This window comes from Pantoea sp. ICBG 985 (assembly GCF_002928365.1).
Lineage (GTDB): Bacteria > Pseudomonadota > Gammaproteobacteria > Enterobacterales > Enterobacteriaceae > Pantoea > Pantoea dispersa.
Genome location: NZ_POWM01000002.1, coordinates 461,373 through 516,985, shown reverse-complemented (window position 1 = coordinate 516,985; position 55,613 = coordinate 461,373). Strand labels below are relative to the sequence as shown.

Annotated in this window: 59 protein-coding genes and 1 tRNA gene (2 of these 60 cut by a window edge); 25 read left to right on the top strand and 35 right to left on the bottom strand. The window is 56.7% G+C overall.

Annotated features, from left to right (window positions below; genetic code table 11):
- The 15 genes from fliF to C1Y42_RS08345 all read left to right on the top strand — a co-directional run.
- Positions 1–1,515: the 3' portion of a flagellar basal-body MS-ring/collar protein FliF gene (gene fliF / locus C1Y42_RS08415; RefSeq protein WP_104093183.1), read on the top strand. It extends 204 nt beyond the left edge of the window; 1,515 of the gene's 1,719 nt are visible here — the last part of the coding sequence; the start codon falls outside the window, past its left edge; the stop codon is at positions 1,513–1,515.
- The gene (gene fliG / locus C1Y42_RS08410) at positions 1,512–2,504 is read left to right on the top strand and encodes a flagellar motor switch protein FliG (RefSeq protein WP_021509869.1); all 993 of its coding nucleotides are present in this window, start codon (positions 1,512–1,514) and stop codon (positions 2,502–2,504) included. The genes fliF and fliG overlap by 4 nt, the downstream gene beginning before the upstream one ends.
- Positions 2,497–3,201 (top strand): flagellar assembly protein FliH, encoded by a 705-nt coding sequence (gene fliH, locus C1Y42_RS08405; RefSeq protein ID WP_104093182.1) that lies wholly within the window; start codon positions 2,497–2,499, stop codon positions 3,199–3,201. Before fliG ends, fliH begins: the two co-directional genes overlap by 8 nt.
- On the top strand, positions 3,201–4,556 hold the full coding sequence (gene fliI, locus C1Y42_RS08400) for a flagellar protein export ATPase FliI (protein ID WP_021509867.1): 1,356 nt from the start codon (positions 3,201–3,203) through the stop codon (positions 4,554–4,556). The genes fliH and fliI overlap by 1 nt, the downstream gene beginning before the upstream one ends.
- Positions 4,557–4,580: 24 nt before the next feature.
- Positions 4,581–5,024 (top strand): flagellar export protein FliJ, encoded by a 444-nt coding sequence (gene fliJ, locus C1Y42_RS08395; RefSeq protein WP_021509866.1) that lies wholly within the window; start codon positions 4,581–4,583, stop codon positions 5,022–5,024.
- The gene (locus tag C1Y42_RS08390; protein WP_104093181.1) at positions 5,021–6,286 is read left to right on the top strand and encodes a flagellar hook-length control protein FliK; all 1,266 of its coding nucleotides are present in this window, start codon (positions 5,021–5,023) and stop codon (positions 6,284–6,286) included. Before fliJ ends, C1Y42_RS08390 begins: the two co-directional genes overlap by 4 nt.
- 130 nt (positions 6,287–6,416) lie before the next feature.
- Positions 6,417–6,902, top strand: a complete 486-nt coding sequence (gene fliL, locus C1Y42_RS08385; RefSeq protein WP_021509864.1) for a flagellar basal body-associated protein FliL — start codon at positions 6,417–6,419, stop codon at positions 6,900–6,902.
- A gap of 4 nt (positions 6,903–6,906) precedes the next feature.
- Positions 6,907–7,914, top strand: coding sequence for a flagellar motor switch protein FliM (gene fliM, locus C1Y42_RS08380; RefSeq protein ID WP_021509863.1), 1,008 nt, complete (start codon positions 6,907–6,909; stop codon positions 7,912–7,914).
- Positions 7,907–8,317 carry a flagellar motor switch protein FliN gene (fliN, locus tag C1Y42_RS08375; protein WP_021509862.1) on the top strand — a complete coding sequence of 137 codons (411 nt, stop codon included), beginning with the start codon at positions 7,907–7,909 and terminating at the stop codon, positions 8,315–8,317. The genes fliM and fliN overlap by 8 nt, the downstream gene beginning before the upstream one ends.
- Positions 8,318–8,319: 2 nt before the next feature.
- Positions 8,320–8,715 (top strand): flagellar biosynthetic protein FliO, encoded by a 396-nt coding sequence (fliO, locus tag C1Y42_RS08370; protein WP_058757392.1) that lies wholly within the window; start codon positions 8,320–8,322, stop codon positions 8,713–8,715.
- On the top strand, positions 8,715–9,449 hold the full coding sequence (fliP, locus tag C1Y42_RS08365; RefSeq protein ID WP_031280176.1) for a flagellar type III secretion system pore protein FliP: 735 nt from the start codon (positions 8,715–8,717) through the stop codon (positions 9,447–9,449). The genes fliO and fliP overlap by 1 nt, the downstream gene beginning before the upstream one ends.
- 41 nt (positions 9,450–9,490) lie before the next feature.
- Positions 9,491–9,760 carry a flagellar biosynthesis protein FliQ gene (gene fliQ / locus C1Y42_RS08360; protein ID WP_010618647.1) on the top strand — a complete coding sequence of 90 codons (270 nt, stop codon included), beginning with the start codon at positions 9,491–9,493 and terminating at the stop codon, positions 9,758–9,760.
- The gene (gene fliR, locus C1Y42_RS08355; protein ID WP_021509859.1) at positions 9,760–10,548 is read left to right on the top strand and encodes a flagellar biosynthetic protein FliR; all 789 of its coding nucleotides are present in this window, start codon (positions 9,760–9,762) and stop codon (positions 10,546–10,548) included. The genes fliQ and fliR overlap by 1 nt, the downstream gene beginning before the upstream one ends.
- A gap of 627 nt (positions 10,549–11,175) precedes the next feature.
- Positions 11,176–11,811, top strand: a complete 636-nt coding sequence (gene rcsA, locus C1Y42_RS08350) for a transcriptional regulator RcsA (RefSeq protein ID WP_021509858.1) — start codon at positions 11,176–11,178, stop codon at positions 11,809–11,811.
- Positions 11,812–11,974: 163 nt separating this feature from the next.
- A complete protein-coding gene (locus tag C1Y42_RS08345; RefSeq protein ID WP_021509857.1) occupies positions 11,975–13,678 on the top strand; it encodes a methyl-accepting chemotaxis protein in 1,704 nt (567 codons plus the stop codon).
- Between the two features lie 234 nt (positions 13,679–13,912).
- Here C1Y42_RS08345 and dsrB read toward each other — a convergent pair whose 3' ends face one another.
- Together dsrB and C1Y42_RS08335 are read right to left on the bottom strand one after the other, a co-directional pair.
- The gene (gene dsrB, locus C1Y42_RS08340; RefSeq protein WP_199188971.1) at positions 13,913–14,110 is read right to left on the bottom strand and encodes a protein DsrB; all 198 of its coding nucleotides are present in this window, start codon (positions 14,108–14,110) and stop codon (positions 13,913–13,915) included.
- A 67-nt stretch (positions 14,111–14,177) separates the two neighbouring features.
- Complete coding sequence (locus tag C1Y42_RS08335) at positions 14,178–14,336, bottom strand: YqaE/Pmp3 family membrane protein (protein ID WP_021509855.1); 159 nt, start codon at positions 14,334–14,336, stop codon at positions 14,178–14,180.
- Between the two features lie 316 nt (positions 14,337–14,652).
- On the opposite strand from C1Y42_RS08335, the gene C1Y42_RS08330 reads away from it, so the two are divergent.
- The 3 genes from C1Y42_RS08330 to C1Y42_RS08320 all read left to right on the top strand — a co-directional run bounded on the left by C1Y42_RS08330 (position 14,653) and on the right by C1Y42_RS08320 (position 17,291).
- The gene (locus C1Y42_RS08330) at positions 14,653–14,886 is read left to right on the top strand and encodes a YodD family protein (RefSeq protein WP_058757390.1); all 234 of its coding nucleotides are present in this window, start codon (positions 14,653–14,655) and stop codon (positions 14,884–14,886) included.
- A 360-nt stretch (positions 14,887–15,246) separates the two neighbouring features.
- Positions 15,247–16,044, top strand: coding sequence for a mannosyl-3-phosphoglycerate phosphatase-related protein (locus tag C1Y42_RS08325; protein ID WP_104093179.1), 798 nt, complete (start codon positions 15,247–15,249; stop codon positions 16,042–16,044).
- A 26-nt stretch (positions 16,045–16,070) separates the two neighbouring features.
- Positions 16,071–17,291 carry a glycosyl transferase gene (locus C1Y42_RS08320; protein ID WP_021509852.1) on the top strand — a complete coding sequence of 407 codons (1,221 nt, stop codon included), beginning with the start codon at positions 16,071–16,073 and terminating at the stop codon, positions 17,289–17,291.
- Here the strand turns inward: C1Y42_RS08320 and dgcQ are convergent.
- From dgcQ to C1Y42_RS08295, 6 genes are all read right to left on the bottom strand, one after another.
- Positions 17,288–18,940, bottom strand: a complete 1,653-nt coding sequence (dgcQ, locus tag C1Y42_RS08315) for a cellulose biosynthesis regulator diguanylate cyclase DgcQ (protein ID WP_104093178.1) — start codon at positions 18,938–18,940, stop codon at positions 17,288–17,290. The genes C1Y42_RS08320 and dgcQ overlap by 4 nt on opposite strands.
- A gap of 133 nt (positions 18,941–19,073) precedes the next feature.
- Positions 19,074–19,253, bottom strand: a complete 180-nt coding sequence (locus C1Y42_RS08310) for a YodC family protein (RefSeq protein ID WP_010618657.1) — start codon at positions 19,251–19,253, stop codon at positions 19,074–19,076.
- 181 nt (positions 19,254–19,434) lie between these two features.
- Positions 19,435–19,569 carry a hypothetical protein gene (locus tag C1Y42_RS23970; protein WP_254919505.1) on the bottom strand — a complete coding sequence of 45 codons (135 nt, stop codon included), beginning with the start codon at positions 19,567–19,569 and terminating at the stop codon, positions 19,435–19,437.
- A gap of 36 nt (positions 19,570–19,605) precedes the next feature.
- Positions 19,606–20,517, bottom strand: coding sequence for a DUF808 domain-containing protein (locus tag C1Y42_RS08305; RefSeq protein ID WP_104093177.1), 912 nt, complete (start codon positions 20,515–20,517; stop codon positions 19,606–19,608).
- An 11-nt stretch (positions 20,518–20,528) separates the two neighbouring features.
- The gene (locus C1Y42_RS08300) at positions 20,529–20,804 is read right to left on the bottom strand and encodes a hypothetical protein (protein ID WP_021509848.1); all 276 of its coding nucleotides are present in this window, start codon (positions 20,802–20,804) and stop codon (positions 20,529–20,531) included.
- A gap of 70 nt (positions 20,805–20,874) precedes the next feature.
- Positions 20,875–21,351: a very short patch repair endonuclease gene (locus C1Y42_RS08295; RefSeq protein WP_058757385.1), complete on the bottom strand. Its 477-nt coding sequence runs from the start codon at positions 21,349–21,351 to the stop codon at positions 20,875–20,877.
- Positions 21,352–21,507: 156 nt separating this feature from the next.
- On the opposite strand from C1Y42_RS08295, the gene dcm reads away from it, so the two are divergent.
- Positions 21,508–22,905: a DNA (cytosine-5-)-methyltransferase gene (dcm, locus tag C1Y42_RS08290; protein ID WP_058757384.1), complete on the top strand. Its 1,398-nt coding sequence runs from the start codon at positions 21,508–21,510 to the stop codon at positions 22,903–22,905.
- 150 nt (positions 22,906–23,055) lie between these two features.
- A complete protein-coding gene (locus C1Y42_RS08285; protein WP_104093176.1) occupies positions 23,056–24,651 on the top strand; it encodes a methyl-accepting chemotaxis protein in 1,596 nt (531 codons plus the stop codon).
- Between the two features lie 40 nt (positions 24,652–24,691).
- Here C1Y42_RS08285 and C1Y42_RS08280 read toward each other — a convergent pair whose 3' ends face one another.
- Together C1Y42_RS08280 and C1Y42_RS08275 are read right to left on the bottom strand one after the other, a co-directional pair.
- Complete coding sequence (locus C1Y42_RS08280) at positions 24,692–24,937, bottom strand: hypothetical protein (protein WP_104093175.1); 246 nt, start codon at positions 24,935–24,937, stop codon at positions 24,692–24,694.
- Between the two features lie 70 nt (positions 24,938–25,007).
- Positions 25,008–25,712, bottom strand: a complete 705-nt coding sequence (locus C1Y42_RS08275; RefSeq protein WP_058757381.1) for a phosphohydrolase — start codon at positions 25,710–25,712, stop codon at positions 25,008–25,010.
- A 580-nt stretch (positions 25,713–26,292) separates the two neighbouring features.
- Between C1Y42_RS08275 and C1Y42_RS08270 the strand changes: the two genes are divergently transcribed.
- The 3 genes from C1Y42_RS08270 to C1Y42_RS08260 all read left to right on the top strand — a co-directional run bounded on the left by C1Y42_RS08270 (position 26,293) and on the right by C1Y42_RS08260 (position 28,166).
- The gene (locus C1Y42_RS08270; RefSeq protein WP_058771148.1) at positions 26,293–26,973 is read left to right on the top strand and encodes a hypothetical protein; all 681 of its coding nucleotides are present in this window, start codon (positions 26,293–26,295) and stop codon (positions 26,971–26,973) included.
- A gap of 237 nt (positions 26,974–27,210) precedes the next feature.
- The gene (mtfA, locus tag C1Y42_RS08265) at positions 27,211–27,987 is read left to right on the top strand and encodes a DgsA anti-repressor MtfA (RefSeq protein ID WP_088516937.1); all 777 of its coding nucleotides are present in this window, start codon (positions 27,211–27,213) and stop codon (positions 27,985–27,987) included.
- A gap of 103 nt (positions 27,988–28,090) precedes the next feature.
- Positions 28,091–28,166, top strand: a tRNA-Asn gene (locus C1Y42_RS08260).
- Positions 28,167–28,223: 57 nt separating this feature from the next.
- On the opposite strand, the gene ybiX is transcribed toward C1Y42_RS08260, so the two are convergent.
- From ybiX to C1Y42_RS23560, 22 genes are all read right to left on the bottom strand, one after another.
- On the bottom strand, positions 28,224–28,901 hold the full coding sequence (gene ybiX, locus C1Y42_RS08255; protein ID WP_058771146.1) for a PKHD-type hydroxylase YbiX: 678 nt from the start codon (positions 28,899–28,901) through the stop codon (positions 28,224–28,226).
- Between the two features lie 51 nt (positions 28,902–28,952).
- Positions 28,953–31,238 (bottom strand): catecholate siderophore receptor Fiu, encoded by a 2,286-nt coding sequence (locus C1Y42_RS08250; protein WP_104093174.1) that lies wholly within the window; start codon positions 31,236–31,238, stop codon positions 28,953–28,955.
- 348 nt (positions 31,239–31,586) lie between these two features.
- Positions 31,587–31,754: a hypothetical protein gene (locus tag C1Y42_RS23700; RefSeq protein ID WP_193752272.1), complete on the bottom strand. Its 168-nt coding sequence runs from the start codon at positions 31,752–31,754 to the stop codon at positions 31,587–31,589.
- A gap of 288 nt (positions 31,755–32,042) precedes the next feature.
- Positions 32,043–33,233, bottom strand: coding sequence for a cytochrome c biogenesis protein/redoxin (locus C1Y42_RS08245; RefSeq protein ID WP_104093173.1), 1,191 nt, complete (start codon positions 33,231–33,233; stop codon positions 32,043–32,045).
- A 136-nt stretch (positions 33,234–33,369) separates the two neighbouring features.
- Positions 33,370–34,680 carry a HAMP domain-containing sensor histidine kinase gene (locus C1Y42_RS08240; protein ID WP_104093172.1) on the bottom strand — a complete coding sequence of 437 codons (1,311 nt, stop codon included), beginning with the start codon at positions 34,678–34,680 and terminating at the stop codon, positions 33,370–33,372.
- Positions 34,677–35,417, bottom strand: a complete 741-nt coding sequence (locus C1Y42_RS08235; RefSeq protein ID WP_058781320.1) for a response regulator — start codon at positions 35,415–35,417, stop codon at positions 34,677–34,679. Before C1Y42_RS08235 ends, C1Y42_RS08240 begins: the two co-directional genes overlap by 4 nt.
- Positions 35,418–35,490: 73 nt before the next feature.
- Complete coding sequence (locus tag C1Y42_RS08230) at positions 35,491–36,486, bottom strand: alpha/beta fold hydrolase (protein ID WP_104093171.1); 996 nt, start codon at positions 36,484–36,486, stop codon at positions 35,491–35,493.
- Between the two features lie 17 nt (positions 36,487–36,503).
- Entirely contained in the window at positions 36,504–36,956 is a 453-nt protein-coding gene (locus tag C1Y42_RS08225; RefSeq protein WP_021509834.1) for a DUF6130 family protein, read from the bottom strand.
- 236 nt (positions 36,957–37,192) lie between these two features.
- A complete protein-coding gene (locus C1Y42_RS08220) occupies positions 37,193–37,939 on the bottom strand; it encodes an aspartate/glutamate racemase family protein (RefSeq protein WP_104093170.1) in 747 nt (248 codons plus the stop codon).
- Positions 37,932–38,636: a class I SAM-dependent methyltransferase gene (locus tag C1Y42_RS08215; RefSeq protein ID WP_158251396.1), complete on the bottom strand. Its 705-nt coding sequence runs from the start codon at positions 38,634–38,636 to the stop codon at positions 37,932–37,934. Before C1Y42_RS08215 ends, C1Y42_RS08220 begins: the two co-directional genes overlap by 8 nt.
- 16 nt (positions 38,637–38,652) lie before the next feature.
- A complete protein-coding gene (locus C1Y42_RS08210; RefSeq protein ID WP_072208521.1) occupies positions 38,653–39,882 on the bottom strand; it encodes a DUF711 family protein in 1,230 nt (409 codons plus the stop codon).
- A complete protein-coding gene (locus tag C1Y42_RS08205; RefSeq protein ID WP_058757368.1) occupies positions 39,882–40,553 on the bottom strand; it encodes an NTP transferase domain-containing protein in 672 nt (223 codons plus the stop codon). The genes C1Y42_RS08210 and C1Y42_RS08205 overlap by 1 nt, the downstream gene beginning before the upstream one ends.
- A complete protein-coding gene (locus C1Y42_RS08200; protein ID WP_058757367.1) occupies positions 40,546–40,935 on the bottom strand; it encodes a hypothetical protein in 390 nt (129 codons plus the stop codon). Before C1Y42_RS08200 ends, C1Y42_RS08205 begins: the two co-directional genes overlap by 8 nt.
- On the bottom strand, positions 40,932–41,711 hold the full coding sequence (locus tag C1Y42_RS08195) for an NTP transferase domain-containing protein (RefSeq protein ID WP_071813657.1): 780 nt from the start codon (positions 41,709–41,711) through the stop codon (positions 40,932–40,934). The genes C1Y42_RS08200 and C1Y42_RS08195 overlap by 4 nt, the downstream gene beginning before the upstream one ends.
- Positions 41,701–43,551: a glycosyltransferase family 25 protein gene (locus tag C1Y42_RS08190; protein WP_104093259.1), complete on the bottom strand. Its 1,851-nt coding sequence runs from the start codon at positions 43,549–43,551 to the stop codon at positions 41,701–41,703. Before C1Y42_RS08190 ends, C1Y42_RS08195 begins: the two co-directional genes overlap by 11 nt.
- 294 nt (positions 43,552–43,845) lie before the next feature.
- Positions 43,846–45,267, bottom strand: a complete 1,422-nt coding sequence (locus tag C1Y42_RS08180; RefSeq protein ID WP_021509826.1) for an EmmdR/YeeO family multidrug/toxin efflux MATE transporter — start codon at positions 45,265–45,267, stop codon at positions 43,846–43,848.
- Positions 45,268–45,387: 120 nt separating this feature from the next.
- Positions 45,388–46,143, bottom strand: a complete 756-nt coding sequence (locus C1Y42_RS08175) for an ABC transporter ATP-binding protein (RefSeq protein ID WP_104093168.1) — start codon at positions 46,141–46,143, stop codon at positions 45,388–45,390.
- Positions 46,136–47,011 (bottom strand): ABC transporter ATP-binding protein, encoded by an 876-nt coding sequence (locus C1Y42_RS08170; RefSeq protein ID WP_021509824.1) that lies wholly within the window; start codon positions 47,009–47,011, stop codon positions 46,136–46,138. Before C1Y42_RS08170 ends, C1Y42_RS08175 begins: the two co-directional genes overlap by 8 nt.
- A complete protein-coding gene (gene livM / locus C1Y42_RS08165; RefSeq protein ID WP_021509823.1) occupies positions 47,004–48,287 on the bottom strand; it encodes a high-affinity branched-chain amino acid ABC transporter permease LivM in 1,284 nt (427 codons plus the stop codon). The genes C1Y42_RS08170 and livM overlap by 8 nt, the downstream gene beginning before the upstream one ends.
- A 10-nt stretch (positions 48,288–48,297) precedes the next feature.
- The gene (locus tag C1Y42_RS08160; protein WP_021509822.1) at positions 48,298–49,212 is read right to left on the bottom strand and encodes a branched-chain amino acid ABC transporter permease; all 915 of its coding nucleotides are present in this window, start codon (positions 49,210–49,212) and stop codon (positions 48,298–48,300) included.
- Positions 49,213–49,293: 81 nt separating this feature from the next.
- On the bottom strand, positions 49,294–50,352 hold the full coding sequence (locus C1Y42_RS08155) for a branched-chain amino acid ABC transporter substrate-binding protein (RefSeq protein WP_021509821.1): 1,059 nt from the start codon (positions 50,350–50,352) through the stop codon (positions 49,294–49,296).
- Between the two features lie 162 nt (positions 50,353–50,514).
- Positions 50,515–50,676, bottom strand: a complete 162-nt coding sequence (locus C1Y42_RS23560) for a hypothetical protein (protein ID WP_155519940.1) — start codon at positions 50,674–50,676, stop codon at positions 50,515–50,517.
- Positions 50,677–50,750: 74 nt separating this feature from the next.
- On the opposite strand from C1Y42_RS23560, the gene C1Y42_RS08150 reads away from it, so the two are divergent.
- The gene (locus C1Y42_RS08150) at positions 50,751–52,205 is read left to right on the top strand and encodes an AMP nucleosidase (RefSeq protein WP_021509819.1); all 1,455 of its coding nucleotides are present in this window, start codon (positions 50,751–50,753) and stop codon (positions 52,203–52,205) included.
- A gap of 46 nt (positions 52,206–52,251) precedes the next feature.
- Here the strand turns inward: C1Y42_RS08150 and C1Y42_RS08145 are convergent, their stop codons facing one another.
- Together C1Y42_RS08145 and C1Y42_RS08140 are read right to left on the bottom strand one after the other, a co-directional pair.
- Positions 52,252–52,548 carry a hypothetical protein gene (locus C1Y42_RS08145; protein WP_104093167.1) on the bottom strand — a complete coding sequence of 99 codons (297 nt, stop codon included), beginning with the start codon at positions 52,546–52,548 and terminating at the stop codon, positions 52,252–52,254.
- Between the two features lie 338 nt (positions 52,549–52,886).
- Positions 52,887–54,185 carry an NCS2 family permease gene (locus C1Y42_RS08140; protein ID WP_021509817.1) on the bottom strand — a complete coding sequence of 433 codons (1,299 nt, stop codon included), beginning with the start codon at positions 54,183–54,185 and terminating at the stop codon, positions 52,887–52,889.
- A 454-nt stretch (positions 54,186–54,639) separates the two neighbouring features.
- Here C1Y42_RS08140 and C1Y42_RS08135 point away from each other — a divergent pair, with 454 nt between their 5' ends.
- Complete coding sequence (locus tag C1Y42_RS08135) at positions 54,640–55,386, top strand: response regulator (RefSeq protein WP_021509816.1); 747 nt, start codon at positions 54,640–54,642, stop codon at positions 55,384–55,386.
- Here C1Y42_RS08135 and C1Y42_RS08130 read toward each other — a convergent pair.
- Positions 55,323–55,613: the 3' portion of a carbohydrate kinase family protein gene (locus tag C1Y42_RS08130; RefSeq protein WP_104093166.1), read on the bottom strand. It continues 762 nt past the right edge of the window; the window shows 291 of its 1,053 coding nt (coding positions 763–1,053); its start codon lies off the right edge, out of view; its stop codon occupies positions 55,323–55,325. The two genes, C1Y42_RS08135 and C1Y42_RS08130, sit on opposite strands and share 64 nt — an antisense overlap.

Below are 55,613 nucleotides of genomic sequence, written 5' to 3'. Positions count from 1 at the left end.
ATTGTTACCCAGCTCACCCAGATGAACATCCCTTACCAGTTCGCTGAAAACGGCGGCGCCCTGATGGTGCCCGCCGATAAAGTGCATGAGCTGCGTCTGCGCCTTGCCCAGCAGGGACTGCCGAAAGGGGGTTCAGTAGGCTTTGAGCTGATGGATAAAGAGAAGTTTGGTATCAGCCAGTTCAGTGAGCAGATTAACTACCAGCGTGCGCTGGAAGGTGAGCTGGCGCGCACCATCGAAACGCTCGGACCGGTGAAGAGCGCGCGCGTGCATCTGGCGATGCCAAAACCGACGCTGTTCGTGCGCGAGCAAAAATCCCCGTCTGCCTCAGTAACGCTGAACCTGCAACCGGGCCGTGCGCTGGATGAAGGCCAGATTCAGGCGATTCAGCACATGGTCTCCAGCAGCGTTGCCGGTCTGCCACCAGGCAATGTGACCGTGGTCGATCAGGCGGGTCGCCTGCTGACGCGCTCTGACAGCGAAGGCCGCGATCTGAACGATGCCCAGCTGAAATACGCCTCCGAAGTGGAAGCACGCTATCAGCAGCGCATTGAAGCCATTCTGAATCCGATTCTCGGTCAGGGTAATGTGCATGCGCAGGTGACCGCGCAGATTAACTTTGACCGCAGCGAGCAGACGGACGAGAAGTATCAGCCAAACGCGAACCCGAATAACACGGCGATTCGCTCACGCCAGACCAGCACCAACGATCAGAACGGCAGCCCGTATCCGGGCGGCGTACCGGGTGCGCTGTCGAATCAGCCTGCGCCGGCCAATACCGCGCCGGTCACCAACCCGCAGCAGCAGAACAATAACAACGCTAACGGCCAGCAGAACAACAACGCGCAGAATGCCGGCACCTCGACCAGCACCGCGCAGAGCAGCGGCCCGAGCAGCTCCAGCCGCAACGACACGGTGAACTACGAGCTGGATCGCACCATTCGTCACACCAAACTCAACGTCGGTGACGTGCAGCGCCTGTCGGTCGCCGTGGTGGTCAACTACCGCGATGACGGCAAAGGCAAAGCGGTGGCGCTGAACGATCAGCAGATCAAGCAGATTGAAGATCTGACCCGCGAAGCGATGGGCTATTCGCAAACGCGTGGCGACAGCGTCAACGTGGTGAACTCGCAGTTCAACACTACCGAGCCAACCGGCGGCGACCTGCCCTTCTGGCAGCAGCAGTCGTTCTTTGATCAGCTGATGACCGCCGGTCGCTGGCTGCTGGTGGCACTGGTTGCCTTCATCCTCTATCGCAAAATGGTGCGTCCGCAACTGCTGCGTAAACGTGAAGCCGAGAAAGCCGCCGCCGAAGCCGCCGCTGCCCGTGCTGCCGCCCGTGAGGAAGAAGCTGCTTACAGCGTCCAGATCAATAAAGACGAGCTGGACCAGGAGCGCAAATCTAACAACCGCATGAGCGCCGAGGTGATGAGCCAGCGCATCCGCGATATGTCTGAAAACGATCCGCGCGTTGTGGCGCTGGTTATCCGCGAATGGATGAGTAACGAACTATGAGTCTGACCGGTACTGAAAAGAGCGCCATTCTGATGATGACCATTGGCGAAGAGCGTGCGGCGGAGGTGTTCAAACACCTCAACCAGCGTGAGGTGCAGCACCTCAGCGCCGCGATGGCCAGCATGAAACAGATTTCGCACAAGCAGCTGACCGAAGTGCTGCGCGAGTTCGAAACCGATGCCGAACAGTTTGCTGCGCTGAGCCTCAACTCCAACGACTACCTGCGTTCGGTGTTGATCAAGGCGCTGGGCGAAGAGCGCGCCTCCAGCCTGCTGGAGGACATCCTCGAAACGCGCGAAACCACCAGCGGCATGGAAACCCTCAACTTTATGGAACCGCAGGCGGCGGCGGATCTGATCCGCGACGAGCACCCGCAGATTATCGCCACCATTCTGGTGCACCTGAAGCGCGGCCAGGCGGCGGATATTCTGGCGCTGTTCGACGAGCGTCTGCGCCACGATGTGATGCTGCGTATCGCCACCTTCGGCGGCGTACAGCCGGCGGCGCTGGCGGAGCTGACTGAAGTGCTCAACGGCCTGCTGGATGGCACCAACCTCAAGCGCGCGAAGATGGGCGGCGTAAGAACCGCAGCGGAAATCATCAACCTGATGAAAACCCAGCAGGAAGAAGCGGTTATCGAAGCAGTACGCGACTTCGATGGCGAGCTGGCACAGAAGATCATCGACGAGATGTTCCTGTTCGAAAACCTGGTGGAAGTGGACGACCGCAGCATCCAGCGCCTGCTGCAGGAAGTGGAGTCCGAGCAGCTGCTGATTGCCCTGAAAGGCGCCGAACAGCCGCTGCGCGAGAAATTCCTCAAAAACATGTCGGCGCGCGCCGCCGATATCCTGCGCGACGACCTCGCCAACCGTGGCCCGGTGCGTATGTCCGCGGTGGAGAACGAACAGAAAGCGATTCTGCTTATCGTGCGCCGTCTGGCGGAAGCAGGCGAGATGGTAATTGGTGGTGGCGAGGAAACCTATGTCTGATGCCTTTTCCGCCCGTGCATGGCAGCGCTGGCAGCCTGATGATTTAGGCGCGCCGCTGCCTCCCGAGCCTGAACTGCTGCTGGCAGAGGAGCCGGACAGCGACCTCGTGCTGAGCGAGGAAGATGAACAGCAGCAGCAGCTGGAACGGCTGCAGCAGCAGATGCGTAAAGATGCGCAGACGCAGGGCTACAGCGAAGGTTATCAGAAAGGCTTCGCCGAAGCGCAGCAAAACGGCTATGACGCCGGGTTCCAGCAGGGGCTGGCCGATGCCCAGCAGCAGCAGGCTCCGTTACAGGCGCGTATGCAGCAGCTGGTCACCGAGTTCCATCATACGCTGGAAGCGCTGGATAGCGTGATTGCGTCGCGCCTGATGCAGCTGGCGCTGGAAGCGGCGCGCACGGTGATTGGCCAGGCGACGCAGGTGGATGGCAGCGCCCTGCTGCGCCAGATCCAGCAGCTGATTCAGCAGGAGCCGATGTTCAGCGGCAAACCGCAGCTGCGCGTGCACCCGGACGATCTGCAGCGCGTTGAGCAGACGCTGGGCCCAACGCTCGATTTACACGGCTGGCGTTTGCTGGCCGACAGTTCGCTGCATCCCGGCGGCTGTAAACTCAGCGCCGAAGACGGCGATCTGGATGCCAGCGTCGCCACGCGCTGGCAGGAGCTGTGCCGTCTGGCGGCACCGGGAGCATTCTGATGACGTCACGCCTTTCGCGCTGGCTGGGCGCGCTCGACAGTTTTGAAGACCGCATCAGTCAGGTGCAGACGGTGCGCCGCTATGGCCGCCTGACGCGCGCCACCGGTCTGGTGCTGGAAGCCACCGGCCTGCAGCTGCCGCTGGGCGCCACCTGCATTATTGAGCGCCACGACAACGGCACGATTACCGAAGTGGAAAGCGAAGTGGTCGGCTTCAACGGCCAGAAACTGTTTCTGATGCCGCTGGAAGAGGTCGATGGCATTCTGCCCGGCGCGCGCGTGTATGCCCGCGTGCACGGCGATCACAGCGGTAAACAGCTGCTGCTGGGGCCGGAGCTACTCGGCCGCGTGCTGGACGGCAGCGGCAAGCCGCTGGATGGCCTGCCCGCGCCGGAAACCGGCTACCGCGCGCCGCTGATCACCGCGCCGTTCAACCCGCTGCAGCGTACGCCGATCCACGATGTGCTGGATACCGGCGTGCGGGCGATCAACGCCCTGCTCACCGTGGGCCGCGGCCAGCGTATGGGGCTGTTTGCCGGCTCCGGCGTGGGGAAATCGGTGCTGCTCGGCATGATGGCGCGTTACACCAAAGCCGACGTCATCGTGGTGGGCCTGATTGGTGAACGTGGCCGCGAAGTTAAAGAGTTTATCGAAAACATTCTTGGCGCCGAAGGGCGCGCGCGCTCGGTGGTGATCGCCGCGCCGGCCGACGTTTCGCCGCTGTTGCGTATGCAGGGAGCCGCTTATGCCACGCGCATCGCCGAAGATTTTCGCGATCGCGGTCAGCACGTGCTGCTGATTATGGACTCCCTCACCCGCTACGCCATGGCGCAGCGTGAGATCGCGCTGGCGATCGGCGAGCCGCCGGCCACCAAAGGCTATCCGCCTTCGGTGTTCGCGAAGCTGCCGGCGCTGGTAGAACGCGCCGGCAACGGCATTCACGGCGGCGGTTCAATCACCGCGTTCTATACCGTACTGACCGAAGGCGACGACCAGCAGGACCCGATTGCCGACTCGGCGCGCGCCATTCTCGACGGCCACATCGTGCTGTCGCGTCGCCTGGCGGAGGCCGGTCACTATCCGGCCATTGATATTGAAGCGTCGATCAGCCGTGCCATGACCTCGCTGATTGATGAAACCCACTATGCGCGTGTGCGCCAGTTCAAGCAGTTGCTCTCCAGCTTTCAGCGTAACCGCGATCTGGTGAGCGTCGGCGCTTATGCCGCAGGCAGCGATCCGATGCTGGACCGGGCCATTAAGCTCTATCCGCAGATGGAAGCTTTCCTGCAGCAGGGCATTTTTGAACGCAGCGATTATGACGATGCCTGTCTGCACCTGCAGGCGATGTTCGGCTAACGCCGCCCGACTTGAGGTAACGCGATGAAGACAGCCAATGCGATTGATACGCTGCGCGACCTGGCGGAGCAGGATCTGGAACAGGCGGTGATCCACCTCGGCGACATGCGTCGCGGTCAGCAGCAGGCCGATCAGCAGCTCAGCATGCTGCTCGATTACCAGGATGAGTACCGTAATAAGCTCAATCAGGATATGTCCGGCGGCATCGCCAGCACGCGCTGGAGCAATTATCACCAGTTTATTCAGACGCTGGAAAAAGCCATCGAACAGCATCGCCAGCAGCTTAATCAGTGGAACCAGCGGCTGGAACAGGCGCTGAGCAACTGGCGTGAAAAGCATAAGAAGCTGAATGCCTATCAGACGCTGATTACCCGCGCGGAAGAGAACGCATTACGACAGGAAAGCCGTCTCGATCAGAAACGGATGGATGAATTTGCCCAACGGGCCGCATTGAGGAAAGGCGAATGAACACGCTGCCAACACTGCTGACACAGCTTGCCAAAACCGGCAAAGCGCAACCTTCAGCGGCAGTGGACAATCTGTCCGCTGCTGACACCCTGCCGCAGGGATTTATTACCGAGCTGGGCAACCGCCTGCTGACGCTGGTTAAGCAGCAGGGAAATGGCGCGCAATCCGCTGATCTGGCGGCAGAAATTGACGCGAAAAACGTCACAAAAGCGTCATTAAGCGCCCTACTGCAGGCACTGGACAAACCAGAGGCGTTAAACGCACTTTTACAGCCGGAAAACACTAAAGCCGGACTGAAATCAGCCGATGATAATGACAAGCGCGCAGCAAGTTCGTTAACTGCCAGCGACTTACAGAATGTGCAGGCGCTGTTTGCCATGCTGCCAGCGGTGGTCGAAAACCGCAGCAGCCCGCCAGCGGATAACAGCACCGCACTGGAGACCCGGGGTGAGGCGCGCACCAGCTTAAACGCTGCGTTACTTAACAGTTCGCTGCAAAGTGCGCTGAAAGAGGAACAGGCGAAGCCGGATGGACAGCAATCTAAAGGCGGCGATGCGCTGACCAGCCTGAGCGGTGTCAGCCATAGCCCGGTGCAGAGCGCGGCCGCCAGCGGCACGCCGGCCAGCAACAGCGGTATGACGCTGGATGAGAGTTTTCAGCAGGTGCTGAGCACGCTGAGCAAACCGGAAGAGCGGCGCGAGATGCTCAGCAGCCATGACAGCAGCGCGCCGGCCATCAGCAGCCCGCTGAGCAGTACCAGTCCGCTGGTCAGCACCACGGCCAGCACCAGCAGCGCGCCTTCCACGCCGATGCTGAATGCGCAGCTGGGCAGCAACGAGTGGCAGCAGGCGCTGAGCCAGCAGATTGTGATGTTCAGCCGTAACGGCCAGCAGAACGCCGAATTACGTCTGCATCCGGAAGACCTCGGCGCGATACAGATCAGCCTGACGCTGGATAAAGATCAGGCACAGTTAACAATGGTTTCCAGCCACAGCCATGTGAGGGCCGCGCTGGAAGCGGCGCTCCCACAGCTGCGTACGGCGCTGGCGGAGAGCGGCATTAACCTGGGACAGAGTAACGTCAACAGCGACGCCTTCGCACAGGGCCAGAGTTATCAGGGCCAGCAGGAAGGACGTCGTGACGGCCAGTACGGCAGCTTTACCCTCTCTCAGGACAGTGACAACGAGATAACGCCTATTGCCGTCCCGGCAGCCCTCCAGGCGCGCGCGACCGGCAACGGCGCTGTCGATATCTTTGCCTGACAGCGACTAAACGCTGAAGGTAAGCGTAAAACCCGCGTCTTTTCTTCCCATTGTTTGACTTAAGACGCGGGATAATCTGTCCAGGTAAGCCGAGAGGCTTGCCCATAATTCACAGGAAGTAACTGCAAACATGTCTGATAACGCGAAAGCTAAAGGCCGCAAACGTTCATTACTAATTCCGGTGTTACTGATTGTAACGCTGGCCGCTTGCAGCGTGGCAGGCTATGCAGTCTGGCGAATGATGAATAAACACGAGGGTGACAAGCCGGAGGCTGCCAAAGTGGAGCCGCCGCCCGCCCCGGTATTTTTTGCAATGGATACGTTTACGGTTAACCTGGTCAATCCCGACAACGATCCCGATCGCGTGCTGTACGTAGGCTTTACCCTGCGTCTGCCGGATGAGGATACCCGTCGTCGGCTGAATGACTACCTGCCTGAGGTGCGCAGCCGTTTGCTGCTGCTGCTTTCACGTCAGAGCGCCAGCGCGCTGGCAACCGAGCAAGGCAAACAGGCCCTGGTTGAACAGATCAAACAGGTGCTGGCGCCACCGCTGGTAAAAGGTCAACCTGCGCAGGTAGTCAGTGACGTGCTGTTTACCGCCTTCATTTTGAGGTGACTTAATGGGCGATAGCATTCTCTCCCAGGCTGAGATTGACGCGCTGCTCAATGGCGACAGTGACAGTGCGGAAGTAGAGAACAGTTCCAAAGGGGCCGATGGCGATATCCGCCCCTATGATCCCAATACCCAGCGTCGCGTGGTGCGCGAGCGTCTGCAGGCGCTGGAGATCATCAATGAGCGTTTTGCCCGTCATTTCCGTATGGCGCTGTTCAACCTGCTGCGCCGCAGCCCGGATATCAGCGTTGGGGCAATCAAGATTCAGCCGTACCATGAGTTTGCCCGCAACCTGCCGGTGCCAACCAACCTGAACCTGATTCACCTGCAGCCGCTGCGGGGGACTGCGCTGGTGGTGTTCTCGCCGAGCCTGGTGTTTATCGCCGTGGATAACCTGTTTGGCGGCGACGGTCGTTTTCCGACCAAAGTGGAAGGACGTGAGTTCACCCACACCGAGCAGCGCGTGATTCGCCGCATGCTCAAGCTGGCGCTGGAAGGCTACAGCGACGCATGGAAAGCCATTTATCCGCTGGAAGTGGAATACGTGCGTTCTGAAATGCAGGTGAAGTTCACCAACATCACCACCTCACCGAACGATATCGTGGTCAACACGCCGTTCCAGGTGGAGATTGGCAACCTGGTGGGTGAGTTCAATATCTGTATTCCGTTTTCGATGATTGAGCCGCTGCGCGAGCTGCTGGTCAATCCACCGCTGGAGAACTCGCGTCAGGAAGATAACCACTGGCGCGACAATCTGGTGAAACAGGTGCAGCACTCGGAGCTGGAGCTGATTGCCCACTTCGCTGAAACGTCGCTGCGTCTGTCACGTATTTTGCAACTGAAACCTGGTGACGTCCTGCCCATTGAGAAGCCGGACCGCATCATTGCCCACGTCGACGGCGTACCGGTGCTGACGAGCCAGTATGGCACGCTCAACGGCCAGTATGCGCTGCGTGTAGAACATCTGATTAACCCGATTTTGAATTCGCTGAATGAGGAACAGCCCAATGAGTGACAGCAAAAAACCGTCCGATGATATCTCTGCGGACGATCTGTGGGCTGAAGCGATGAACGAGCAGGCGGCGACCAGCAGTGCAGCGGAGCCAGGCGATAACGTATTCAAGTCGCTTGAGGCCAGCGCCGCCAGCGGCTCGCTGCAGGACATCGATCTGATCATGGATATCCCGGTCAAACTGACCGTGGAACTGGGCCGTACCAAGATGACCATCAAAGAGCTGCTGCGCCTGACGCAGGGTTCGGTGGTGGCGCTTGACGGCCTGGCCGGCGAGCCGCTGGACATCCTGATCAACGGCTATCTGATCGCGCAGGGTGAAGTGGTGGTGGTGAACGACAAATATGGCGTGCGCATCACCGACATTATTACCCCGTCCGAACGTATGCGTCGTCTGAGCCGCTAATCATGTTAAAAAACGCGCAAACCGTTCAGCCCGCTCACGCCCAGCCGGTGGTATCCACCAGTTCGGTTGTTGGACAAGTCAGCAGCGTGCTGGCGGTGATCGTGCTGCTGATTCTGGCCTGCGGCTGGCTGGCAAAACGCCTCGGCTTTGCGCCGAAAGCGGTGAGCGGCCAGGCGCTGAAAGTCAGCGCCAGCGTGCAGGTTGGCCGTCAGGAGCGGGTGGTAATTGTTGATACCGCCGATGCGCGTTTAGTGCTGGGGGTCACCGCTCAGCAGATCACCCATCTGCACTCGCTGCCGCCGCTGCCACCGGAAGCGTCCCTGCCCGTCAGCGCGGCGCCGCAGGATTTTCGTCAGCTGTTTCAGAACCTGGTTAAACGTCCCGGAAAACCCCAATGATGCGTCGATTACTCCCTCTTCTGCCGCTGCTGATGCTGCTGGCACCGGCTGCCCATGCGCAGCTGCCGGGTTTGATCAGCCAGCCGCTGGCCAATGGCGGCCAGAGCTGGTCGCTGCCGGTGCAAACGCTGGTCTTCATTACCTCGCTGACCTTTATTCCGGCGGTGTTGCTGATGATGACCAGCTTCACCCGCATCATTATTGTGTTTGGTCTGCTGCGTAACGCACTGGGCACGCCATCCGCGCCCCCGAATCAGGTGATGCTGGGTCTCGCGCTGTTCCTGACCTTCTTTATCATGGCGCCGACCTTCGACAAGATTTACACCGATGCCTATCTGCCGTTCAGCCAGGACAAAATCAGCATGGACGTGGCGATCGACAAAGGTGCCCAGCCGCTGCGTGAGTTCATGCTGCGCCAGACGCGCGAAGCCGACCTGGCCCTGTTCGCCCGTCTCGCCAACAGCGCGCCGATTCAGGGTCCGGAAGCGGTGCCGATGCGCATTCTGCTGCCCGCCTATGTCACCAGCGAGTTGAAAACCGCTTTCCAGATTGGTTTCACCGTCTTTATCCCGTTTCTGATCATCGACCTGGTGGTCGCCAGCGTACTGATGGCGCTGGGGATGATGATGGTGCCGCCGGCCACGATTTCGCTGCCGTTTAAGCTGATGCTGTTCGTGCTGGTGGATGGCTGGCAGCTGCTGGTGGGATCGCTGGCGCAAAGTTTTTACTCCTGAGTGGCTTGCCGCCCTCACCTTTCTCTCGACAGGAGCGCAACATGACACCGGAATCGGTAATGGTAATGGGCCAGGAAGCGATGCGTATCGCCCTGATGATGGCCGCTCCGCTGCTGCTGGTGGCGATGGTGAGCGGTTTGCTGATCAGTATTCTGCAAGCGGCAACGCAGATTAACGAACAGACACTGTCGTTTATCCCGAAAATTCTTGCCGTTGCGGCCACCGCCGTGGTGGCCGGACCGTGGATGCTCAACCTGATGCTGGACTACATCCGTACCCTGTTCAGCAACCTGCCTTACATCATCGGCTAATGGTCACCCTCGACAGCAGCCAGCTGGTGCACTGGGTGGCGCAATTCTTCTGGCCGATGGTGCGTTTGCTGGCGCTGTTTGCCAGCGCTCCGCTGCTGAATGAACGTTCGATTCCGAAACGGGTCAAAATTGGACTGGCGGTAGTCACCACCTGGATTCTGATGCCGCTGCTGCCGCCGGTCGAAGTGACGCTGTTTACTCCGGCGGGCTTCTGGATGCTGGTGCAGCAGTTGCTGATTGGCGTGGGGATTGGTCTGACCATGCAGCTGGCTTTTTCTGCCGTGCGGCTGGCCGGTGAGATGATTGGTCTGCAGATGGGTCTCTCTTTTGCCACCCTGCTCGACCCGAACAGCCGGATCAACATGCCGCTGCTGGCCCGTTTTCTCGACATGCTGGCGATGCTGCTGTTCCTGACCTTCAACGGTCACCTGTGGTTGATCTCGTTACTGGTGGACAGTTTTCACACATTGCCGATTAACGATCAGCCACTCAACGCCAACGCCTTCATGGCGCTGACCAAAGCCGCCAGCTTAATTTTCCTTAATGGCATGATGTTAGCGCTACCCTTAATAATTCTGCTCCTCACGCTAAACCTGGCACTAGGTTTGTTAAACCGCGTTTCACCTCAGCTGTCGGTTTTCGCCATCGGCTTCCCAATCACCTTAACGGTAGGGATCCTGAGTCTGGGTATGATGATGCCGTTGCTTGCACCTTTCTGTGAACATCTGTTCGGTGAAGTCTTTGATTTACTCGCGCAGTTTGTATCAGAACTTTCCCCTGCCCGTTGATTAACGATACTGTTAACCTCCTTATACGATAGTTAAGTAATCAAAAACATTCTGTGCATTTTTCGAACCATATTTTTCAGAAATCAACTGAGGATATTCTGATAAATGCGCATTTATGGTGAAAATTATTCTTATTAAACGGCGCTTCGCGTATTTTAGTCAGACGATTCCTAAGCCGGTTAAGCTTGTGAATCGGTTGATAAAATGCTCAAAGGGCTGTTTTTAAACAAAAAAAATATTACAGCGATTTTTCTTGTCTAAATCCCTTTTTTCCGGCATTGTCAACACTCGCTGAAACGTCACACTTTCGCGATTCAAATGTTTTTAAGAATTGTCCTATCAGATTTGTCTGTGACTTGCGCGATAGTGACAGGGCTCTCAAAACAGAGCGAAAGAAACACATAAACCAAATTCCCGGCGATTCCCACTATCGCGGGGACAAGAGTGACGTGGAAGTAACACAATAAACTTCGCAGAACGGGTCAGGGACGAGTCAAGATGGCGCAGGAATGCATTACGCCAGTCTGCCGAGCAGAATAAAAAAGTGTCTTTGGAAATCTCTCTCGTACCGCAAACGCGTATTCATCGTTGATTTAAACGGATAACAAATTGGTGAGGGTCGCTATAATGCCAACGATTATTATGGATTCATGTAACTACACACGCCTGGGTTTGTCAGACTATATGTCGGCAAAAGGAGTCAAAAAGAAAAATATTACTTCCGTGTCTGACATCGAACAATTGCAACAACGGTGTGAGCAATTAAAACCGGGCGTAGTATTTATTAACGAAGAATGCTTTATTCATGAATCCGATTCCAGCGATCGCATTCGTTCTATTATCATGCAGCATCCGGATACGCTATTCTTTATTTTTATGGCGATCTCGAATATCCATTTTGAGGAATACCTCTACGTTCGTAAGAACCTGATTATTACGTCAAAATCGATAAAAACATCGACGCTGGACTCCCTGCTGGGCACCTACCTGCAAAAGAAACTCAATGCGTCACCGCGCATTTCTGCCGGGCTGGACATTCATCCACTGACATTGAGCCAGACTGAATCGAATATGCTGAAGATGTGGATGTCAGGTCATGACACTATTCAGATTTCGGATAAGATGCAAATCAAAGCGAAAACTGTTTCGTCACATAAAGGCAATATTAAACGCAAAATTAAAACGCACAATAAACAGGTTATTTATCATGTGGTGCGCCTGACAGATAATGTTACCTCGGGCATTTATGTCAACGTGCGATAATTTCACCCACCGATAATACGCTTTGTGGTCAAGGCCAGTCCCCGCGACTGGCCTTGATTATTTTTGAGCGTTTTGCGAGCGCGATCCCACTTCCCCGCTAAGCCTTTATCCCCTGCTGCCGATGCTTGTTTTCAGAACCCCTTACCACTATGAGAGCAAGGAAATGAAAACAGCATCGATAGATGAGCAACATAAGCTCAGCATCTGGCAAAACCTACGCCTGATGCCTCTGTTCAGCATGATCTTTGGTGGCATTCTGCTGCTTTTTGCCCTGTGCATTGGACTCGCCAGCTACTTTCTGATTCAGAGCAATAATTCCCTCAATGACGCCACCGATGAGATTCAGGTGCGCATGGGCATTTCTAACAGCTCAAACCATCTGCGAACCGCACGCCTTAATGTACTGCAGTCGGGCGCGGCGGCGCGCATCGGTGAAATGGATGGCTATCGTGCCGATCTGGCGCGCACCGAAACGCGCATTAAGCAGGCGCGCGAGGGCTTCAAAATTTATATGGATCGCAAAATGAAGACGCCGGCTGACCTGGCGCTCGACGGTCCGCTCACCACCAGCTTCAACGCCTATATTGATAAAGGCCTGAAGCCGATGATCGAGTCGGCGAAACAGGGCAGCTTTGAAGGGATTGTCGCGCAGGAGACCGATGTCACCCGCAAGCTGGATGATGCCTATAATGCCGTGCTGCTGAAGGCGATTAAGATCCGCACCGAGCGCGCCGAAGCGATTAACGCCGAAGCGGCGCATCAGTCGCGCGTCGGTTTTATCGCGATGGCTGCGGCTTTTGCCGCCGCGCTGCTGCTGGTGCTGCTCACCTTCGTGTTCCTGCGCCGCGTGGTGATCAATCCGCTGCGCCTGTCGGTGGGTCGCATTGAGCGCATCGCGCAGGGCGATCTCACCGCCCCCGAACAGGCCTATGGTCGCAACGAAATTGGCAGCCTGCTGCACAACCTGCAGCTGATGCAGGCGTCGCTGGTGCGCACCGTTGGCACTGTCCGTGAAGGCGCGGTGGCGATTTATCAGGGCTCCAGTGAGATCTCCGCAGGTAACACCGATCTGTCATCACGCACCGAGCAGCAGGCTTCCGCGCTGGAGCAGACTGCCGCCAGCATGGAGCAGCTCACCGCCACGGTGAAGCAGAACGCCGAAAACGCCCATCACGCCAGCCAGCTGGCCGCCGATGCGTCTGGCAAAGCGCGCAGCGGTGGTGAACTGGTGAGCGGCGTGGTGAAAACCATGAATAACATCTCCGGCAGCTCGAAGAAAATTGCCGAGATTACCAATGTTATTAACAGTATCGCCTTCCAGACCAATATCCTGGCGCTGAACGCTGCGGTAGAAGCCGCGCGCGCCGGGGAACAGGGCCGTGGCTTCGCCGTGGTCGCCAGTGAAGTGCGCAATCTGGCGCAGCGCAGTGCGCAGGCAGCGAAAGAGATTGAGTCGCTGATTGCCGAGTCGGTGGATTTGATCAGTAACGGCTCGCATCAGGTCGGCGAAGCCGGCAGCACCATGGGCGAGATTGTCGAAGCGGTGCGCCGCGTTACCGACATTATGGCCGAGATTGCGGCAGCGTCTGATGAGCAGAGCCGTGGCATTCAGCAGGTCAGCCTGGCGGTGACCGAGATGGATAACGTGACGCAGCAGAACGCTTCGCTGGTGGAGGAAGCCTCTTCAGCCGCGGCTTCGCTGGAAGATCAGGCCGGTAAACTGACGCAGGCGGTGGCGGTGTTCCGCCTGAATGATACGCCGGCTTCGCTGGTGGCTGCTGCGCCACAGCCGGCGCTGAAAGCCCCTGCGCTCGCTCCACGTCCGACGCTGGCTGCAGCGGGCAATGATAACTGGGAGACGTTTTAAGAGGAGTGAGCTGGGGTGCGGTATTTTTCCCTCACCCCATCCCTCTCCCGCTTGCGGGAGAGGGGGCTGTCCGTGCGGCGATTAAATATCGTCTTCACTTAGCGCCTTGTAAACAATGTATTTTAATCATCCGCACTGAACGGTTCCCTCTCCCGCGAGCAGGAGCACTGAACGGTTCCCTCTCCCGCAAGCGGGAGAGGGTTAGGGTGAGGGTAATCTAATCGCAAAACCACACTACCCTTCCCCCGCATACGGCTCGACAAACACGCCTTCGGCGTGATCGCTCTCATTAAAGAACCAGATCCCCAGCGGGTAATCCTCCAGCGCCACCAGATACATGGTGCCCTCATTAAAGCCTTCCACAGCCAGCACAGTACCGATGCGACGTGGGCCGCCGTCGGTTTTTACCGTTACCCGGTCATTGATCTTCATTGATTTCTCTCCAGAAACAGTCCTGCGCATAGTGTAACGGAAGATAGTCAGCGCTGCCTGATCGCGATCAGCGTCGGGCGATTACCCACACCGCATGCACGATGCCGGGGATGTAACCACACAGCGTCAGCAGTATGTTGAGCCAGAAGGCACCGCCGAAGCCGACCTGTAAAAATACGCCCAGCGGTGGCAACAGAATGGCAATAATAATCCGAATTAAATCCATACTAACTCCCTGATAACCATAATAATCAACCAGCTGTAAGCATAGCTGCTTTACGCCAGAATGGGGAATGCAGCGGGTAAAGAAGTGTCAAAGCCGGGCTTTTCACTTTCTTAACGTTTCCCGGAGAGACTTTTGACGCGGCACCCTCGTACACTTGTCAGCACTGCACCAACCCCAAAGGGGCAGTCAACCTAATAGTAACAAGGATTTTTGCCCGCGCAGCGCGGGCTTTTTTTTGCCCGTTTCCCGTCCACGTCCCTCGCCCGCTGTCACCGTCTATACTTGTCAGGAATCCGTTTGCCTCCGGGAGGCTGTCATGGCCACAGCAAAAGAGTACAGCGATAACGTGCAGCGCGAAGTGAACATCGACGTGGACGCGCTGCTGGAAGCGATTCAGAAAAAAACGTCAGGTGAAGTGCAGGAGTTTATGCAGGCTGAAGATGCGCATCGTGTGAAGGTGAATGGCGAAGCGTTTGACTCTTACACCGAACTGGCCGAGGCGTTTGAACTTGATATTCGTGATTTCACCATCACCGAAGTGAACCGCTGAAATCGATTTCAAAAAAAAGACCCGGCACGCTGGCCGGGTTGAAAAAAGAATAAATTCGTTACACCAGGAAAATCTTAACACCGCTTCAGAGTACGCCTTAGCTGAAGTAAGACAAGTCTCAATTCTGCACGCAATTCGAACAAATCTGCATAATCATGCACTGCTGTTACCGAAAACATCGCGCTACGGCTGACATTCTGCATGCACAAAACGTGCAGCCGCTTCGGTATCCGGGCGGTGTTTTAAGAATTATCCTGGATAGTGGCCGCGCCGGCGGCAAGGAAAAGTGTGATCGTGATTACGCTATTATACTGATTACACGTCGCTTTACGGATGCCTTTGGGCGTAAGGAGTGTATTGATGATCCCGTTAGATTCCTCCCTGCTGATCGTGACCGATCTCGATGGTTCGCTGCTCGATCATCATGACTATAACTGGCAGGCCGCCAGCGAGTGGCTGGCGCGTCTTAAGCAGCAACAGATTCCGCTGGTGATTTGTTCGAGTAAAACCGCGGCCGAAATTATTCCGCTGCAGAAGCGGCTGGGCATTGCCGGTGCGCCCTTTATCGCGGAAAACGGCGCCCGCGTTGCCTTTGGCGGGGAAGCGCAGATCGCCGAAGAGCCCGGCGCCGATTATCTTGCGCTCTGCGCCACGCTCAGCACCCTGCAGGCGGATTTTCGCTTCACCGGCTTTCATGACTTTAGCGACGCAGAAGTGGCCCGTTTCACCGGCCTGACGCTGACGGAAGCCAGCCAGAGCCGACTGCGCGATGCGTCTGAAGTCATCGTATGGCGCGATGATGAAACGCGGCTCGACGCCTTCCGTGCGGCGCTGGCCGGGCATCAGCTGGCCCTGACGCAGGGCGGGCGTTTCTGGCACGTGATGCCGGCGGGCAGCGGTAAAGGCGTGGCGCTGGAACAGTTATTGCAGCAGTTGCAGCAGCAGGAAGGCATGAAGCGCACCACGATTGGTCTGGGCGATGGCCCTAATGATGCGCCGATGCTGGAGCGCGTCGATTATGCCGTGGTGATTAAAGGTTTCAGTAAAAACCCGGTGGTGCTGCAACGCAGCGATCATCACAACGTTTACCACACCGCTCACGTTGGCCCTGAGGGCTGGCGCGAAGGTCTGGATTACTTTCTTGCCCAACCTGAATAACGGCAGCTGACCAGAAGGATGAGACGATGAGTGATTTTTACCAGAACGGCGTAATTACCAACTTTCATAATCTCACCCACCGCAACGTGGAGTCGCTGGAAAAAGAGATGGTGCGCTTTGCGCGCAAGCGCAAAATGGGGCTGATTCTGCCCTCGCTGTTTTCCGAGCTGGAAGGCCCGGCGCTGGATAATATCGTCAACGAACTGGCGAAAGTGCCCTATCTGGAGGAGATTGTGATTGGCCTCGATCGTGCCGATCGCGATCAGTTTCTTTTCGCGCGCGAGTTTTTTTCTCGCCTGCCGCAGCGCCACCGCATTTTGTGGAACGATGGCCCGCGGCTGAAAGCGCTGGACGCCGAGCTGGATAAAGAGGGCCTGTCGCCCAGCCAGCCAGGCAAGGGGCGCAACGTGTGGTTCTGCACCGGCTACACACTGGCCTCCGACCGCTCGCAGTGCGTGGCGCTGCATGACTGCGACATCGTGACCTATGAGCGCGGCATGCTGGCACGTCTGCTCTACCCGCTGGCCAACCCGGCGTTTCAGTATGAATTCTGCAAAGGTTTCTATGCGCGCGTTGCGGACGGTAAGCTTAATGGCCGCGTCGGGCGTCTGCTGGTGGGCCCGCTGCTGCGCTCGCTGCAGAAAGTCTACGGCCATTCGGAGTATCTCGACTATCTCACCAGTTTCCGCTATCCGCTGTCCGGCGAGTTTGCCATGCGCACCCACGTGCTGAACGGCATCAAAATCCCTGGCGACTGGGGGCTGGAGATTGGCGTGCTGTCAGAGATTTATCGCAATTACACCACGCGGCAGACCTGCCAGGTGGAAATCGCGGACAACTACGATCATAAGCATCAGCCGCTGGCGGAAGAGGACGGCACCGGTGGCCTGAAACGCATGAGTAACGACATCGTGCAGTCGCTACTGCGTAAGCTGGCGACAATGGGCGTGCCGCTCACCAGCGACTCGTTCCGCGTGCTGAAGGCCACCTATTATCGCAACGCGCTCGACATGATGGAGATCTACAACCACGAAGCCACCATGAACGGACTGAAGTTTGATCAGCACATTGAAGAAGCGGCGGTCGAGATGTTCACTCAGGCGATTCTCGACGCCGGCCAGTCGTTCATCGAGCGGCCAAACGAGAAACCGTTTATCCCCAGCTGGAGCCGCGTGCAGTCGGCGTTCCCCGATATCCTGCAGCGCATCTATCAGGCGGTAGAAGAGGATAACGAGGGCAAAGTCTAACCAGCCGCGCACACCCGATTGCGACCGCCGCTTTTCGCCAGATACAGGCGGCGGTCCGCTACCGCCTGCAGGCTCTCTGCATGGTAACTGCCCTGCTCAGTACTGCAACTGACACCTGCTGACAACGTAACGCTAAAGGTGGTGCTGGCGTTGACCAGAATGGTTTTGGCCGCCAGCCGGCTGCGGATACGCTCCGCCACGCCCTGCGCCTCAGCCAGCGTGGTGTGCGGCAGCACGATACAAAACTCCTCGCCGCCGATGCGTCCGGCCACGTCGTAAGGGCGCAGCGTATGTTTGATGACGCCGGCCACGCGCATCAGCGCCTGATCGCCCGCGTGATGGCCCCAGCTATCATTGACCTTTTTGAAATGATCGATATCGAGCTGGATCACCGCCAGCGGCTGTTGCTGCTGTTCGCAGCGCCGCGCCAGCGCGATAAACTGGTCGAAAAAGGCGCTGCGATTAAGCAGGCGCGTCAGGCCGTCATAATTAGCGCGCCAGGCCAGTCGCGCCGAGAGATCCTCCAGCCGCCGTACCAGGCGGAAAATCACCTGATGCGCCAGCGCCATTAACAGCACGAACAGCAGCCACATGCCCAACAGAAACAGCGCTACCCGCCCCAGCTCCTGCGACAATCCCTGGCGCAGGCTTTGCACGTTGATTAGCCAGGCATCGACATTTTTTAACTTAACCCAGCTGGCCAGCTGACTGCCCAGCCACAGTGTTCCGGCCGGCTGCTGGTGAATCGCCTGCATCAGCTGGCCGCGCTGTGCGGGGTTCAATGCCACATCGTGCGGTGCCGGCAGCTGGGTGATCTCGTTGAGTGCGCGATCTTCGAGCACCAGCTTGCCCTGCAGCACGCTGTGACGCGACTGGTGCAGCAATGCATTAATTCGCTGCTGGGTGAAGTCCATCGACAACACGCCGTACCAGTGCTGATGGGCGATCACCGGCGCGCTCACCGTCAGCATCAACCCTTCGTTGAACTCCCCCTGATAGGCTTCGGTCCAGTGCCATCGCGTCTGCGGCGCCCGGCCCGGCTGCTGGTCGCGAAAATAGGGTCGCTGCGTCATGGTGGCGTAACTTTGTGCCAGCTCCTGCGCGTCGCGCGGCGGACGTGAGCTGATGTAATAGCCCGCGCGCGAGGTGTACCAGAAGCGTGAATGAAAGTCCTGCGCCTCATCGCTGAACTGCATAATAAAGCTGAACTCCAGCGCAGCGCGCAGCTCGGGCAGCAGATAAGTATCATCGCGCTGCAGCAGCGCATCACGCTGCAGCCATTCGTCGCTGACGCCGTTAATTGGCATGCTGCGCAGGTTAGCGATCTGCAACTGCCACACCGGCTGATGGCGCAACTGCTGAAAACGCTGCAGGGCGTGCTGACCATAATCGGCATTCAGCGGGTGCGTCAGCGCGTAGCTGAGCATCCGCTGATAGTAATTAAGCTCGTCCAGACTCTCCTGAAAGCGGCTATCGAGGCTGCGCTGGATCTCGGACAGCTGGGCGCGCTGCCGCTGCTGATAGTTATTTTTTAATTCCAGCGCTTCATGGACGGTGAGAAAAAGTGAAAAGAGAAAGACCGCCAGAAAACAGAGATGCACGCGCAGCGCAGGCGTCATGCGGCGTGATGACAGTGGCGAGATTGGCATCAGTAGCCAGGCTCCGGATAACAACGAATTGAAGAAGTGTAGTCAGGCGGGAAAACGGCGTACAGGCAGAGATCAGGAAAAACGTGAAAAGTGACAATGACATCGGGACGGCGCGCTGACCATCCCGAAGGACTCAGCTGGCCAACTGGCGCGCGGCCGACAGATGCGTCAGCTCATCACTGCGGAACGCTTCGCGGCGTACACTGTAGCCATCATACCAACGACACTCTACCATTCCGCTGGCATAGCCGGTCACCACCATGGTGGGTCCGCCCTGTTTGTGCTGAACTTCGTCACTGATTGCAAAGGTCATACCGCGCCCTCCCTTCTCACCGTTGATTGAACGGATTAAGGTATAGCAGCTGTGCGCGTTTTTTGCCTATAGGATATTGCTATTACTGTGACAAATTCGGAATAAGCAGTGAAAAATGCCGTAAATAAACAAAGCCGATAAAAGTTATTATCGGCTTTGAACGATTTTCCCGGGTGGAAAATCAGATTTTGCAGCCTTCGCAGTCGGCTTCGTCGCTGATATCCGCCGGCACTTCGCTGGCTTTTTCTGCCGCTTTGGCTTCCGCCTGCTCCAGCTGTGCATCGATATCAAATTCAAACATATCGTCGTTCATCATCGTTCTCCTGACCCGTGATTAGAAATTTCCTGCGCTTTATACCGATTTACCGCGCAGCTTCGCAATAAGATTTACCACTAACAGCACAATCGACCCAACGATAAAGCCCAGCACCAGATTCGCACCGTTGCTCAGCAGCATGGAAACCACACCCGGGAAGCCGCTGCTGTACTCTTCAATGGCATGATGCAGCGGCGCGATACCGTGCACGATAATGCCGCCACCCACCAGGAACATCGCGACGGTGCCAACCACCGACAGGATTTTCATCAGCCACGGTGCCAGCGCCAGCAGCGCGCCGCCGGTGGCCTGCGCCAGCGTGGAAGACTTCTCACGCAGCCAGTAGCCGAGATCGTCAATCTTAACGATCATCGCCACAATACCGTACACGCCGATGGTCACCAGAATGGCAATACCGGCGAGGATTAACACCTGATTGAGCAGCGGCGCATCCGAAACAATGCCCAGGGTAATCGCAACAATTTCAGCCGACAGAATGAAGTCGGTGCGCACTGCGCCTTTCACCTTATCTTTTTCGAACTGGCGCGGGTCCTGCTGCGCCAGATTATCCAGGCGCTTTTGCCGCGCTTCCGGACTCTTCTCCTCTTTGTCGTGGTGCAGGCTGTGCAGCACTTTTTCCACCCCTTCAAAGCACAGATAGGCGCCGCCAATCATCAGCAGCGGCGTAATCAGCCAGGGCGCAAATGCGGAGATCAGCAGCGCCAGCGGCACCAGGATCAATTTGTTGATAAACGAGCCTTTCGCCACGCCCCACACCACCGGGAGCTCACGATTGGCCTTCACGCCCGTCACCTGCTGTGCATTGAGCGACAGGTCATCGCCCAGCACGCCGGCGGTCTTTTTTGCCGCCACTTTGCCCATGACGGAAATGTCGTCGAGCAGCGTGGCAATATCATCCAGAAGAGTCAGTAAGCTGGTTCCTGCCAAAATGTCATTCCTTATTCCGGTTCGTGATCCTGACAACAGGGGCACCGCTCAATCGCCGTCACCGTCATATCGGCGATGCCCGCACAGTCCCATTCGACGCGTAACGTTTTCCCGTGCAGATCGTCGGCGTGCAGATACTTGCTCACCGGACTTTCTGTCATGCCGCTTATCTCCTCGGTGGCCACCAGCGTATCGTCCAGGTAAATGCGCGCCGTGGCATGGGCATTGACCATGCGCTCATCGCGCAGTTGATACAGGCGTCTGACCGTCAGTTTGATGCTGCTCATGGTGGTGTTCCGCGTCCCAGAGAAAACGCTGATCTAAACTGTTATGGCAGGTAAAAGCAATCACCCTGCCTTAATCCGCCCGATAGTGATGCAATCCCTGATGATCGATCTCGCTGCTGTGCGTGGCAGCCAGCAGCCACTCTTCCAGCCGCTCCACCAGCGCTTCATCTTCCAGCCGCAGTTTGCCGCGCAGCGCGCATTCCCAGACGATCAGCACCTTCCAGCCGCTTTCCTGCAGCTGCTGCACATAGCGCCGGTCACGCTCCACGTTACTGTTGATTTTGCCGCTCCAGAATTCGGTACGCGTGGCGGGCATTTTGAACAAATAACAGTGGTGACGATGCCAGAAACAGCCGTGCACAAAGATAATGGCTTTGTGCTGCGGCAGCACAAAATCCGGCCGGCCCGGCAGCGCTTTATCCTGTACGCGAAAGCTAAAGCCGCGATCTTTCAGCAGCAGCGCAATACGCTGCTCAATCGCCGTATCCTGATTGCGAATGGCGCGCATATTTTTGCTGCGAATATCATGCGAGTGGACGTCTGCCATGGCGTCTCCTTTTTTGCGGGCTTCTTCAACTTTAGCGCGTTGAGGCAAAAGCGAAAGTTTGTGCGGAGCAGATTGCGAGACGCCGCGCAGCCATCGTTAATTTCCACGCCGCGCCAGGAGTGGTAGCATAGCCGCTTCACTGTTAAGGAAAAACGCATGCTTGCACTCGATCCCGCCGCGACGGCTTCGCCCTCCCCGCACTCCGCTGATGATGACGCCACCGCGTTACTGCTGCAGGTACTGGATATCTACGCGGCCCGCGATCTGGTGGTCATCCTGAGCGAGGCCGGCGGCCGCGACTGGAGCATTACGCAGCTTAACCGTATTCGCGCGGGAAAAAGTGCCGCGCCCGCGCTGTCAGCGGCGGAGGTCGCCCGTCTGCAGGCGCTGCTGCCGTCGCGACCGGCGCATTATGACAATCCCCGCTTTCAGTTTATCGATCTGTTTGCCGGCATCGGGGGTATTCGCCGCGGCTTTGAGCAGATTGGTGGCCAGTGCGTATTCACCAGCGAGTGGAATAAAGAAGCGGTGCGCACCTATAAAGCCAATCACTACAGCGATCCCGCCCGGCATCAGTTCAACAGTGATATCCGGCTGATTACCCAGCCGGCCGGTTTGCCGGATGAGCAGGCGATTTATCAGCATATCGATAAGACGATTCCCGACCATCAGGTGCTGCTGGCCGGCTTTCCCTGTCAGCCCTTTTCGCTGGCCGGCGTCAGTAAGAAGAATGCGCTGGGTCGCGCGCACGGTTTTGAATGTGAAGCCCAGGGCACGCTGTTTTTTGATGTGGCGCGCATCCTCGCCGCCAAAAAACCGCCGTTTTTCGTGCTGGAGAATGTGAAGAACCTCAAGAGCCATGATAAAGGCCGCACCTTTGCCATTATTATGGCCACGCTGGATGAGCTGGGTTACGACGTCGCTGACGCGGCTGACGACTCATCGCCGGATGCCAAAGTTGTCGATGCGCGTCACTTCCTGCCACAGCACCGCGAGCGCATCGTGCTGGTGGGGATCCGGCGCGATACCGGCCTGAGCGAGGGTTTTTCGCTGCGCGCGCTGGCGGCGCTCTATCCGCCTGAAGTTCCGCCGCTGCACAGCCTGCTGGAGCCGCAGCCGGCGGCAAAATATACCCTGTCGCCCACGCTGTGGCACTATCTCTACCAGTATGCGAAGAAGCATAAAGCCAAAGGCAACGGTTTTGGCTTTGGCCTCAACGATCCGCGCAATCCGCACTGCTGCGTGCGCACGCTGTCAGCGCGCTACTATAAAGACGGGTCGGAAATCCTGATCGATCGCGGCTGGGATCACGCGCTGGGCGAACAGGATTTTCAGCAGGCCGCGAACATGGCGCGCCGCCCGCGCCGCCTGACGCCGCGTGAATGTGCCCGCCTGATGGGCTTTGAAGCGCCAGGCGAAGCGCGCTTCCGCATTCCGGTCTCCGACACACAAGCCTACAAACAGTTTGGTAACTCGGTGGTGGTGCCGGTGTTCGCCGCCGTAGCGAAACTGCTGCTGCCGCTGATTGAGCAGCACGCGCGTCAGCGCCGCTGAAAACGCAGCCGCGCTTCACGCCCCGGTTTTCCGCCCCGCAATTTGCTTTAGTAACGCGCGATGTGCTGTTTTGCCGCACATCGCGCGCACTGTCACCGGACTGTCACGCATCAAACCAATACTGCGTTTTATTTTTTGCGGAGCTGTTTGATGTCTCTCCTGTCTGTAATTTCCCTGCCGCTGCGGCTGCGACCTCGTTTTACCCTGCGTCTGCCCGTCTGGCTCTCCAGCCTGCGCAGCCAGTTCATGCTGTTTATTGTGCTGTTTTGTCTGCTGCAGTTTGCCGGGGTGTTGTTGCTCAACCAGCACGTAAATCAGACGCAACACTCATTGCAGCAGGCCAGCCAGTTACGCGAACGGCTGGCCCTGCTGGATAAAGCACGCATTGAGCTACTCACCGCCAGCGACAACAGCCATCGTGCCGGTATTTATCTGATGCAGGACCAGCAGAGCGGTTCGGTCGACAGCTGGAAAAGCCTGGCGGCGGCAGCCACTACCTCATTGCAGCAGGCGCAGCAGCTGTTTGCTGCCTATCAGGCGAAAAGCGATAGCCCGCTGGCACAGGGCTTCGTGCTACTGGCCGGCGGGCTGCAGGAGCAGCTGAAAGGGCTGGCAGCCAATGATATCAACGCATTTTTTATGGTGCCGATGCAGGCTTTCCAGCAGCAGTTCAACGATGCCTGGTTTAGCGAAATCGAACAGGCCAATCAGCAGCTCGGCAGCGTCAACCAGCATTCGCTCAGCACGCTCAAGCAGAGCCGCAATCTGGCGCTGGCGATCGCCGCGTTATTAATGGCGCTGCTGCTGCTGGCCGCCGCGCTGCTGATGCGCGGCGTGTTGCTGCCGCTGCGTCACGCCAACGCCCAGCTGGCACAAATCGCGACGGGCGATCTGGTCGCCAGCCCGGCACCGACGCGTCGTCAGTCGCTGGAAACGCGCCAGCTGCTCCTGTCCATCGATACCATGCGTCAGGGTTTGCAGCAGATCGTCAGCGACATCACGACGGTAGCAACCCGGGTGGCGGCCGGCGCTGACGAGATGCAGCAGCATAATCAGCAGGTGATGCAGCAGCATCAGGCGCAAAATGCCAGCTTCCATCATCTGTCGCAGCGGCTGCATCGCGTGTCAGAAGAGGTGGAAAAAGGTGCACACTTCTCGCAACAGGCGACGCACGACGCGCAGTCTGCGGATGCGCTGATGCGTCACTGCGCCCACGAAGTCGACAATATGGAGCACCAGATGCAGCAGATCGTTGCGGCCGCTGGCGATATCGCTGGCATCGTCGGCATGCTGGACAGCCTGTCGATGCAGACGCGTCTGCTGTCGCTTAATGCGGCGATAGAATCTGCGCATGCTGGCGCTTACGGGCGCAGTTTTTCGGTCGTCGCCAAAGAGATGGGATTGCTGTCGCAGCAGAGCGGCGCATCCACGCGGCAGATCGACGGTTTAATCCAGCACACGCAGCAGCACGTGCAGGATGGCTTTGCGAAGGTGCAGGCGCTGGAAGTACTGTTTGCGCGGATTGGCCAGGCGGTATCGGGCGTAGTCAGCCAGCTGAATGAGCTGCAGGATAACAGTACGGCGCAGAGCCATCGCGTGAGCAAAATTGCCCGGGAAGTGGTGGAAATGAGTCTTCAGCTCCAGCAAAACGAAGCCCTGACTGACCAGCAGGTGCAGGCAGCGGCGCAGCTGAGTGAACTTTCAGCGCGACTGACGCAGCGCGCGCAGCAGTTCCGCGTTAGCTAAGGTGCAGAAAGAAAAAACCCGTCAGCGACGGGTTTTGGTGTTATTTCTTTTTCTTACTTTTCTTCAGCAGTGCACGCACCTGCTTCAGCTCGGCGGCGCTCAGTTGATCGCCCGCCTCTTCGGTATGCAGACTGTCGACGACCGGTGGCTCAACGGTATCTAAACTGGCCTGCAGGCGGTTAACGATCTCCTGACTCATGGAGATTTGGTTATCAGCGGCTAACTGTTTAATGTGCTCTTTTAGCGCCGGGTCAATTTTAATGGTTAAGTTAACGGTCTCGGTCATCTTCACACTCCCTCTTGATTTACAACAACGTAGCGGAAGCAGATGAAAGTTAACAGACTGTCATAAAAATTTAATATTGTGCCGGTATGGGACTGAAATCGCGTAACACGGACTCATCAATATCGGTCAGATTGCCCTGCAGTTCGGCGCACAGCTTTGCCATATAGCGGACGAGAAAATCGGCGTTGTGTTCCGCCAGCAGACGGCCGGTTTCCGTCTGCATGGTCTGCGGCAGGCTCAGCAGTTTCTTCTGGAAATGATCCAGCGTCCACTTTACGTCATCCAGTTCACGGTCTTTACCCAGCGGATCGTCGCTGTCGAACAACGGCCGTCCCAGCGCACCTGCGGTATAGAAAACGCGCGCAAGGCCAATCGCGCCTAATGATTCGAGACGATCGGCGTCCTGAACGATCTTCGCTTCTAACGTTTTTGGCGTAATGCGGGCGCTGAAACTGTGGGCCTGCACCGCATGCGCCACGCTGTCCAGCAGCGCTGAGGGGAAGTCCGGAAAATCCTGTTGCAGAATGCGGCGCGTCTCTTCCGCCGCGTAAGTCGAAGCCAGATGGCGTTCCGGATGGTTTTTCGGCAGGTTCACCACATCGTGGAAATAGCAGGCGGTCAGTACCACCAGCGGATCGGCATTGGTGTTTTGCATAATGCGGGCCGCGCTCATCCAGACGCGGCGCAGGTGCGCGATATCATGGGCTTTATCATCGTGCAGCCAGTTCAGCTGCAGCCAGCTTTCGTAACGGTGTTGCCAATGGGTCAGTGACACCGTGCTTCTCCTGTTATTGCTATTATTTCGCACCGGGTACGGCTTGCGTCTCATCATAGCGGCCCGGTGATGACACTTTCTTTACACCCTTCCCGGATGTCCAGCGCAAAAAAATGCGATCCCGATCATGTTATAGCGCTGTTAAAGCCGCTTGCCCAGCCGCGATACCGTTTTCAGTATTTCCTTAACCTGTTTTAGTTAAGCCACTCTGTTTAATTTCGGTGATGCATTTCCCGCTGGGTGAATTTTCAGCATCGCCAAAGGTCCAGTTTAGCCTGTCGCAACCCCAGCATTAAAACGCCCCTTTGCATAGCGACATAATCTGAAAAGATTCCCATTGCGACCGTTATAACGTACTGTATAGGGGAAATTTACGGCTCTCACCTGTACCCGGAGCCTTCGTCAGCACACTGTTTGCTTATGAGCCATTTTTAATACCGGAAGCGGCAGTTATTGCCCGATAATAAGGCGACAAATTATTAAGCAAATTGATTCAAACCCATTATGCTAATGCTCTCATCCGAGGATACGGATGTTTCTTCGAAGTTCTCCGGGTACGTGATACAACATGAGGTACATAATGAAAGAACGGCCGATTCTTTTTTCCGAACAGCGGGTGCGCGCCCTGCTGGTTGGCCAGCAAACTCAGACCCGGCGCATTATGAAAACTCAGGCGTTTGGCCCGGGACAGGATCATCATGAAGGCGTGCACGCGTTTGATGTCAGCGCTAATCATCTGCATGGCTACAAGCTGATGTCGATGGCGGACATTGGCGCCCAGTGCCCGTTTGGCCAGGTCGGCGATCGCCTGTGGGTGCGTGAAACCTGGCGGGGTCCGATTGTGCCTGAGGCGCAGCTGGCGGAATACGAGCGCGATCCGCTGCCGTTCCGTAATCCGGCATTTTGCCAGTATCGCGCCGACAGCCATGAACTTGGACAACAGGAAGAAAATCAGCAGGTCGCCGAGCAGTTTGGCTGGCAGACCGCCATCCATATGCCGCGCTGGGCCAGCCGCATCGATCTGGAAATCACGGCGGTACGCGCGGAGAAAATTCAGGACATCAGCGAAGACGACATCATGGCGGAAGGCGTGCAGACCGATTCGCACTTCCTCAATAATTTCTTCACGATGAACATGAATTCCGAATCGCCGAAAGAAGCTTACCGCAAGGCGTGGCAGAAGCAGTATGGCGCCACCAGCTGGGAGGTGAATCCCTGGGTCTGGGTCATCGCATTCCAGCGTGTGGAGCGTGAAGGCTAACCGTTTGCCCTCTTCCGCACAGAAGAGGGCGTCATCTTTTGCGCGATTCAGTGAATCACCAGCCCTTGCCCCCTCGCCGGCGGCACAGCGCGCCCCTTTCCCACCTTGCCAGTTTGCAATCCCTGTCACAGACAAATCCGCCGCTAACAGGTTGAATAAGCGGCTTTGATTCCACGCTGGCAATTTATCGTCTGCCGCGTCAGGATATGATTTCCGCCCTGCAGAGTGAGTGACGCAATGATCAAATGGCCGTGGCGTGCACAAAAAGATGCTGCCGTGACTGCCCTGCCCTGGCAACAGGCGCTGGGGCAGCCGATCTTTTCTCTGCTAAACAGCGACGAGCAGCAGGCGCTGGTGGCGCTGGCGCAACGCTTCCTGCTGCAGAAAAAAATCACTCCGTTGCAGGGGCTGGAACTCAGCGAGCTGCGGCTGGCTCGCCTGTCGTTGCTGTTTTGCCTGCCGGTATTGAAGCTGGGTCTGGAATGGCTCGACGGCTTCCACGAAGTGCTGATCTACCCGGAGCCGTTCAGCGTTGACGATCGCTGGGAGGACGACAGCGGCCTGGTGCACCACGCGCCGGCCGTACATGCCGGCCAGAGCTGGACACAGGGACCGGTGGTGCTGAACGCGCTGGACATCCAGGACTCATACGATCTCTCTGGTTATAACCTGGTGATCCACGAAGTGGCGCACAAGCTCGACGCGCGCGGCAGCGGTTACACCAGCGGCATCCCGGCCATCGCGCTGCGCGATGTGGCCAGCTGGGAGAAGGATTTACTGCAGGCGATGGCCGAGATTGAAGCAGAAGTGGAGCTGGTAGGTGAACAGGCCGCGACCCTCGATCCTTATGCCGCCAGCGATCCGGCGGAATGTTTTGCCGTGCTGTCGGAGTACTTTTTCAGCGCCCCCGACCTGCTCGCCAGCCGTTTTCCGGCCATGTATCGCCACCTGCAGCAGTTTTACCATCAGGATCCGCTGGCGCGTCTGGCGCAGCAGGCACCGGAATCTGCTTAAATCACGATCGCTTTGCCGCTTTGCTAGCCAGTTGAATACAAATGTGTTTTTAGCGGTTGACACCCACAGGGGCTGCCATTAATATTCGCCTCGTTCCAACGATTCCTCTGTAGTTCAGTCGGTAGAACGGCGGACTGTTAATCCGTATGTCACTGGTTCGAGTCCAGTCAGAGGAGCCAGATTTAAAGAAGCCCGCTCAGGGAAACCTGAGCGGGCTTTTTGTTGTTGCGTGACGGCTAAACTTCCGTCCAGCCGCGCAGCAGGTTGTGGTACATATTCAGCAGCGACAGCAGTTCTTCGCTGTCACCGTGGCGCGCTTTCAGGCTCTGAATGTTGCGGTCCAGTTCAAACAGCATCGCGCGCTGCTTATCATCGCGCACCATCGACTGAATCCATAAAAACGAGGCGACCCGCGCGCCGCGCGTGACCGGCGTGACGCAGTGCAGGCTGCTGGAGGGATAAAGCACCAGGTCGCCGGCCGGCAGTTTTACGCGGTGCTGACCGTAAGTATCCTCGATCACCAGTTCCCCGCCCTCGTAACTGTCGGGTTCACACAGAAACAGCGTGGCGGAGAGATCGGTACGCATCCAGCCGGCCGCGCCATTGTGGCGCACCGCACCGTCAACGTGAAAACCGTAGGTTTCCCCCTGTTGATAACGGTTGAACAGCGGCGCAGAAAGCGTGCGCGGCAGCGCGGCGGCAAAGAATAGCGGATGGCTATTCAGTGCCTGAAGCACTGCAGCCTGCAGCCGATCATAGAGTGGCGTGCCGGTGTCAATCTGCTGGTTATTTTTTACGGTCGCGCCCTGGCTGCCGACCGTCGCCCGTCCGTCAACCCAGTCAGCCTGCTGCAGCTGTGCGGTAAAGTGCGCCAGCTGTTCAGCGTTAAGCACGGCAGGAATGTGATACATCATCGCGGAGTTCTCGCCATTAAGCGTGGAGCGCGAACGCCCCACGGTTGACCATCAGAAATGCACGTTAGCCGTCAACAGAAAAGTACGCGGCTCGCCCGGATGATAGCGATAACCACTCTTGTTGATCGATGCCACATAGTTGGTATCAAACAGGTTATACACGTTGAGCTGCAGGTCGAGGTTATTGTTGACCTTATACCCGAGCTTCGCGTCAGCCACCCAGTAGCCCTCGGTGTGATCCGGCGTGCCCACGGCCCCATCGCTGCCGCGACGCAGGCTGCCAACGTAACGTGCGCCCGCGCCCACCGACAACGCATCAGTAGCCTGATAGTTGGTCCACAACGTAAAGGCGTGCTTCGGCGTATAGGCCAGCGCGGATGAGCCATCCTGCGCCACGCTGGCACCTTCACGCACCGACGCGTGCTGCATGGTGTAACCGGCAATGATTTCCCAGTCTGGCGTTATGTTGCCGGTTGCTGAGAGTTCATAGCCTTCCACGCGCTTCTTGCCGGTTTGCGAGTAAGTGCCGTCATCATTGGCATCGACCTCATTTTCGATGTCGGTGCGGAACAGCGCGGCGTTCAGCAGCAGCCGCTTGTCCAGCACCTGCCACTTGGTGCCCACTTCGCTGGATTTGGCCTTCTGCGGTTTAAAATCGGTACGGTTGGCACTGTTGCCGCTGCCACCCGCCGCCAGCGCGAAGCTGCTGCCACCCGGTGGCTGCTGGGAGATGGCGTAATTCACATACAGGTTGCCCTGTTCGGTCAGACGATAGAGCGCCCCCGCTTTCCAGTTCACCAGATTGCCGGATTTCGCCGTGTCCACCGTGGTCACCGGCGTATTGCGCGCCACGCCCGCCGGGCAAGCCAGCGCGCCGCGTCCGGTGCCGCCACAGGCCGTCGCGCTGTCGTACTCGGTATGGTAGTTGTCGAGACGAATGCCGCCGTTCAGCTCAAAGTCAGAGGTAATCGCCAGCGTATCAAATGCATAGATGCCAAACGTATCAGTCTGCCCGTTAGCGTTCGCGCCGTTGCGGTCCAGACCGCCAATCGAAATGCTGCTGATGGGATGGTAGATATTCACCGCAGGCGGGGTCAGCGCGTTGACGCCATAGGTGGTCTGATTTTCACGTGTGAACTCTACGCCCGCACTCACATCATGCCCGACGGACCCGGTGGCAAATTTCGAGGTGATATTGGTCTGGTTGGTGAGAATACGGTTGCTGATATCTTTGGTGTTTGCCAGGCGCGACCAGCGCCAGCTGCCCACATCGTCCGGGTTGGGTGCAGTAATGTTACTGGCTCCGCCCATCACCGCCGTCAGCAGATACTCCTGCTTCACCCGTGACCAGCGCGTGGTGTTGCGCAGCGTGGTGTTATCGCTCAAATCGTGTTCAAAGCGCAGCGTGGCACTGTCGGTAGTCGATTTGTCGAAATCAGAATCGGTGCCGTAGTAGTTGCTGGTGGCGACCTTGCCGGAATTGTTCAGCGCAGCATACGCGGCAGACGGTGCCGAATAGCCTGGCAGGCCAACGGTCGGAATACCGCCGTCCGGTGTGTTGTTCTGGTGGACGTGTAAATAGTTGACGTACAGCCGCGTTGCGGTGTCCAGCCCCAGCGCCAGCGAAGGCGCGACGCCATATCGCTCGTTCTGGATGTTGTCGCGCGCCGCATCATGGGTTTTCTCACCCATCAGGTTAAGGCGAAACGCCGCATTGTCGTTGATTGCCTGGTTGTAATCGAGCGTGCCGCGGCGCATCCACGCGCTGCCGGCGCTGACTGACGCGTCAAGCCCGGTGTCCAGCCGCGGTTGTTTGCTGATCATATTGATCGAGCCGGATGGTGCGCTGCGACCATAGTCGGTGCCGGAAGGTCCTTTGATCACCTCCACCTGCTGCGTGTTGAAGGTGTCACGCGTGACGCTGGCGATGTCGCGAATGCCATCCACGTAAATGCTGTTGGAGGTATCGACACCGCGCATGTACACCGCATCGCCGGTGGTTGAGCTGCCGTTTTCCCCGGCATAAAACGCCCCGACGCCCGGCACGTTTTTCAGCGCGTCGGTCAGATTGGTGACGCCCTGATCTTTAATAACCTGATCCGGAATCACCGTCATGGTGCGGGTGGTATCCACCAGCGGACGGGTAAATTTGGGATCGGCCGAGGCATTTGGCGCGTACAGCGAAGGCGTGCGCGCTTCAACCACCAGCGTATCATCAGATTTTTTGCCGGAGTTATCGGCCCCCAGCGCCGCAGCCGGCGAAATACCAATACAAAGCCCGGTGAACAGGGTCAGCGAATTGAAGCTACCAAACGGCAGCTGGCGATTTTTATCCATGTTAAAAGGTGAGTTTCTTATCGTTATTAACGCACTCATTGTCTTAACCGCACCTGCCATTCAGGCATAGCACTGAATCAACACGGTTTTCCCAGACAACACCTAAATGATAACGCCAATGGTTATCATTTACTTTTATATTCTTACACGCGCGCTGCCGCTTGGGAATACTTTTCTTTACGTTAAAATTACGAAATCAATACAATTGAATAAACCGGCGGGAGGTTACGGCAATTTTTTCATCAGGCGGGTAAACAGCATAAAAAAACCCGCTCGGCGTGAGCGGGCTTTTAGTCTGGCGTGCACAGTTCATTCCAGTAGCAATAGCGCATGCGCTGGTGGCGGCGGTTATCGTTCATAGTAGCGATACACGGAAGGATGAAACTCCACGCCGTACAGCTGGCTGATCGGGATCAGCAGATCGATATGCTCACCGGGGTAGAATTCGCGCCCGTCAGGGGTGGCGGCTTTGCTGGCTGCCAGACGCGCCAGCCACTGCTGCAGGATCTTCTTCATTGTCAGCTTCTCCAAAAAAGGTTAACGCTGACAGTAAACCCCAGCCTGGACGCGGAACCAAACGACAAGTTATGCGTAGGATTACTGCATTTTGCATATCGGGGTGGCAACGGTGGCTGCGCCATGACGGTCACACTGAAGAATGCCCCTACGGGCTGGGAGGCCCCCGGCAATGCCGCACGCTGTTTACCTGATAGTCCCTGTGAAGCCCCCGGTTTTCAAAGTCATACTCCGCGAACCACTACCTAAATGAGAAGCAGTGGCGGCCCGGGCGGGCCGCCTGACCTGTCATGCACGCGCCTCTTTCAGCAACTGCTGAATCACCCTCTCCTGCTCTTCATAGTTACCTTCACCAAACGCGGTGTAGCGCAACTGGCCGTGTGCATCAAAGATGTAGTGCGCGGGCCAGTACTGATTACCAAAACGGTTCCAGATGCTGTAATTGTTATCCGCCACTACGGTGTAGGGCAGCTGCCAGCGCGTAATCGCGCGCTTCAGCGCCTTTTCATCGCGCTCCCACGGGTACTCCGGCGTGTGCACACCCACGACAACCAGCCCGTCACGTTGATACTTACTGGCCCAGTCGCGCACGTATGGCAGCGTATGCTGGCAATTAATGCAATCCCAGGTCCAGAAATCGACCAGTACCACTTTGCCCTTTAACGTGGCAGGCGTCACCGGCGCCCCGTTCAGCCACGCTGTGCCCCCCTCCAGCGACGGCAAGGCGCTGCTGGTTTGCGGCAGGCTAACCGGCTCCAGGCGCACTTTGGGTGCCGGCGTGGTCAGCCACTGGCTCAGCTGCTGCTCCAGCTTCAGGGCAAAAGCGGGCGCTGCCTGCAGCTGGCTCTGTGAGCCGGTAACAATCACGCCCACCGAGGTGAGCATCAACACGCCCGCCGCCTGACGCAGCCGCGCACTCATCGCCAGCCCCGGACGCAGTCGCGCCACCAGCGATCGTCCGGCGAAATAGAGCAGCGCCAGCATCAGAGCGGCACCGCTGCCATACGCCAGCAGCAACACGCCAACCGACAGGGGATGATCGCCCACGACGGCCAGGCTGAGGATCGCGCCCAGCACCGGTCCGGCACAGGGCGACCACAGCAGACCGGTTGCCAGGCCCGCCAGCAGCGCGGCGAGCACCCCGCTTCGCCGCTGGCTGGCATCGTTGAGGCGATTACCCAGCGCGACAAACGGCCGGGTAACGCGTTGGGCGATGCGCGTGGAGATTAACGTCAGTGCGACTATCGCCAGGAACAACAGCGCCAGGTCGCGACCAATGCGGGTGACCTGACTGACCCAGTGGCTGGTAAGCGATACCAGCAGCGCCACCAGTGTGAACATCAGGACCATGCCGCTCAGCAGCGCCAGTAGCTGTCCGCGACGGCCGCGTACGCTGGCAAATACAAAAGGAATAATCGGTAAGGTACAGGGGCTGAGCAGCGTCAGCATCCCGGCGAGAAAAGCGATAAGCAGTGTCATAGAGAACCTCATACGGTGGATAAACGTCTGCGCGTCCGGCAGTACGTCTATTACATCCACCGCATGTATTCAGGCTGTGTCGCGGGAACGCCGTTATGTCGGGTTATGTGTGTAGCGGGCAGGCAGATACATCAGGTTACACATCCTGCTGCTGCAGGATGATGCACGCTTCCAGCCCGCCAGCTGCCCGGTTACGCAACTGCAGGCTGCCTGCCATCTGGCTCACCAGCTGGGTGGCGATCGCCAGGCCGAGCCCGGTCCCGCCGGTGTGGCGATTGCGTGAACTCTCCACGCGGTAGAAGGGCTCCAGCACCGCCTGTAACGCTTCCTCCGGAATGCCGGGCCCGTTATCACGCACCCGAATCTCTACGCTGTCACCCTGGGGTGAACAGAGTTCAACCTCCGCTTCGCCGCCAAACTTGAGCGCATTGTCGATCAGGTTGGTCATGATGCGCCGTAGTGCCTGCGGCCGCACGGCGAAGGTGTCATGGCCGGTGCACGGCACAAAGTTCACCGCTTTACCGACATCCTGATAGTCACAGACGACGCTATCCAGCAGCGCGTTGAGGCTGACGCTCTGGCGCTTCTCCTCCAGCACTTCCGATGAGCGTGCATAAGCGATGCCCTCGCGCACCAGGCAGCTCATGTTATCGAGATCGCTCAGCAGTTTGTCGCGCAGCTCAGGCTGCTCCGCCATCTCCACCCGCAGCTTCATGCGCGTGATCGGGGTTTGCAGATCGTGGGAGATGGCCGCGAGGATTTGCGCACGCGCTTTGAGGTGATCCTGAATCCGCAGCTGCATAGCGTTAAACGCACGCGCCGCCTGCTGCACTTCATCCGGGCCGTTCTCTGCCATCAGCTGTGCGTGGCTGGCGGCCGGTTTGAGCGCATCAACCGCCTGGGTAAAGCGCACAAACGGTCGCACCACCTGCCGCACCGCCAGCCATGCGCAGCACAGCAGCAGCAGCAGCTGACCCATCAGCACCAGCGGCAGCCAGCGCGCAATCGCCGGCATGCGCGGCCAGAGATCGAGCGTGAGCGGCGCGCCGTCATGCAGCGTCAGATGCACCTGAATATGCTCCCGCGGCCCCGGAATCGCATGAATGCTCATCTGATAGCGCCCGCCAAGCGTCTCCTGCAGTGAGCGTACCGCGTCGCGCGTGCGCCAGCCGGAGGGATACGGCCCCGCTTCGCCCGGCGACAGACTGTAGCGATAGTTGCCGCGCGCCAGCTTCGCCAGCCAGCCCGGACGCTCGTCGGCCGGCAGACGATCGAGGATTGCCACACTGGTCGCCACATCGTACTCCAGGTTGCCCAGCATCACGCTTTTAGCGCTGCTCATGCGTTCAATCAGCAGGCTTGCCAGCGTGAGAGTATTTGCCAGCAGCAGCCCGCCCAACACGATAATCAGCAGGCGTGACAGCAGCGATCGCGGCCATAGCCTCATTGATGCGCCTCTTTGATCACCACCGTGCTCGCCAGTACGTAACCTTCGCTGCGTACCGTTTTGATGTAGGCCGGTTCACGGGCATCTTCGCGTAACCGCTGGCGCAGCCGGCTAACCAGCAGATCGATCGAGCGTTCAAACAGCTCCGCGTCGCGGCCCTGCGTCAGGTTGAGCAGCTGATCGCGATTCAACACGCGCTGCGGATGGTCGAGAAACACGCGCAGCAGGCGGTACTCTGCGCCACTCAGCGCCACAATCACGCCGTCGCTGTCCAGCAGATGGCGCGCGGAGGTATCCAGCTGCCACTCGCCAAAGGCAATGATGCGGCCGGCCCCGGTAATATGTAAATTTGGCGGCAGCGCCCGGGTACGGCGCAGGATCGCTTTGATGCGCGCCAGCAGCTCACGCGCCACAAAGGGTTTGATCAGGTAATCATCCGCCCCCATCTCCAGCCCGAGAATGCGATCGGTCTCTTCGCTGCGGGCAGTAAGCATCAGTACCGGCAGGTTCTGCCGGGGATCGCTGCGCAGCTGACGGCACAGCGTCAGGCCATCGTCACCCGGCATCATGATATCCAGCACCACCAGATCCACCATGCTGCTGCTCAGCACGGCGCGCATTTCGCGGCCATTGGCCGCACCGGTGGCGCGGTAACCGGACTTAATCAGATAGTCGGTTATCAGTTCGCGGATATCCCGGTCATCATCCACCACCAGAATGTGATCAACGTGCTCCAAAACAGCCTCCTGTCAGCCGCTTATGCAAAAAAGACCGGCACGCGATGGCCGGTCAGGGTCGTGAATTACTCCGCTACAGTGCGGCCGCATCCTCAACGGCTTGCACAAACGCCTGCGGTGCTTCCGCTGGCGGATTGTGTCCGATATTGCCCGTGAAGGTGCGATGCTGGTACCTGGCGCTGAACCTGGTGCGGTACGTCTCCGGTGCCGGGTGCGGCGCCCCGTTATTATCCCCTTCGATGGTGATGGTGGGGACGCGAATTGTCGGTAACGTGGCTAATGTTTTCTCATAAGCGGCATATTTTTGCTCGCCTTTTTCCAGGCCCAGGCGCCAGCGGTAGTTGCTGATAGTGATCGCCACCTGATCCGGATTATCCAGCGCTTTGGCGCTCTGATTAAAGGTGGCATCGCTGAATTTCCAGCCGGGCGATGCCTGCTGCCAGATCAGTTTCGCAAAGTCGTGTGTATGGGCGGCATACCCCTGCTGACCGCGCTCAGTGGCGAAATAGAACTGATACCACCACTGCTGTTCGGCCTCTGGCGGCAGCGGTTTTTTACCCAGCTGCTGGCTACTGATCAGATAGCCGCTGACCGACACCAGCGATTTTACCCGTTCCGGCCATAGGGCCGCGACGATGTCCGCCGTGCGTGCGCCCCAGTCAAAGCCGCCCAGCACGGCCTGTTTGATATTGAGCGCATCCATCAGCGCCACGACGTCCGCTGCCATTGCCGAAGGCTGACCGTTACGCGGCGTTTTATCCGACAGGAAACGCGTGCTGCCGAAGCCGCGCAGATACGGCACGATCACCCGATACCCTTTTGCCGCCAGCGCCGGTGCCACCTGAGCATAGCTCTGGATATCGTACGGCCAGCCGTGCAGCAAAATAACCGCCTGGCCGTCACGCGGACCGATGTCCACATAGCCTGTGTTCAGCACGCCCGCGTTGATCTGCTGCACGTGGCTGAAGTCAGCAGCGTAATCGTGTGAGGCCGGGGTGGCGGCAAACGCGGTGCCTGCCGCCGTGAGAACCAGCGTTGCCAACAGAGTCTGACGTAACAGTGTTTTCATAATTTATCTCCGGGTCATCAGTGCGGTGCAATCTGTACGGGCACGTTAAAGGTGATGGTTTTGCTGTCGATCGGTTTATGCGTAGGATCGGCAAGAATAAGGGTGACCTTGTGCGGCCCGACAGGCAGACCGACCAGAATCACCGGCTCACCGCTGGTGTCCGCCCAGTGCCACGGGTTGTCATCCACGATGACGTGAATGTGGCCGATGCGCGGCGTGATTTTCAGCGCTTCCTGGCCAAACACTGGCTCGATGCGCAGGTTTTCTGCCCGGTACTGGATAAACACCGCGCCCTTGCGCAGCGGTCCGGCCAGCGGCGCATCGACAATTAATCGCGCAGGCGGCTGGGGATGATCCAGTGGCGCCACGGCTGCCGGGCCGAGCACGTCAGCAGCGCTCAGTCGCTCCGCCCAGGCGCAAGTCGCAGAGGCGCCCATCAGTAACGTTGAAATAAACAGTCGGGTTAACATCGTGGTATCTCCATGCATTCAGTTGATGCGTACAGAAGACCACGGCGATGTATAGCGGATATGTACAGACTGGCGGGTTATGCAACGGCGTGTGTGCTGTGTGGCGTGAGATACAGTGTGATACAAATTGGTGTTTACCCCGCCCGGGGGAAAATCAAAGCAGGATTTTCACAGGCCCGGGGGCGGGAAAATTAATGAGATAAGTGGCCCTTCGTCGTGGAAATAATTCGTCCGCCTTAATCACGCAGGCGGCGAAATGATATGGCGCGCAAAGCGGCACGCGCGAGAGCTTCACTCGAATCAATTAACGTCATTTCCTGCCAGATCGCGCTGTGTTTTAACAAACTCAACTCTGTGCAAGCCAGAATAATGTGCGTAGCGCCCTGTTGCTTCCAGCTACTTACGGCGTCCGCTAACTGCCGCATTGAGAGTTCAGACACGCTTTTTGTCGCTTTTATCTCGTTAATGCAGCGTGTCACTAGCTGTTGGGTGGATGCAGCTACATTGACGATCTCGGCGTGCTGTTGCGTAAGCGCATCATGATACAGCCTGCTCTGGTACAACATTTGCGAACCGAGCACAACGACCCGCTTGCCCTGAGGCGCAATATGCTCAAGTGTGGCATCAATAATATTAATAACCGGAATAGCTGCGTCCTTGCTCCAGCGCGACCAAAGGAGGTGAGCGGTATTACAAGGCACAACGGCAACCGTCGCACCCGCAGCAGCGAGTTCTGTAATAGTTGCGTGAATCCAGGGAGAAGGATCACGTTCACCCAGTTGCAAATGACGCCCGCGGCTGGGAATTTTACTATTATTATCAATAATAAGTCGCGGATATTGCCACTCTTTATCTGCCTGAACCAGGCCATATAGCTGCTGGCAAAAATCCAGTGTTGCCCAGGGGGCTACGCCTACGACGCCTAAAACACCTTCATCTGCCGGCCAGCTAACATCGTCATAGAGAGGTGAGATATTAACCATTTTTTTGCTCAAAGTGATAAAGGCGTAATCGGGTTTCAGGATACTTATTAAGCATATGACCTTCAGGGAACATATTTTCACTCCTGGTTAAGCTGAAACCATGCCGCGCAAATAGGTCTTCGTATTGCTCAGCAGTTCGATATGTAGCCGAATACTCTGCTTGCAGATTCGCAGAATAGCGGTTATTGATTTCGAATCTTTCACCGACACCCGTACCATCACGCAATAATATAGTGCTTTCTGGTTTACTGTAAGCACGCAAATTACCTAACAATTTTTCAGCTTGCTCATCATTAAGGTAGATCATCAGGCCAGATATGAAAATGACATCGTAATGCTCTTGGCTACAATAATTCTCGGCAGATGAAAGAATGAAATCGACATTATCAATATTGCGTTTTCTGGCTTCAAGCTTACCCACTTCAATCATTGCAGCTGAAAACTCTACAGCGGTGATTTTTTTTGCGCCCTCATGCTGAAAACGAAAAGCCCACTGCCCGACCCCGGCGCCGAGATCAAGTACCGTTTTCCCTGTCAGGTCAGGCAACCAGGCAAAAACTTTTTGCATCTCTGTGCGAATTTTAATATCGAGAAATTTTGGATCGTTTTCCAGATTTGCTAAACTTTCAAACGATAACTTATTGTAATTATCCGGTCGACGATCCCAAAAATCCTTCACTTTTTTTGCATCTAACATTTCATTAAGCCTGATTTTAGCGATACGTCCAGCGTTCATTATCAGCAGAAAAATCAACATCACTTTTCGCGACATTCATAATGCGGCTATTGCAGAGGAAGTCATAATTAAAGCGTGTAAATTCATTTACCTCTCCGCCAGGAATAGGTAATAAACGTACACCGAGCGGTTTCGTTAACCGCACCGCGAGTGCAGCCGTATCAAGAATAATCGCGGCAATATCTTCAGGCAGTGTCGAACCTGGCACCGGGAGCATATCTAATCCACAACCACAAACAGTTGACCATGCATTAAGCGTATCAATGCTTAATGCACGACGATTATTGGTACTCGCCAGGGCATCATCTTCCAGTACTGAGAACATGACGCCATTGAAACCCGTTGCGCGAGCACCACTGATTGCGACTGCGCTTTTAATCGCATTCGTCAGAATACTGGTTATAAAGAGTGATCCCTGAACGCCACCAGGACGCGCACCAAGATTTTCAACTAACCTGCCGACAGAAATACTGCCATCCGGAAAAGGCGCCAGTGAGGCATCCAGACCGGCATAGTCAAGCCCTGAATCAGACGCCAGCTCATGACCGAATGCATCAATTTCGCGTAAGCGTGCGCAGAGTCGAAGAATAAACTGGTCAGCAAAGTCCGCCAGCAGCATGTTGCCTTCCCGCACCTGCTCACTCAATTCCAAAGCAATATCGGTAGTTTCGAGGGCAAAACTAAACTTCAGTGTCTCACCTTCATGCCGGGAAAACGGAAAAAACGGGGCATTTGGCGGACAACGCAATGAGGCACCGAGACGGAAATTATCAAAGCCATTATTACTGCGATGTGCTACCTGCAACATGAAACGGGCAACGTCATGGCTGGCTCGAATATTTATACCCTGCTCATCGGCTACCATCAGATTCAGAAACATACGCGGTTGCCTGAAGAGTAAAGCAAACGCGGCATCTAACCGTCCGCGGTAATTATCGCCATGTGTTAAGTCCAGCGGTAAGCAAAACCAACGAATATCAAGTCTTTCAGCCAACGCATTGATTGAATTTATTCGTGCTGGCAGGGTATAAATCTCATCTTCATCACGATCATTCAATGGTGGCAGGGTTAAACGTAAGGTTCGCAGTGGCCAACGACGAGACTGGAGTTTATCAATCACTAACGTGCGAAAGTGATGTAAACGTGACTCAGAATGCCCGTCGGAAATAGCGGAGTAAGGCAAGCCCAGCGTAATAGCTCGTATCATTAACCGTGATCCTCCTGCATCAGACGCCAGTAATCTGCCAGCGTATTAATTTCATTAAATGCATGCTCCCCCAGGTCGTGAGCGTAGAGTGCTGTCGTTTTCTGACACGGTAACGTTTGGGCGGCATACAAATTACCATAACGCAGGCATTGCTTATGCCACTGACTCAGGAGTGCCATATCACTGACTTTAAACAGACCCATAGCCTCAGGGTGCTCTGCGGCGCGTATCGGTCCCAGATACGTCTCCTCCACGATGCCCTGGCGATTAACGTCACAATGAATGGAGGTCAGCATGCGATTATGCCGCTGGTGAGTCAAAACGAGATTTCCCTCAGCGTGATCCATTTCATGGATAAGCTGAGGAGAAAAAAACATATCTCCCGAGACAACATACGTGGGGCTATTAATCTGATTGAGGGCCAATCCCAGACTCATTGCATTATTAGTCGTTGCCCAGTTGTCATTGATAACGTAATTCAGATCAGGGTAGGACTCCATAATCTGTAACGCACCAAAGCCAATCACTACGGTAATTTTTTTCCCATGAAAGGCATCAATAGCATAGTCGAGAATCGTTTTCCGCGTTTTGGGATGGCGTATTAAAACTTTATTTTTACCATCCAGTTGCAGGCTTCTGCCGGCGGCCAGAATGATGGCATTTTCAACCATGATAGCCTAACTCCTGCAGCGAAAATTGACATACCGGCATGGGTACAACGAAATCATGCTTTACCGTTTTATAAGGGTAGATGTCATTAATTAATGCACGCCTCGCCACTTCCTGCCAGTCAAATTGATGATTTTCGCGCAACGATCTTAATGGCACCGAGGCGTAATCAAATCGTACGACCGGCACTCTTTTTAGTCCCAGACTGAGCGCGACTTCCATACGGTGCTGGCCGTCCAGTACCAGATTATGGTGTAGATCAAGCGCCAGAGGTTTTACCCATACGCCTTCCTGAATAATTTTATTACGCAACCATTCAACGCGACGTGAACTGAATTTTTCAATATGACGCAATTTTTGTGGTTCAAAAAACTCTACATTCATTTTAGTGCCTCAAAATTTTCTAATAATAAATGATAATCCGCAACCGCCTGCCGGTAATCGACTTCTTCGTTGAAAGATCTTGCAAACAAATCCGTAATATCTACAGCACGGCAGGGTAAGCAAGAGCGGTGTACAATCCAGGGTGCCATGTAATATTGCTGGGTGCTTTGCTGTAAAAACGTCTGCCGCAGGCGTCGATCGTTTTCCACCTGTTCCGGAGAGACACTTAGCAAGCCGACCATTTTCATCCAGCCATCAAACGCGGAGTCGTAATCGGGCACATAGGCAATTTTCTTTATAGCAGGTTCAGCTTTACTGGCTTCGACAATACCGCCAGTAAGGCAAGAGTTGTAATAACCATGGGTGAGCCAAAAACTGTCACTGCCCATTTCAGCTTGCATTAACCGTGGCCATACACGTGGATCCAGCAGAACATCCGTTTCGATAATTGTATAGCCATATTCAGGATGATTAAGCGCGCTGACACCTTTTTCAACGGATAATATGTTGACATCATTTTTATAATTATCATTGTGCGCTAACTTAATATTAGCATCAGCATAATTATCTTTAATCCAGCGTTCTACAACTGATGACTGATGACCGGTAACCAGTACAATTTCACGCTCGCCGCATTTTAACAGCTCAGTCAGCAACGTATCCAGCACGGTGATTTCACCGACCGGCAGCAAGCATTTAGGATAATTTAGGGTCAAATGCCCCATTCTCGTTCCCTGACCAGCAACCAGTAATATTGCGGCGCGTTTAGAAGACATTGTGATGAACTCCAGCGGGCATAAGGGTTTTTTCAATGATTTTTACAATCTCACTGCCTGCGCCCTGCTCTGGCATATGAAGTTCATCACGTAAAACCTGCAGTCGCTTATCACGCATGGGATCCTTGCCTGAAACAAGATTATCAACGAAAGTTTTAATATCTGCGGATTCATTCGCAACGTCATAAGCGTCATAAATAAATTCAGCGCTACTGTTAATACCGAGGCAATTTTCATGAGTCAGGAAAAGAATTGGCTTACGCGAAGGTAAATACTCCAGCAAAAACGATCCTGCATCTGCCATCAGCGCATCTGATTGTGAAAAGGCGTAGCGATAATCTGCAGAAAAATCCCACTCCACATGTGATTTGAGATGAGAGTATTCGCGCAGCATTTGCCAGTTCTGAGCAGTTTCGCTGTGTGTTCCGCGCTCTTTACGAATATCCAGAAATTGTTTAAAAAGCGGATGTGGCCGAATAATCAAATTGACGTCATCACGTTTGATGATATCGAGCATTGCCTGTGTATATAAATTAAACGTAGACCACATCTTTTCATCATCAGGCATGACGAAATGCGGCGCCCATAATAGCGTTGGCTTGCCTTTATTAACTTTGCCATCCGTCTTGACGCCAAAGCGTGATGGATAGTTATCTAGCTTTGGATGTCCGCTAACATAGACGTGATGATTGCCATTTCCGCAATATTTAGCAAACTCATCTTTATGCCGCTGAGAGCGAACGAATACCCACCTGGCAACATTTTGACAGGGAAGATTATACTGATAAACACGGTTTCTCTCACCATCACCCATATCTAATCCATAAGGAATATAGGCGATAGAAATATTGCGTCGATTAAGCGTCAAACTTTGCAGTTCATTGGGACGTGCATCATCATAAGGATTTTGTAAAAAAACCACATGCGGCTTACGCGCCGTAATCTCATACTCGTGATACTCGGTATACCGGATACCCTTATCATTTAATAAATCACGCTGTGCAGTGTAATCCGGTGCTTTTGCGCCCCGACTGAAATAGGGCGCCAGGATAATCTGGCAATCAAAATGCGGTTTGGCCTGCATAGCGCGATATACCGACTCAAAGTTAGTCCAGCCGGGGGCCCACTGGAAAAAGATATCCACTTTTATCTTTTCTTCGCCAGGTTGATAGGCTGGCCAGACTATTTCTTCTAATTTTTTAGCGAAATGCGCTCGATAATCAACAGGTTGGTTTTCGATATCACTTTTATCAGCGGCCTGATAACCCGCATTGGGAAAGATACCCAACCAGCGGTCACGTTTTATCAAACTATTCCAGCGTACATCTAAAGCCCAGCACTGAGGAACGCCACCCGCCAGTAACCCCTGCAAGCTTTCTGCATAATTATCAATGAGAGTGGAGTAGTAATCACCGTTCACAATGTAAGCGCAAGCGCACCATGCATATTGCGGCTTAATAATAAAATCCACACTTTTTAACGGCACGACGTTATCATAGTGGGCAGCGAGCAGCGCGACATGCCAGTTGATCTGCTGTAAAGAGGAGAGAAATAGATCAATTCGCTGTTTGGTCTGAATATCATCATGGAAAACCATATCGTCTTCCAGAATCAATACATTTTTCCAGCCGTTTTGCTGAGCCATTTGCAGCACGAGAATATGTGATTTAATACAGCCGATATAGCCTGGCGCTTCTTCAATAGCCTCAAAACGGACAATCTTTTCACGTGGTACGCCAATTGCTTTTAATTGACGAGCGATACGTACCCTGCGATCCTTGCGTTTGTTCAGGTTGATGTATACAACCTTATCTATTGTCTGCCAGTTGACTGCCATCATCTCTACACCCATCGCACTAAGAAAGCTCTCATTTTCAGGACGGCGCAATAAAGACAATTCTTAAGGAAATTAAAAAAATTTTTTAGGTTTACTGGCAAGGTGCACAGTTGTCGCATCACGTTCGAATTCACGAAAGCGCTGAGTTAGGTTGCCAGCGGAAAGGCAGCGGTCAGTCCGAAAATAGCCGTGCGGCTTGAGGCGGGGCCGGGTATGGCAGGCATAGGGTGCGATCTTTTTTTGCTGGCGCAATAACCCGATCATAAAACCCTGTGCCTGTCTTTTTGTGGGGATTCCTTAGCCCTGTGGGCCACTGCTCTTCGCGAGCATTTTGCGGTAATTGTTCAGCCATTTGCCGCTGGTTAAACGCCACCAGAAACAGATACCGCGCACCGTCCAGTCGAGGAACATGCCGAGCCAGACGCCAGTCACCCCCATGCCCAGCACAATGCCGAGCAGATAACCGGCCACCACGCGCGCGCCCCACATACTGAACATCGATACATACATGGTGTACCGCGCGTCGCGCGCGCCCTTCAGCCCGGCCGGCAGCACCCAGGAGGCGGTCCAGACAGGCATAAAGGCGGCATTCAGCCAGATCAGGTGTTTGGTTACCTCAATCACCTGCGGATCGCGGGTGTAGAATCGTGCCAGCGTGCCCGCCAGCGGCACGGTGATAAACGCCAGCGTACATAGCCCAATCATCGCCAGCCAGAATACGTGCTTGATCTGCCGCTCCGCCTGCATCACCTGATTTTTCCCTAAGCGCCTGCCGGTGATAATGGTCGACGCAGAACCCAGCGCGTTGCCCGGCAGGTTAATCAGCGTGGCGATGGAGAAGGCAATAAAATTACCGGCGATCTCATTGGTGCCCATGCCGGCGACAAAAATCTGCGTCAGCAGTTTGCCGCCGTTAAACAACACCGATTCGATACTGGCCGGTACGCCAATCCCCAGCACTTCCATCAGGATGTTGCGATCCCAGCGGCGGAAATAGCTGGCCAGCGTGATTTTCAGCGCCGGACTGATGCCGCGATACAGCACGTAAATGGCCGCCGCCGCGCCAATATAGCGTGAAATGGTTAATCCCAGCCCGGCACCGACAAATCCCATCCCATCCCATCCGAGCGCACCGTAGATCAGCACGCTACTGATGATGATATTCAGGATATTCATGCCGCCGTTAATCAGCATCGGAATTTTAGTGTTGCCGGCACCGCGCAACGCGCCGCTGCCTATCAGCGCAATCGCCGCCGCCGGATAGCTCCACGCGGAGGTTTGCAGATAGCTGAGCGCCAGTTCTTTGACCTGCGGCTCGGCGTTGCCGGCAATCACGTCAACAATCAGATGCCCCCAGAACTCGATGGCGATGACCAGCACAAACGCCAGCACCGTCATCAATCCCAGCGACTGCCGCGTCGCCGCACGCGCACGCTTGCCGTTGCGTTTGGCCAGGCTGAACGCCACCACCACCGTGGTACCGAGATCGATGGCGGCAAAAAAGGAGATGATCACCATGTTAAAGCTGTCAGCCAGCCCAACGCCTGCCATCGCCTCTTTGCCCAGCCAGCTCACCAGAAAAGTACTGAGAACCCCCATCAGCATCACGCACAGGTTCTCAATAAAGATGGGCACCGCCAGTGGGGTGATTTCACGCCACAACAGCGTGCGATAAGCACGGCGTTTGGGATACCACGCCGTGTTTCTGATCGCCCGCATTACTGCTACGCCAGGATTTCGCAAGGGAGTACCAAATCACTTTGGTTAAGAAGTAGAGTAATAATGATGATAGGCTGCTAACGATTATGCAAAGTGTTTCCCGTCACCATTTAATCATTATTACAAACTTTTTGCTGACTCCCCGCCCGCGCCGACGCTGCCGCTGCCGCCCAGATAGGCGCTGCGCACCTCTTCGTTGTGCAACAGTTCGCTGCCGCTGCCGCTCAGACGAATTTCGCCATTGACCATCACATAACCGCGATCCGCCAGTTGCAGGGCGTGGCGCGCGTTCTGCTCCACCAGAAACAGCGTCATGCCCTGCTGCGTCAGCTCACGCAGGATGCTGAAAATCTGCTTTACCACCAGCGGGGCCAGCCCGAGGCTGGGTTCATCCAGCAGCAGCAGACGCGGCCGGCTCATCAGCGCGCGGGCGATCGCCAGCATTTGCTGCTCGCCGCCGGAGAGCGTCATTGCCCGCTGTTTTCGCCGCTCCAGCAGGCGTGGAAACAGCGTGTACATTCGTTCTTTATCCTGCTTCATGTAGCGCTCGCCGATGGCGATGGTGCCCATCAGCAGGTTCTCTTCCACCGTCATATCCAGAAAGATGCGCCGTCCTTCCGGCGCCTGGGCAATACCGCTGGCGGCGATAAAATGGGTCGACCGCTGGCTGATGGGTTCTCCGCGCAGGCGAATTTCACCGCTGGCAATGCGCGGCTGACCAAAAATCGACATCAGCAGCGTGGATTTTCCTGCACCGTTGGCCCCAATCAGCGCCACGGTTTCCCCTTCCGCCACGGTCAGCGACACCTGCTTCAGCGCCTGCACCGGGCCGTAAAACACATCCACCTGTTCAAACGCCAGCATTGCTTCAGCCATGCTCGCTCTCCTCTTCCGCGCCGAGATAAGCGGCGATCACCTTCGCATCGTGTCGAATCTGCTGCGGCGTGCCCTGGGCGATCACGTCACCGTGATCCAGCACGACGATGTGATCGGAAATGCGCATCACCATCGGCATATCGTGTTCAATCAACAGCACGCTGATGCGATGATCGGCGCGCAGCTGGTGCAGAATCTGGCTCAGCGCCTCGGTTTCGACCGGATTAAGCCCCGCTGCGGGCTCATCCAGGCAGATCAGTTCCGGCCGGGTGCACATGGCGCGCGCAATCTCCAGCCGGCGCTGCTGGCCGTAAGAGAGCGTACCGGCCAGCCGGTTGGCACTGCTGACCAGATCAACACGCTCCAGCCAGTAAAAAGCGCGATCGAGCGCGCGACTCTCCGCTGCCCGATAGCCGCGGGTATTGAGGATGCCGGCCAGCAGCTGACGGTTGACCTGCATATGCTGCGCCACCAGCAGGTTTTCCACCACCGACATCTCGCGAAACAGGCGGATGTTCTGAAAGGTACGCGCCAGACCGGCGCGGTTGACCAGATGTGCGCCGCCAAACATCTTGTACCAGATGCGCGAGCCCAGCCGCGCCGGCCGCAGCCAGTCACCCGGCTGAATCTTCTGGCCCAGCACCTGAATCACATCGGTGCTGCGCTGATGGGCATTGAGCACAATGCGCCCGCCGCTGGCGCGATAAAATCCCGTCAGGCAGTTAAATACCGTGGTTTTGCCCGCGCCGTTGGGGCCAATCAGCGCGGTGACCGAGCCGCGCTCCACGCGCAGGCTGACATCATTCAGCGCTTTGATGCCGCCAAAGCGCATCATCAGGTTATCCACCTGCAGGATGGCATCACTCATGGCGTACTCCTTTTCTCAGCGGCACCCCGACGCGTGCGGTGCGCACCAGGCCGCGCGGACGCCAGATCATCATCAGCACCATCAACATGCCAAACAGCAGCACGCGGTACTCGGCAAAGCTGCGCAGCAGCTCGGGCGCCACCGTCAGCACAAACGCGGCCAGCACCACGCCGAGCGTCGAGCCCATCCCGCCCAGCACCACGATGGCCAGAATAAGCGCGGACTCAAAAAAGGTAAACGAGGTGGGATTAACGAACCCCTGATAGCTGGCGAAAAATACCCCGGCAATACCGGCGGTTGAGGCACCGAGCATGAAGGCCGACAGCTTCACCAGCACGTGATTCAGCCCCATAGCGCGACAGGCGATTTCATCTTCACGCAAAGCTTCCCACGCCCGGCCAATCGGCATGCGCGTCAGCCGGTGCTTGATAAACAGCACCAGCAGCACCACCAGCACCAGCACGACGTAGATAAAGATGAACTTCATGTTGGGGTTGTAATCGAGATGCAAAAACTGGTGGTACGGTATGCCGCCCTCCTTTGCCCGGCGGGCGAATTCAAGGCCGAGAAAGGTCGGTGACGGCACCGAGACGCCGTTCGGCCCGCCGGTGAACGACAGCCAGTTATTCAGCACCAGCCGGATAATTTCACCGAAGCCGAGCGTGACGATGGCCAGATAGTCACCGTGCATGCGCAGCACCGGAAAGCCAAGCAGCGCACCGGCCAATGCCGCCAGCAGTGCAGCGATGGGGATCATGCTCCAGAAACCCAGCCCGAGATACTGATAGCCCAGCGCCAGCCCGTAGGCACCAATGGCGTAAAACGCCACGTAGCCCAGGTCCAGCAGCCCGGCGAGGCCGACCACGATATTGAGCCCGAGTCCCAGCAGCACGTAGATCAGCCCGAGAATCGCCACCGTCAGCAGATACTTGCTGGAGAGAAACGGAAACGCCAGGGCCACAACCAGCAGCAGCGGTATTATCCAGCGCAGGCGCGAGCGGTAACCGGGTTCACGCACGTATACGCCGTCATCGTTGCCCTCAAACTTGCGCAGAAAACGGCGCCCCACGGCGGTATGCAGAAACAGCCCCAGCAGCAAACGTCCTGCCATCACCACCGCCACCAGCAGCGCCACGCGCCGCGGCGACAGCGTAAAACTATAGCCGCTGAGCACCACGCCCACCACCGGGCCGAATACCACCAGCGCGACGGCACCGGCCAGCAGCGTGTCGAGCAGCACCTGACGGATGCCGCTGGTTTGCGTCATTGCATTCATTCTGGCTTCCTCACACTTTGGCGACCAGCGGCCGGCCCAGCAGTCCCTGCGGACGGAAGATTAAAATCACCACCAGCAGCGAAAACGAGAACACATCTTTGTAATCAGAGTTCACCAGCCCGGCGAACTGCGCTTCGGCCACGCCCAGCAGCAAACCGCCCAGCATCGCGCCGGGCAGCGAACCGATGCCCCCCAGCACCGCCGCGGTGAAGGCTTTGATGCCGATAATGAAGCCGGCGTAGAAATCAAACGTGCCGTAATTCATGGTAACCAGCACCCCGGCCAGCCCGGCCATCGCCGCGCCGATGACAAACACCAGCGAAATCACCCGGTCGGTATTGATGCCAAGAATCGACGCCATGCGCCGATCCTGCTGGACCGCACGGCAGATACGGCCCAGTTTGGTGTACTGGATAATCCAGGTCAGCAGCGCCATCCCGCACAGCGCCGCCACCAGGATAAACACTTTGGTCCACGTGATTTGCACCACGCCGCCGTCGATCTCCATACGCAGCACGCCACTGAGCAAGGTGGGAATGCCCTGCTGATTCGGTCCCTGACTGAGCTGCACATAGTTTTGCAGAATCAGCGACATACCAATGGCAGAGATCAGCGGTGCCAGCCGCGTGGAATTGCGCAGCGGACGATAGGCAATGCGCTCAATGGCCCAGCCGTAAGCGGCGGTGACCACGATGGTGAACAACAGCGTGCCAAAGATCAGCAGCGGAAAGGAGTGAATGCCGAAGTAGCTGAGCAGCGCCAGCCCGATCGCACACAGATAAGCAGAGATCATGTACACCTCGCCGTGGGCGAAGTTGATCATGCCGATAATGCCGTAAACCATTGTGTAGCCGATGGCGATCAGCCCGTAGACCGCGCCCAGCGTCAGGCCGTTAATCAGCTGCTGTATAAAGAAGGCGTCCATATTGTCTCTCGCAGGTGGAAGGCGTGCACAGGACACGCTCAGATGCGAACGGCCCCGCTGCGCGCGGGGCCGCAGAGCGAATTACAGCTGGTGATATTTGCCTTTGTCATCCCACTGATAGACCACGTAATCCGAGACTTTCAGGTCGCCTTTTTCGTCCCACGCCTTCTTGCCCATCACGGTGTCAACGCTGTTGGCCTTCAGCCAGTCGCTGGCTTTGGCATTGTCTTTACCTGCCGCTTTGTAGGCGGCGGCCAGAGCCTGAATGGAGGCGTAGGCGTACAGCGTATACCCTTCCGGCTCAAAACCGCTGGCGCGGAATTTTTCAATCACCGCTTTGCCATCCGCGATGGTGCGCGGGTCATTGCCGAAGGTCATGTACACGCCTTTAGTGAACTGCGGACCGCCGGCGGCAGTAACCAGTTCTTCCGTCACGATGCAGTCGCCGGAGAAGAAGGCCGCATTGACGCCCTGCTCACGCATCTGCCGCACCAGCGGACCCGCCTCCGGATGGCAGCCACCGAAATAGACCACATCCGGTTTCACCGCGCCGATTTTGGTGACCAGCGCGTTAAAGTCTTTTTCACCGCGCGACAGCCCCTCATACAGCACCTCTTTGACGCCGCGTTTCTCCAGCGCCGCTTTGGTGGCATCCGCCAGCCCCTGACCGTAAGTATCTTTATCGTGGATCACCGCCACTTTCTTCGCTTTCAGCGTATCGAGAATATAGTTCGCGGCGATAGTTCCCTGCTGGTCATCCCGCCCGCACATGCGGAACAGGGTTTTCATGCCGCGCTCGGTGATTTGTGGATTGGTTGAACCGGGCGTAATCGCCAGTACGCCCGCCTCGTCATACACCTCTGAGGCTGGCATGGTCGAAGATGAGCAGAAATGGCCCACCACCGCCATCACTTTGTCCTGATCCACCAGCCGGTTGGCAACGGCCACCGCCTGCTTGGGTTCGCAGGCGTCATCGCCCTGCACCAGCACAATTTTTTCACCGTTTATGCCGCCCGCCGCGTTAATGTCCGCCGCGGCCTGGCTGGCGCCCTTCCAGTATTGTGTACCGTACGTAGCATTCGGTCCGGTAAACGGACCGGCCACGCCGATCTTTATGTCAGCCTGCGCGTAGAACGCCATGCTTAAACAACCTGCCATCACCACCTTCAATGGGTGTTTTATGAATTTCAAAGACATGCTTTCAATCCTCAACGGGTCAGGAACGGAGCCATACCACGGCCTGGGAGAAATCAATCTGAAACACTTCGAGAGCAGTGTGGTCAGCGCGACCACGGTTGAAATTTAAGCAAAAAGCTCGCCAGAGAAGACAATCGGTGACAATTTTTTTGCAGCGGCATCGCAGCCGGGCGGAAAACGTGCGATGTGGCCTCCCTGCACCTGATAAACATAGCCAGCCTTTTGCCGCCTACCAGCACCGTGATGGTGCAGAATGCGGTCGATCACAGATTCTTCATCGTGATGAGAGGTTTATCCGCTATGCTCTGGTCAAATCGGTCCAAATTGCTGAAGGAGAATCTATGAATACGCAACGGAACGGATTGACCACTGAGCAGGCGCTGGATCAACTGGAGCGTCTGTATGACGACGCGGTTGAAGCGCTGCGCAACGCCATTCGCACGTTCACTGCCAGCGGCACACTGCCGGACGCCGGACTGCGCCAGCAGGGGCTGTTTGTCTATCCGGAGCTGCGCATCACCTGGCAGGGTGAAGGCCCGCAGCAAAATCGCACCCGCGCCTGGGGACGTTTTACCCACACCGGCCGCTACAGCACCACCATCACGCGCCCGGCGTTGCTGCGTCACTATCTCAGCGAACAGCTGCAGATGATCGAAAAAGAGTACGACGTGCTGATCGAGGTGGGCCCGTCACAGCAGGAAATCCCTTATCCCTATGTGATTGATGGCTCCGACCTGTCGCTGGACCGCTCCATGAGCGCCAGTATTGCGCGCCATTTCCCGACGACCGAACTATCGCAGATTGGCGATGAAACCGCTGATGGCCTGTTCAACGCCGACGCGCTGTTCCCGCTGTCGCATTTCGACGCGCTGCGCACCGATTTCTCCCTGGCGCGCCTGCGTCACTACACCGGCACCGCGGTAGAACACTTCCAGCCGTTTGTGCTGTTCACCAACTACACGCGCTACGTCGATGAGTTCGTGCGCTGGGCGATTGAGCAGGTGCAGGATCCCAGCACGCCGTACGACAGTCTCGCCTGCGCCGGCGATGTGGTGATCACGGCGGAGACGCAGGACCCAACGGCGATGATGTCGGATCTGGCGTGGAAGAAGCATCAGATGCCCGCCTGGCATTTAACCTCGCCCAACCGTCGCGGCATCACGCTGGTGAATATTGGCGTCGGTCCGTCGAACGCCAAAACCATCTGCGATCACCTCGCGGTGGTGCGCCCACATGCGTGGCTGATGATTGGTCACTGCGGTGGCCTGCGTGAAAGCCAGAGCATCGGCGATTACGTGCTGGCACACGCCTATCTGCGTGACGACCACGTGCTGGACAGCGTATTACCGCCGGATATCCCGATCCCGAGCATTGCGGAGGTGCAGCGTGCCCTGTACGACGCCACCAAAGCAGTCAGTGGTATGCCCGGCGAAGAGGTGAAGCAGCGCCTGCGCACCGGTACGGTTGTCACCACAGACGACCGCAACTGGGAGCTGCGCTACTCCGCATCTGCGTTACGTTTCAACCTGAGCCGCGCAGTGGCGGTGGATATGGAGAGCGCCACCATTGCCGCACAGGGCTATCGTTTCCGCGTACCGTACGGCACCCTGCTGTGCGTCTCGGATAAACCGCTGCACGGTGAGATCAAGCTGCCCGGCCAGGCCAACCGTTTCTATGAGGGCGCCATCTCGGAACATCTGCAGATTGGCATCTGCGCCGTTGAGCTGCTGCGCGCCGAGGGTGACAAACTGCACTCCAGGAAACTACGTACCTTCAACGAACCGCCCTTCCGCTAAATCCGCTGTTCCGGCCCATGGACGGGCCGGATTTCTGCTGGCAACCTTAAATTTTCAGCACCGCCACTTTTACAAACCATGCCAGTACGGCGAGGATAGCCGGCAACATGAGGGTCCAGATCAGTCTGTCATTTAACCGTTCGAACTTTTTATCGATGCGTTTCTCCACCTGACCGATCTCATTCATCAGTTGATTGCACATCAGCCCCTGTTCGGTACGCACGCGTTCCACGTCCTCTCTGGTGGCAAGGTTTTCAAAACGTGCGGTCAGGACCGCGGCATCCTGCTGTAACAGCCGGGTGGTGTTCGCCAGCTGTTCCACGTGTTGGGTTAATCGTACCATTAGCGGTGCTCCCTGATTTCTTAACGCCAGAAGGCGAGGCGGCAACCGATGCGGCAGCGTGCAAACGGGATAATCCATTATCTTGTCCTTCTTCAGCAACCTTGTGTCATCGCCTCACTCCACCGCTATTTAAGCAGAGCGGCAGCGATTAAACATTCCACGATCCCGCCACTGCAGGCAAAAAATTTGCGCATGGCAGAATTTACGGAGAGACAGTAAACAACAGGCCTGAAAGAGAAAAGTGGCGACGGGCAGGAATTGCGAGACATCACGCAAACAATCATTACGCGAATGTAACAACTTACACGGAAGCCCGGGCGGGCTTCCGTTACACAGCATCAGGCACTCAGCCAGCCGAGTTTAATCACAAACAGAATCGACAGAATCACCAGCGCCGCATTGACCTCTTTGGTGCGGCCACTCAGCAGTTTCACCACCGTCCAGGTAATAAAACCAAAGGCGATACCATTAGCGATTGAGTAAGTCAGCGGCATGGTCAGCGCGGTCACGGTGACCGGTGCCGCCGTGGTGACATCTTTCCAGTCAATTTCTGCCAGACCGGAGGCCATCAGCACCGCGACGAACAGCAGCGCTGGCGCCGTGGCGTAGACCGGCACGCTCCCCGCCAGTGGCGAGAAGAACAGGCTGAGCAGGAACAGAATAGCGACCACAATCGCCGTCAGACCGGTACGGCCACCGGCGCTGACGCCCGCAGCTGACTCCACATAGCTGGTGGTGGTTGAGGTACCCAGCAGTGAACCGAACAGTGCAGCGGCGCTATCGGCGATCAGCGCACGGCCCATTTTCGGCACGTTGCCCTGCTCATCGGCCAGACCGGCGCGTTTCGTTACGCCCAGCAGCGTGCCGGTGTTATCAAACACGTCGACAAACAGGAACGCAAAGATCACGCTCACCAGGCCAACGTTGAACGCGCCGGCGATATCCAGCTGCATAAAGGTCGGCGCAATCGACGGCGGCGCAGAGAACACGCCCGCGAACGGCGTCAGGCCAATGCCCATCGAGATAAAGGTAACAACCAGAATGCCGATCAGTACGGCTCCGGTGACGCGACGCGCTTCCAGCACCACAATGATAAAGAAGCCGAGCAGCGCCAGCAGCGGACCCGGTTTGGTCAGGTCGCCCAGACCGACCAGCGTAGCCGGGTTATCCACCACAATGCCCGCCCCTTCCAGCGCAATCAGTGCGAGGAACAGGCCAATGCCTGCCGCAATCCCGGCACGCAGCGGCAGCGGAATGCTGGCAATAATCCATTCGCGAATTTTAAAAATCGACAGCGCAAAGAAGATCACCGCCGAGAGGAACACCGCACCCAGCGCGATCTGCCAGGTGTAGCCCATATGCAGCACCACGGTGTAGGTGAAGAAGGCGTTCAGGCCCATGCCCGGTGCCAGCGCGATCGGATAGTTGGCGATCAGGCCCATCAGAATCGAACCGATGGCTGCAGCCAGACAAGTGGCGACAAACACCGAGCCTTTATCCATACCGGTCGCCCCGAGGATGCTGGGGTTCACAAACAGGATGTAGGCCATTGCCAGAAAGGTCGTAATACCGGCAATGATTTCGGTGCGCACCGTGGTGTGGTGTGCTTTTAACTTAAAAAGTTTTTCTAACATCATCATCTCTCATCAGCGGAGACGGCCCGCAGGCCTGCTCTCTCTTGCCAAGGCGTTTTCCCGCTATTCCGCGCGTGGTGGCTAAGCTGACGCGGAAAAAGTGAGGAAAATTATTTTTTTATGCCGGCGTTTTGCCACCGCTGGCAGCAGAACGTCGTGTGCTATCCCCTGTCCACATAGCAATTGCTATGCCACTCCCTGACGCAATCGTTTTCGTTTTAGCGTGCCGTTGCGGCTAAGAAAATTCTGAACCAGAACGAGGCGCGATTATGGTGCATTGCACCACCTGCGCGCAAACGTTTTCCCGCCGTGCGCAGCCGGGGGTGAAATATTGCGGTAACGCACGCTTTCACACTCTGCCAGGCGATGGCGCTCACGTTTCTGCTGCGCGTTTCAGCAGCTTAAAAACGCCGGGTTACACTGCGTTTAACCCTTTCGCAACAAAAGAGGCAGTGCAATGAAGCCCGCGATTCTGGTCGTTGATGATGATCGTGCCATCTGCGAATTGCTGCACGATGTGCTGAGCGAACATGTGTTTACCGTTTATAGCTGTCATCAGGGGCGCGACGCCCTGGCGCTGCTGGCGCAGCATCCGGAAATCTCCCTGGTGATGCTGGATATGATGCTGCCCGATACCAACGGCCTGCTGGTATTACAGCAGATGCAGCGTCAGCGCCCTGAGCTGCTGGTGATCATGCTGACCGGCATGGGATCGGAAGCCGATATGGTGGTTGGGCTGGAGATGGGCGCCGACGACTATATCGCCAAACCCTTTAATCCCCGTGTGGTGGTGGCGCGGGCCCGTGCGGCGCTGCGCCGCTGCGGGCGACTGGCGCAGCCGGAAACGGTGATTGATGAGGGCTGGCAGTTTAATGGCTGGCGGCTGGATGATGTGCGTTGTCAGCTGTTCAATCCGCAGCGTGAAAGCGTGCCGCTCACTCAGGGCGAATACAGCCTGCTGCGCGCGCTGGTCGGCCACGCGCGTAAGGTCCTGACGCGCGACCAGCTGCTGGAGCTGACCCACAGCGAGAGCCTCGACGTGTTCGATCGCACCATTGATGTGCTGATCATGCGCCTCAGACGCAAAATCGAGGCTAATCCGCATCAGCCGATCCTGATCCGCACCATTCGCGGACTGGGCTATGTTTTTTCCGCCGATGTGATGCGCCCGTCCGCCGCGGCGCGCGAAACGCAAATCGCCTGATCCATCCAGCGCTGCATCTCGCTCAGTGGCCGGATGCCGTCCAGCGCGTTGGCCGCATGCAGATTAAAGCTGGCGCAGGTATGGGCCAGCTTTAACGCCTGCTGCAGGCTGTAGTCCTGATGGCTGGCGTACAGCACGCCGGCGCAGAACGCATCGCCTGCCCCGACGCTGCCGACAATCTCCTCTGCCGCTAAGCACCAGGCGGGCTGCCACAGACCGTCGCCCGC

What these genes read in the sequence shown, in the direction of transcription:
- C1Y42_RS08220 (WP_104093170.1), bottom strand. Translation starts at nt 37,939, where the DNA reads ATGGTTAATATCTCACCTCTCTATGACGATGTTAGCTGGCCGGCAGAT.
- C1Y42_RS08225 (WP_021509834.1), bottom strand. Translation starts at nt 36,956, where the DNA reads ATGTTAACCCGACTGTTTATTTCAACGTTACTGATGGGCGCCTCTGCG.
- mtfA (WP_088516937.1), top strand. Translation starts at nt 27,211, where the DNA reads ATGATCAAATGGCCGTGGCGTGCACAAAAAGATGCTGCCGTGACTGCC.
- C1Y42_RS08250 (WP_104093174.1), bottom strand. Translation starts at nt 31,238, where the DNA reads ATGGATAAAAATCGCCAGCTGCCGTTTGGTAGCTTCAATTCGCTGACC.
- C1Y42_RS08335 (WP_021509855.1), bottom strand. Translation starts at nt 14,336, where the DNA reads ATGGATTTAATTCGGATTATTATTGCCATTCTGTTGCCACCGCTGGGC.
- C1Y42_RS08205 (WP_058757368.1), bottom strand. Translation starts at nt 40,553, where the DNA reads ATGGTTGAAAATGCCATCATTCTGGCCGCCGGCAGAAGCCTGCAACTG.
- C1Y42_RS08295 (WP_058757385.1), bottom strand. Translation starts at nt 21,351, where the DNA reads ATGGCAGACGTCCACTCGCATGATATTCGCAGCAAAAATATGCGCGCC.
- ybiX (WP_058771146.1), bottom strand. Translation starts at nt 28,901, where the DNA reads ATGATGTATCACATTCCTGCCGTGCTTAACGCTGAACAGCTGGCGCAC.
- C1Y42_RS08280 (WP_104093175.1), bottom strand. Translation starts at nt 24,937, where the DNA reads ATGACCGAGACCGTTAACTTAACCATTAAAATTGACCCGGCGCTAAAA.
- dcm (WP_058757384.1), top strand. Translation starts at nt 21,508, where the DNA reads ATGCTTGCACTCGATCCCGCCGCGACGGCTTCGCCCTCCCCGCACTCC.
- C1Y42_RS08195 (WP_071813657.1), bottom strand. Translation starts at nt 41,711, where the DNA reads ATGTCTTCTAAACGCGCCGCAATATTACTGGTTGCTGGTCAGGGAACG.
- fliQ (WP_010618647.1), top strand. Translation starts at nt 9,491, where the DNA reads ATGACACCGGAATCGGTAATGGTAATGGGCCAGGAAGCGATGCGTATC.
- C1Y42_RS08200 (WP_058757367.1), bottom strand. Translation starts at nt 40,935, where the DNA reads ATGAATGTAGAGTTTTTTGAACCACAAAAATTGCGTCATATTGAAAAA.
- C1Y42_RS08300 (WP_021509848.1), bottom strand. Translation starts at nt 20,804, where the DNA reads ATGAGCAGCATCAAACTGACGGTCAGACGCCTGTATCAACTGCGCGAT.
- fliM (WP_021509863.1), top strand. Translation starts at nt 6,907, where the DNA reads ATGGGCGATAGCATTCTCTCCCAGGCTGAGATTGACGCGCTGCTCAAT.
- C1Y42_RS08170 (WP_021509824.1), bottom strand. Translation starts at nt 47,011, where the DNA reads ATGAGTGATGCCATCCTGCAGGTGGATAACCTGATGATGCGCTTTGGC.
- C1Y42_RS08140 (WP_021509817.1), bottom strand. Translation starts at nt 54,185, where the DNA reads ATGATGTTAGAAAAACTTTTTAAGTTAAAAGCACACCACACCACGGTG.
- C1Y42_RS08310 (WP_010618657.1), bottom strand. Translation starts at nt 19,253, where the DNA reads ATGACCTTTGCAATCAGTGACGAAGTTCAGCACAAACAGGGCGGACCC.
- C1Y42_RS08320 (WP_021509852.1), top strand. Translation starts at nt 16,071, where the DNA reads ATGAGTGATTTTTACCAGAACGGCGTAATTACCAACTTTCATAATCTC.
- fliH (WP_104093182.1), top strand. Translation starts at nt 2,497, where the DNA reads ATGTCTGATGCCTTTTCCGCCCGTGCATGGCAGCGCTGGCAGCCTGAT.
- C1Y42_RS08150 (WP_021509819.1), top strand. Translation starts at nt 50,751, where the DNA reads ATGAATACGCAACGGAACGGATTGACCACTGAGCAGGCGCTGGATCAA.
- C1Y42_RS08240 (WP_104093172.1), bottom strand. Translation starts at nt 34,680, where the DNA reads ATGAGGCTATGGCCGCGATCGCTGCTGTCACGCCTGCTGATTATCGTG.
- C1Y42_RS08190 (WP_104093259.1), bottom strand. Translation starts at nt 43,551, where the DNA reads ATGATGGCAGTCAACTGGCAGACAATAGATAAGGTTGTATACATCAAC.
- C1Y42_RS08245 (WP_104093173.1), bottom strand. Translation starts at nt 33,233, where the DNA reads ATGACACTGCTTATCGCTTTTCTCGCCGGGATGCTGACGCTGCTCAGC.
- C1Y42_RS08145 (WP_104093167.1), bottom strand. Translation starts at nt 52,548, where the DNA reads ATGGTACGATTAACCCAACACGTGGAACAGCTGGCGAACACCACCCGG.
- rcsA (WP_021509858.1), top strand. Translation starts at nt 11,176, where the DNA reads ATGCCAACGATTATTATGGATTCATGTAACTACACACGCCTGGGTTTG.
- C1Y42_RS08230 (WP_104093171.1), bottom strand. Translation starts at nt 36,486, where the DNA reads ATGAAAACACTGTTACGTCAGACTCTGTTGGCAACGCTGGTTCTCACG.
- livM (WP_021509823.1), bottom strand. Translation starts at nt 48,287, where the DNA reads ATGAATGCAATGACGCAAACCAGCGGCATCCGTCAGGTGCTGCTCGAC.
- fliN (WP_021509862.1), top strand. Translation starts at nt 7,907, where the DNA reads ATGAGTGACAGCAAAAAACCGTCCGATGATATCTCTGCGGACGATCTG.
- fliI (WP_021509867.1), top strand. Translation starts at nt 3,201, where the DNA reads ATGACGTCACGCCTTTCGCGCTGGCTGGGCGCGCTCGACAGTTTTGAA.
- C1Y42_RS08215 (WP_158251396.1), bottom strand. Translation starts at nt 38,636, where the DNA reads ATGTTAGATGCAAAAAAAGTGAAGGATTTTTGGGATCGTCGACCGGAT.
- C1Y42_RS08330 (WP_058757390.1), top strand. Translation starts at nt 14,653, where the DNA reads ATGGCCACAGCAAAAGAGTACAGCGATAACGTGCAGCGCGAAGTGAAC.
- C1Y42_RS08155 (WP_021509821.1), bottom strand. Translation starts at nt 50,352, where the DNA reads ATGGCGTTCTACGCGCAGGCTGACATAAAGATCGGCGTGGCCGGTCCG.
- C1Y42_RS08180 (WP_021509826.1), bottom strand. Translation starts at nt 45,267, where the DNA reads ATGCGGGCGATCAGAAACACGGCGTGGTATCCCAAACGCCGTGCTTAT.
- C1Y42_RS08325 (WP_104093179.1), top strand. Translation starts at nt 15,247, where the DNA reads ATGATCCCGTTAGATTCCTCCCTGCTGATCGTGACCGATCTCGATGGT.
- C1Y42_RS23700 (WP_193752272.1), bottom strand. Translation starts at nt 31,754, where the DNA reads ATGAAGAAGATCCTGCAGCAGTGGCTGGCGCGTCTGGCAGCCAGCAAA.
- dgcQ (WP_104093178.1), bottom strand. Translation starts at nt 18,940, where the DNA reads ATGCCAATCTCGCCACTGTCATCACGCCGCATGACGCCTGCGCTGCGC.
- C1Y42_RS08285 (WP_104093176.1), top strand. Translation starts at nt 23,056, where the DNA reads ATGTCTCTCCTGTCTGTAATTTCCCTGCCGCTGCGGCTGCGACCTCGT.
- fliL (WP_021509864.1), top strand. Translation starts at nt 6,417, where the DNA reads ATGTCTGATAACGCGAAAGCTAAAGGCCGCAAACGTTCATTACTAATT.
- fliR (WP_021509859.1), top strand. Translation starts at nt 9,760, where the DNA reads ATGGTCACCCTCGACAGCAGCCAGCTGGTGCACTGGGTGGCGCAATTC.
- fliP (WP_031280176.1), top strand. Translation starts at nt 8,715, where the DNA reads ATGCGTCGATTACTCCCTCTTCTGCCGCTGCTGATGCTGCTGGCACCG.
- C1Y42_RS08270 (WP_058771148.1), top strand. Translation starts at nt 26,293, where the DNA reads ATGAAAGAACGGCCGATTCTTTTTTCCGAACAGCGGGTGCGCGCCCTG.
- C1Y42_RS08160 (WP_021509822.1), bottom strand. Translation starts at nt 49,212, where the DNA reads ATGGACGCCTTCTTTATACAGCAGCTGATTAACGGCCTGACGCTGGGC.
- dsrB (WP_199188971.1), bottom strand. Translation starts at nt 14,110, where the DNA reads ATGAAGATCAATGACCGGGTAACGGTAAAAACCGACGGCGGCCCACGT.
- C1Y42_RS23970 (WP_254919505.1), bottom strand. Translation starts at nt 19,569, where the DNA reads ATGATGAACGACGATATGTTTGAATTTGATATCGATGCACAGCTGGAG.
- fliG (WP_021509869.1), top strand. Translation starts at nt 1,512, where the DNA reads ATGAGTCTGACCGGTACTGAAAAGAGCGCCATTCTGATGATGACCATT.
- C1Y42_RS08210 (WP_072208521.1), bottom strand. Translation starts at nt 39,882, where the DNA reads ATGATACGAGCTATTACGCTGGGCTTGCCTTACTCCGCTATTTCCGAC.
- fliO (WP_058757392.1), top strand. Translation starts at nt 8,320, where the DNA reads ATGTTAAAAAACGCGCAAACCGTTCAGCCCGCTCACGCCCAGCCGGTG.
- C1Y42_RS08345 (WP_021509857.1), top strand. Translation starts at nt 11,975, where the DNA reads ATGAAAACAGCATCGATAGATGAGCAACATAAGCTCAGCATCTGGCAA.
- C1Y42_RS08175 (WP_104093168.1), bottom strand. Translation starts at nt 46,143, where the DNA reads ATGGCTGAAGCAATGCTGGCGTTTGAACAGGTGGATGTGTTTTACGGC.
- fliJ (WP_021509866.1), top strand. Translation starts at nt 4,581, where the DNA reads ATGAAGACAGCCAATGCGATTGATACGCTGCGCGACCTGGCGGAGCAG.
- C1Y42_RS08135 (WP_021509816.1), top strand. Translation starts at nt 54,640, where the DNA reads ATGAAGCCCGCGATTCTGGTCGTTGATGATGATCGTGCCATCTGCGAA.
- C1Y42_RS08390 (WP_104093181.1), top strand. Translation starts at nt 5,021, where the DNA reads ATGAACACGCTGCCAACACTGCTGACACAGCTTGCCAAAACCGGCAAA.